This is a genomic window from Sphingobium limneticum (assembly GCF_008710165.1).
GTDB lineage: Bacteria > Pseudomonadota > Alphaproteobacteria > Sphingomonadales > Sphingomonadaceae > Sphingobium > Sphingobium limneticum.
Window position 1 is genome coordinate 115,344 of sequence record NZ_VYQA01000002.1, and the last position, 56,891, is coordinate 172,234.

Consider the following 56,891-nt stretch of genomic DNA (forward strand, 5'->3'; position numbering starts at 1 on the left):
AACTAGCCTTCTGATCGTCACCACGCCCCTCTTCGCGATCGCCGCAGCGACAGCAACGCCCGCTCTAGGGGCGGACAGACAGGATATCAGCATCGCCCCCGGCAGGCTCGGGGACGCGGCGATAGCGCTCGGCCGTCAGACCGGTGCCAGCATCGGCATGTCGGACCAGTCGCTCGCCAGCCTGCGCACCCCCGCTATTCAGGGCCGGATGAGCGCAGAATCTGCGCTGCGCATATTGCTCAAAGGCAGCGGCGCCAAGGCACAACGCATCGGCGCCAATGGCTGGCGCATCGTTCGCGCCAAATCCCCGCCCCCGCCATCGGCCGCCCCCGCGCCGATCCAGGCCGCCCCGCTGGCCGATCAGCCGCCCGCCGAAATCATCGTTACCGCTTCCAAGCGCGACACGCCGCTTCCCCGCTACGCCGGGATGGTCGAAGCGCTGGACAGCAGCCTGTTCACCTCGGGCGAGGCATCGGGCGGGACCGCTACCTTGCTGGCGCGGGTGGCGAGCCTCAGCTCCACCCATGCCGGCACCGGCCGCAACAAGCTGTTCATCCGCGCCATCGCGGATTCGGGTGTCGCCGGGCCGACCCAGGCGACCACCGGCCAATATCTGGGCGACATGCGGCTGAACTATGCCGCGCCCGACCCCGACCTCAAACTCTACGACGTCGGCCGGGTCGAGGTGCTGGAAGGGCCGCAGGGCACGTTGTACGGCGCCGGGTCGCTGGGCGGTATCATCCGCCTGATGCCCAACGCCCCCAACCTTGCCGAATATGGCGGGCAGATGTCGGCCGGCCTGTCCGCCACCCAGCATGGCGATCCGGGCGGCGACCTGTCCGCCACGCTCAACATCCCCATCGTCTCGGAGAAGCTGGCGCTGCGCGTCGTGAGCTATGGCGTGCAGGACGGCGGCTATATCGACGACGTCAATCGCGGCAAGGACGACGTCAACCGGGTGCGTACCTATGGCGGCCGCGCCGCGCTGCGCTTCGCCCCCGGTGACGGCTGGATCATCGACCTGAACGGCGTCTACCAGCATATCGACGGCGACGACGCCCAATATGCCAGCCGGTCGGTCGGCCGACTGCAACGCGCCTCCGCCGTCGCTCAGCCCTATTATTCCGACTATCTGCTGGCCAATCTGCGGATCGAAAAACAGTGGGACAGCCTGCGCTTCGTCTCCTCCACCGGCTACGTCCGCCACATATTGGCCGAAAGCTACGACGCGACCCAGCCCAATGGCCCGCCTGCCCTGTTCCGCCAGCGCAACCGGGTCGACATCTTCTCGACCGAAAACCGGCTGGTGCGCGACCTGGACAATGGGCTGGGTTGGATATTGGGCGCCTCCTATCTGCAAAGCACGTCCGACCTCCATCGCTCGCTCACCTCCTTCGGCACGGCCGAAGTCCAGCCCGCCATCATTCCCGGCGTCCCCATGTACGGCCGGGGCATGGCCGCGGCGGCGACTGGCGTGCAAAATATGGTCAATGAAGCGACGATGTTCGGCGAAGCCTCCTTCGAACCGGTCAAGGGGCTGATCGCGACCGTCGGCGGCCGCCTGACCAACAGCCGCCTGTCGGGCGAAGCGCTCGATCCAGTGGCCGCTTTGTCCTTCAGCGAACTGGCGCGGGCGGAGGCGCAGGCCGACCGCAGCGAAACCATCTTCCTGCCATCGGCCTCGCTGCTGACCGACGCCATCCCCGGCCTCACCCTCTATGCCCGTTTCCAGCAGGGCTTCCGCCCCGGCGGGCTGGCGGTGGATGACCAACGGGTACGCCGTTACCAGAATGATCGCGCGTCCACCGTGGAGGTGGGCGCGCGCAAGGGCGTGCCGGGCCGCGACCTCTTCGCCGCCAGCGCCAACATCGCCTATACCGACTGGCGCAATATCCAGGCCGACGTCACCGACCGGATTGGCCTGCCCACCACCGCCAATATCGGCGACGGGCGCATCTACACGGTCGAAGGGCGCATCGTCGTGCGACCGTTGCGGCAACTCACGCTCGACGGCAGCGCCATCTATAATGACAGTCGCCTGACCCAGCCGACCGATTTCGTGCGCATGCTATCTTATGAAGGGCGCTCGCTCAGCCTGCCCAATGTCGCCAATCTGAGCGGGCGGCTGGCGTTCGATTATCGCACGACCATCGGCGACGACATGCGCTTCAACCTGTCCGGCTCGGCCCGCTATGTCGGCAAGTCGCGCCTGGGCGTCGGGCCGATATTGGGCCAGACGCAGGGCGATTATGTCGATACCAGCCTGTCCGCCGGCCTGACCCGCGGGGCCGTGCAATATTCGCTCTCGCTCACCAACCTGCTGGATAGCAACGGCAACCGCTTCTCGCTCGGCACGCCGTTCGACCTGCGCACCGATTATTATACCCCGCTGCGCCCCCGCACCGTGCGCATCGGCCTAGATCTCGCTTTCTGAGCATAGCGTCATTCAGCCCACCCTCCTCCGTTCGGGCTGAGCCTGTCGAAGCCCCGCCCTTCTTCGCGGTTCCAGAAAGAAAAGTCCTTCGACAGGCTGAGGACGAACGGGTTTTCGGGGCGATCCCCCGACCCAAATCAATTCTGAACAACTATTCATCGCATCGACTGACGGAAGCCACGGCCCGGCGACGTCCCATGCGGACGCGCGCACTTGATACAGCGCGACACGCAGAGGAGACATCATGCGACATCTACTGGCCTGCACGGCGATCGCGCCCGTGCTGGCGGCCCTTACCGTGGCCGATGCGGCGGCTGAAACGACGATCGCCACCGCCACCACCGCTGCCGTCAAGACCTCCACCGTGGCCAACGGTGCGGCTGACGACATCACCATCAGTTCGGCCGGCTCGATCAAGCTGACCAGCGGCGCCGCCGTCACGGTCGACAGCAACAACAAGGTGTCGAACGCCGGCACCATCACCATCAACGACGCAAACAACGTCACCGGCATCCTGGTCGCCCCCGGCACCAGCGGCGCCATCGCCAACACCGGCACCATCACGCTGACCGAAGATTATACCGCGACCGACACGGACAGCGACGGCGATATCGACGGCCCCTTCGCCAAGGGTTCGAGCAAGAACGGCATCTGGGTTCAGTCCGGCGCCGCCCATGTCGGCAATATCGACCATAGCGGCACCATCACGATCGAGGGCAACCAGTCCGCCGGCATCCGGCTGGACGGCGCGCTGACCGGCAACCTGTCGACCAGCGGCACCACCAGCGTCATCGGCGACAACAGCTATGGCGTGGTCGCCAACGGCGTCACCGGCAACGTCACGCTGCGCGGCTCGACCTCGGCCGTGGGCGCCAACAGCATCGGCGCGGCGTTGCTGGGCGACGTCACCGGCGCGGTCAAGATTCAGGGCACGATCACCAGCACCGGCTATCGCAGCACCAGCCGCCCCAGCGACGTGACCAAGCTGGATGCGGACGACCTGCTCCAGGGCGGCTCAGCGCTGGTCATCGCCGGCAATGTGACCGGCGGCATCATCTTCGACATACCGCCCACGCTGGACAGCACCAAGCCCGACGTCGATGGCGACGGCCTGACCGATGCAACGGAAGGCAGCGCCGCCGTCATCACCTATGGCAAGGCCGCAGCGGTACAGATCGGCGCGGCCGACCGCGCCACCACGATCGGCGCGGTCGCGGCTGGCAACACCGGCTATGGCCTGATCGTCAACGGCGGCATCGCCGGCTATGGCGTCTATGATGGCGTCGATGCCAACGGCCTGGTCATCGGGGGTCTGGGCGGCGCCGTGTCGATCGCCAAGGGGGTACAGGTCAAGGGCACGATCGCGGCAGTTTCCTACGACAGCAACGCCACGGCGCTGCGCGTCGGATCCGGCGCGAGCGCCGGCACGATCGAGGTCGGCGGTTCGGTAGCCGCCAGCGGATCGACGAAGGATGGCACCGTCGCGCGCGGCCTGGTGATCGACTCCGGTGCGACCGTGGGGTCGATCGTCGTCAGCGGCAGCGTGGCGGCAGCGGCCGGCAGCACCGAAAAGGGCAGCGCCATCGCGATCCTCGATTCATCCGGTAGCGTGTCCAGCCTGTCCAACACGGGCAAGATCAGCGCGACCGGCGGCAAGAGCGGCTCCAACGTCGCGATTGACCTGAGCGCCAACAGCAGCGGCGTCACCCTGACGCAGGCGGCGGCGTCCGCCACCGCCACCACCATGCCCAGCATCGTCGGCGACATTCGCTTGGGGTCGGGCAATGACGTGCTGACCGTGTCGGCCGGCGCCATCGCCGGCAACCTCAGCCTGGGCGCCGGCAATGACAGCATCGTCCTGTCGGGAGCATCCAGCCTGACCGGCAATATCGCCTTTGGCACCGGCACCAACAGCTTGTCCTTGACGGGTACGTCGAAGGTGGCGGGCAATGTCGATTTCGGCGGTGGCGCAGGCACGCTGACGCTGGGTGGCACATCGTCGCTGACCGGTGCGATCAGCAACAGCGGCAATGTCGCCGTGGCGTTGAACGGTGGCGCGCTCACCGCCAGCAACACCGGCTCGGTCGTGCTCGCGTCCCTGTCGGCCAGCGGCACCTCCACGCTGGGCATCACCATCAACGGCGCGACCGGCGCCAGCACCGTCTATGACGTTGCCGGCGCGGCCAGCTTCGCCAGCGGATCGCAGGTCAAGGTCAACCTGACCCAGGTCGGCGGATCGGTGGGCAACTATGTCATCGTGCGGGCCGGATCGCTCAGCGGATCGCCGACTCTCACCAGCGCCGCTCTCCTGCCCTATATGTTCAAGAGCAGCGTCACCGGTGACAACAGCGCCGGCACCGTCACCCTTTCCATCGCGGCCAAGAGCGTGTCGGAACTGGGCCTGAGCGGATCGACCGCCAGCGCCTATTCCGCGATCTTCAACGCACTGGACAAGGATGCCGCCGTCGCCGCCGCCTATCTGGCGGTCACCGACGGATCGACCCTGACCGGCAATCTGCGCCAGATGTTGCCCGATCATGCCGGCGGCACCTTCGAAGCCGTCACGTCGGGATCGCGCGCCACCGCCCGCATATTGTCCGACCCGAACGGCATCTACCGCACGAAGGACGGGCGCCTCGGCTTCTGGCTGCAACAGGTCGCGTTCGGCAGCGCCAAGAGCGTAGGCAGCACCGCATCCTACGACATCACCGGCTGGGGCGCCGGCGGTGGTCTGGAATATCTGAGCGACATCGGGGCGTTCGGCGGCTCTTTCGCCTATATCCATGGCAGCGACAGCGGCGGGGCGAACAACGCCGTCGATTCCGACCAGTTCGAAATGGCGGCGCACTGGCGCGGCCAATGGGGTCCGCTGCTCAGCTTTGCCCGCCTGTCGGCCGCGCGCATCAAATTCGATGGCACCCGCCATTTCGAAAGCGGCGACGTCACCCGCACCGCCGATGGCAAGTGGAACGGCACGCTCATGTCCGCGACGGCCGGCGCCGCCTACCAGATCGACATGGGCCGCTTCAGCCTGCGTCCGGCGGTCGGCATCGACTATTACCGGCTCAAGGAAGACGGCTATAGCGAAACCGGCGGCGGCGATGCGTTCAACCTGACCGTGCTGGGCCGCACCAGCGACGAACTGACCGCCAACGGCACGGTCACCGCCGGCTACGACTTTGGCAGCCTGAACAAGGAAGATGGCTGGGTCCGCGTCGAACTGGAAGGCGGCCGTCGCCAGATCGTGGGCGGGTCGCTGGGCGACACCACCGCCTACTTCAAGGGCGGCGATCGCTTCACCCTGGTATCGGAAGACCGCACCAATGGCTGGACCGGCCGCGCCCGCCTCTATGGCGGCACCGACACCTTCCGCGTCGGTGGTGAATTTGGCGCGGAGGAGCAACAAAATCACGTCGCCATCTCATTTAGGGCGACGGTGAACTTCGTCCTGTGACGTCTTGAAGATGAAAGGACGGGCCAAACCCCACAGACCCTCCCGGTCCGTCCCTTCCGCTCCGGCAACATTCCCTCCCCAAGGGCGCCGGGCATAAAAGAGGGGCGTCGCTGGTCCCCCCGGCGGCGCCCCTTATTTTATACACGTGGACAGGGACTTATGCTGTTACGCGCAAGCCTTACCTTCTGCGCGACGATGGCCCCCCTTCTGTTCCCCGGCGCAGGCCGGGGTCCAGTTCCACGCTATCAACTGGATCCCGACCTACGCCGGGGAACGGCTTTTATCGCAACGAAAAAGGGAGCGGCTCCATCGAACCGCTCCCTTTTTCTGCGTCCAGAGGCGAGGCTTTTTAAGCCGCCAGCGCCTTCTTCACCAGTTCGTTGACGACTTGCGGATTGGCCTTGCCCTGCATCGCCTTCATCGTCTGGCCGACGAAGAAGCCGAACAACGCTTCCTTGCCGCTGCGATACTGCTCGACCTTGTCGCCATTCTTCGCCAGCACATCGGCCACCGCCGCCTCGATCGCGCCGGTGTCGGACGTCTGCTTCAGGCCCTTGTCCTCGACGATCTTGCCGGGCTTCTCGCCGGTTTCCAGCATGATTTCGAACACCTGCTTGGCGATCGTGCCGCTGATCGTGCCATCGGCGACCAGCGCCAGCAATTCGGCGCCTTCCTCTGGGCTTACCGGGCTGTCTTCCAACGACTTGCCAATGCGGTTGAGCGCACCATACAGCTCCGACAGCAGCCAGTTGGCCGAAGCCTTGGCGACCTCGCCCTCGCTCTTCTTCTGGATGCGTGCAGCTTCCGCCAGCAGCGCCTCGAACCAGCGGGCCGTATCGGCGTCGGCGGTCAAAGTCGCGGCATTATAGGCGCTCAGGCCCAGATCCTGCGCGTAGCGACGCAGCTTGGCGTCGGGCAGTTCCGGCAGCGACTGGCGGCATGCCTCCAGGAAGGCGTCGTCCAGTTCCAGCGGCAACAGGTCGGGATCGGGGAAGTAGCGATAGTCGTGCGCATCTTCCTTCGACCGCATCGAGCGCGTCTCGTTACGGTCCGGATCGTAGAGGCGGGTTTCCTGCACAATCTTGCCACCGGCCTCCAGCACGTCGACCTGACGGCTCGCCTCATGCTCGACCACGGCCATGACGAAGCGCACCGAATTGACGTTCTTCGTCTCGGTCCGGGTTCCGAATTCTTCGCCAGGACGACGCACCGACACGTTCACGTCGGCCCGCATCGACCCCTGATCCATATTGCCGTCGCACGATCCGACATAGCGCAGGATCGTCCGCAGCTTCGAGAGATAAGCCCCTGCTTCGGCAGGCGAACGCATGTCCGGCTTCGACACGATTTCCATCAGCGCCACGCCCGACCGGTTGAGGTCGACATAGCTGCTCGTGGGATGCTGGTCGTGCATCAGCTTGCCGGCATCCTGCTCGACATGGATACGCTCGACGCCGATCACCTTCTTGCTGGCGTCCGGGTTCTTCTCGTCCAGCACGATCTCGATCTGCCCCTCACCCACGATCGGGTGATAAAGCTGGCTGATCTGATAGCCCTGCGGCAGATCGGCGTAGAAATAATTCTTGCGGTCGAACCGCGACCATTTGTTGATCTGCGCGTCGATCGCCATGCCGGTGCGCACCGCCTGGCGGATGCACTCCATGTTCGGCACCGGCAACATGCCGGGCATGGCCGCGTCGACCAGGCTGACCTGCGTATTGGGTTCCGCACCGAACGCGGTCGCCGCGCCCGAAAACAGCTTGGCGTTCGACGTCACCTGCGCATGGACTTCCAGGCCGATCACGACCTCCCACTCGCCGGTTGCACCCTGGATGCGATAGGTTGATTCAGTCATATTACCACCACTTGTCCGGGCGAGCCGCAAAGCCCGATCGTTCTTCAATCGCCAAGGAGGCGTTCAGCACCGTCTGTTCATCCAGCGCCTTACCGATGATCTGCAAGCCGATCGGCAGTCCGGCCGAATCCAGCCCACCCGGCACCGCCATCGCCGGCAACCCGGCCAGCGACGCCGGCACAGTGAAGACGTCGTTCAGATACATGGCCAGCGGATCGGCCTGCTTCTCACCCAAAGCGAAGGCCGCGCTCGGTGCAGTCGGCGTCAGCAATATGTCGCATTTCTCGAACGCCAGTTCGAAATCGCGCGCGATCAAAGCCCGGACCTTCTGCGCCTGCGTATAATAGGCGTCGTAGAAACCGGCCGACAGCACATAGGTGCCGATCATGATGCGGCGCTTGACCTCCGGTCCGAATCCGGCGGCGCGGGTGGCGGCATACATATCCTGCAAACCCGCCCCATCGGGCAGGTCGCGCTGGCCATAGCGCACGCCATCATAGCGGGCGAGGTTCGAGGAAGCCTCGGCCGGCGCGATGATATAATAGGTCGGCAGCGCATATTTGGTATGCGGCAACGACACCTCTACCACCTCGGCGCCGGCGTCCTTCAACCAAGCGATCCCACGATCCCACATGGCGGAGATTTCGGCGTTCAGGCCATCGGGGCGATATTCCTTGGGAATACCGACCGTCTTGCCGCGCAGGTCGCTGGACAATCCCGCTTCCCACCGGGGCACTTCCAGGTCGAGCGACGTCGAATCCTTGGGGTCGAAGCCCGCCATGACTTCCAGCAGGATCGCATTGTCGCGCACCGTGCGCGCCATCGGCCCGGCCTGATCGAGCGACGAGGCGAACGCCACGATGCCCCAGCGCGAGCAGCGGCCATAGGTCGGCTTGATGCCGCTGATGCCGGTGAAGGCCGCCGGCTGGCGGATCGAACCGCCGGTGTCGGTGCCGGTCGCCGCCGGGCACAGCCGCGCCGAAATCGCCGACGAAGACCCACCCGAAGAGCCACCGGGCGCCAGCGCGGCATTGTCGCCACCAGCCCGGCGCCAGGGCGAAATGACTTTGCCATAATAGCTCGTCTCGTTGGACGATCCCATGGCGAACTGGTCCAGGTTCAGCTTGCCCAGCATCCCCGCACCGGCCGTCCACAGCTTGCCCGACACGGTCGATTCATAGGTCGGCACGAAGCCTTCCAGCATGTGCGAAGCCGCGGTCGTCTGCACGCCGTTGGTGCAGAACAGATCCTTCATGCCGATCGGCACGCCGGAAAGCGCGCCCAGCGTTTCGCCGGCGGCTTTCGCCTTGTCGGCGGCATCGGCCGCTTCCAGCGCCTTTTCCGGGGTTTCGACGATGAAGGCGTTCAGCGCCTTGGCGGCCGCGACATTGGCGTTGAAACCTTGGGCTACTTCACGCGCCGAAAAATCGCCCGCGCGAAAACCGTCGCGGATTTCGGCAACGGTCAGATCAGTCAGATTCGTCATTATTCGATCACCTTGGGCACCGCGAAGAAGCCATGTTCGGCCTGCGGCGCATTGGCCAACACCTTGTCGCGCACATTGCCGTCGGTCACGGCATCCACGCGCAGCCTTTGATGGTTGGGGATGACGGCGGTCATCGGCTCTACGCCGGTGACATCCACCTCGCCCAATTGCTCCACCCAGCCAAGGATGTTGTTGAATTCGGGCACCATGGCTTCGGCTTCGGCGTCGGTCACCGAAATGCGCGAGAGGCTGGCGATCTTTTTCACGGTCTGAAGGTCTATCGACATGGGCAAGCCGCTAGCACCCGCACCTGCCCGCTTCAAGCCGCTTTAGCGCACCCCTTGCGCCCGCCCGCCCCATGCGCCAGACATGACATAAATATTTCGGAGAGCATGGGTGGCCCGCAAATTCCTCTATGTCATCGCGACACTGGTCGTGCTGGTGATCGCGGCGCTGCTCGTCTACCGGATCTGGGGGATGCAGCTCATCCGCCTGGTGATGGTGCCGCGCGAAGCCTATGCGCAACTGCAACCGCTGCCGGCCGACGCTTATGATGCTGCGGATATGTGGATCGCCCGGCCCGACATCGTGAAGGATAATGTCGCGCTCTGGACGCCCGCCGGCGTGGCAACGCCCCGCGCGGCGCAGCCGGCCGCCATCTTCTTCATCCACCCGACCAGCTATATCACCACTTTCGGCGATGCTCACTGGAACGCGCGCCTGGGTGACAAGGATGCCGATGCCACCGCCCGCCGCTTCGTCATGGGCCAGGCCAGCGCCTTCAACGCCGCCGGCGCGGTCTGGGCGCCGCGCTATCGCCAGGCCAATTACGGCGCCTTCCTGACCGACAAGCCAGCCGGGGACAAGGCATTGGCCGACGCCTATCGCGACGTCGCCCAGGCCTTTGCGGCCTTCCTCAAGGCCAATCCCACCGGTCCGCTGATCCTGGCCGGCCACAGCCAGGGGTCGCGCCATTTGTTGCAACTGCTGCGCGAACAGGTCGCCGGCAAACCCGTCGCCGACCGTGTCGTCGCCGCCTATGTCGTGGGCTGGCCGGTGTCGGTGGAGGCGGATCTGCCCGCGCTCGGCCTGCCTGCCTGCGCACGGCAGGATCAGGCGCATTGCATCGTCAGCTGGCAAAGCTATGCCGAACCGGCCGATCCGTCCGCCGTGGTCGAAAGCTTCGAGCGCAAGACCGGCTACACCGGCCGCCCGCGCAAAGGCACGCATATGCTCTGCACCAACCCCATCACCGGCGCGTTCAACGGCGCCGCCCCGGCCAGCGCCAATCTCGGCACGCTCGACGCCCGCGAACAGGGCCAGCCGCCCAAGCTGGTCACCGGCGTCGTACCGGCGCGCTGCGACACCAGCGGCGTGCTGATGATCGGGGAGCCGGTCGACATGGGGCCGTTCACGCTGCCGGGCAATAATTACCATGTCTACGACTACAGCCTGTTCTGGGGCAATGTGCGGCAGGATGCGCAGAAACGACTGGCAGCCTTCCTAAAGAAGTGACTTGAGGCGCAGGACGTGACAGGGCGCCATCATGACTTCTGCACCCATCAAACTGGTTACCACCGATCGCGTCGCCTTTCGCGAGGCCCTGCCGCAGGGCGGGCGCCTGATCGGCATGGATGTCGGCACGAAGACGATCGGCCTCGCCCTATGCGATGCGCAATGGTCGATCGCAAGCCCCGCCTATACCGTCACCCGCGGCAAGTTCAGCAAGGACAAGATCGGCCTGGCCGCCTTCATCGAGCAGCAGATGGTGAAGGGCATCGTCATCGGCCTGCCGCTCAATCTGGACGGCACCAATAGCCCGCGCAGCCAGTCCAGCCGCGCCTTCGCCCATAATGTCGCAGATCTGGGTTGCCCGGTCCTGCTGTGGGACGAACGCTGGTCGACCCAGGCCGTCACCCGCACCCTGCTGGAAGCCGACGCCAGCCGCGCCCGCCGCGACGAACTGGTCGACAAACTCGCCGCCAGCTACATATTGCAGGGCGCGATCGACGGGCTGGTCGCGGGGCTGGAGTAAACACCCTCTCCTGTTTATCCGTCACCCCTGCGCAGGCCGGGGTCTTAGGCCCAAAAGCGCCAAGGCTAGAGATAGAGACATATGAGCATGCACCCCCGTCTTTTCCGCTGCGCGATCCTCGCCGCAGCCGCCCTGTTCCCCGCTGCTGCCAACGCCGGCTTCTACAGCGGCGACGAACTTTATGCGGCCTGCACGGCGGACAAGAACGGCAAGGATTATTTCGAGCGAAGCTATGAGTGCCTGGGCTATATCAGCGGGGCGGTGGACGCGTTCAACACGACGCGGGAAGCCAATAATCTCAAAAGCTGCCTTCCCGGCGGCGTGACGATCAACGAACTGCGCACCACGACGGTCAATAATCTGAGCAAGAACCCGATCGACCGCAAGAAATCCGCCTCCTCCCAGGTCTTCGCCGCCACCCGCAAGGCCTGGCCCTGCGCGACGCCGAAGAAAGCGCCAGCGAAGAAGAAGGCGGCGCGCAAGAAGCGGTGAGGTGATGGTCTGTTGGGGTGAAGAGCGGTCGTCCTTTACCCCTCTCCCTTGAGGGAGAGGGCTGCGCAGACTTGGCAGCTTGCTGCCTAGTCGTAGCTGGGTGAGGGGGACAACCTCACGGTAATACGCCAGCCTTGCGCCTGTCCCCCTCATCCAACTTCGCCTAGGCTCCTTCGTCGCCAAGGCTTCATATCCTTCTCCCTCCAAGGGAGACGGAAGGTCAAAACTGGTCGCAGCCAGCAACCACCAACCTGTCCTACACGCCGCCCGCCTGCTAAAATCCACCCGGCTCTTTCCATCGTCAGCACGCCGCTTCCCGATAGGATCAAGCGCACGCAACAAATGTCCGAATCTACTGGAAATGTGCGAAGTTAAGCGCCTTCCCCCTCGAACGCCGCGATGATCGGGCACGGCCCTTCCTCGCTAGCATGGCATTGCCGCGCCAGCCGGGTGAGCGCACTGCGCGCCGCCTGCAATTCCGCGATCTTCTGGTCCAGCGCCGCGATCCGTTCCGCCGCCAGCACGCGCGCCCGCGCCCTGTCCTGCCCCGCATCCAGCCGTAGCAATTCGCCGATCTGCTCCAGCGTAAAGCCCGCCGCCTGCGCCGACCGGATGAAGGCCAACCGCCGTGCGTCGCCCGCGCCATAGCGGCGGATGCCCGTCCCCCGCGCCGGCGTGTCGAGCAACCCGCGCCGCTGATAATAGCGCACCGTTTCCACCCCGACGCCGCCGGCCTGCGCCAGCGCGGAAATCGTCATGTTCATCCCTTGACTCCGGACCATGGTACGGCCCCTATATGGGCGGCATCCGATCAACCGGCAAGGATGCCCCGATGACCAGCCCCGCTCCAAAAAGCGCCAGCCTCTACCGCATGGTGATGCCCGGCCACACCTGTCCCTTCGGCGTCAAGGCGCGCTGGCTGCTCAAGCGCCATGGTTATGACGTCGACGATCATTGTCTGACGACGCGCGCGGAAACCGACGCCTTCAAGGCGCAGCATGATGTGAAGACCACGCCGCAAATCTTCATCGACGGGCATCGGATCGGCGGTCATGACGATCTGCGCCGCCACCTCGGCCTGAAGGTCAAGGATCCCAAGGCCACCAGCTATGTGCCGGTGCTGGCCGTCTTTCTCGTCGCTGCGCTGCTGGCGCTGGGCATCAACTGGCTGACCTTTCTGCCGCTTGTTTCCTTCATCACGCTGGAGCGGTTCGTGGCGATCGCGATGATGCTGCTCGCCATGCTGAAATTGCAGGATGTGGATCGGTTCGCGACCATGTTCCTGAACTACGACCTGCTCGCCCGCCGCCTACCGCCCTATGGCCTGGCCTATCCTTTTCTGGAACTCGGCGCGGGCCTGTTGATGCTGACGCGGGCGCTCGACTGGCTCTCCATCCCGGTCGCCCTGTTCATCGGCGGCATCGGCGCCGTATCGGTGTTCAAGGCGGTCTATATCGAAAAGCGGGAACTCAAATGCGCCTGCGTCGGCGGCAACAGCAATGTACCACTGGGCTTCGTGTCGCTGACCGAAAATGTGATGATGGTCGCGATGGCGCTTTGGATGCTGGTGGGGGTCCACTGACCAAAACACGGATGTTGGTCGGGGTTGGGCACTGATCCCTAAAACCCGTTCGCTTCGAGCGAAGTCGAGAAGCGGCCAGCACAGCGCTTCCTGTTTCTCGACAGGCTCGAAACGAACGGAGGTTGGTTAGTTCCCATCCCGCCCGTAGACATCGGGAAGGAACTGCACCCCGGTCGCGGTCGGCACCGCGGTCAGATAGGTCAGGTACACCGGCACTGGCTGGGGCAGCGGCTCATGCTGCTCCGGCGCATCGCTGTCGGTCGTGGGCGTCTTGCCGAAGAACCAGCGGCCCAGCCGTTGCGCATCCTCCAGCCGGACGCAGCCATTGCTGTAATGGCGGTCCTCCTTGGCGAACAGGTCGCGCTGCGGCGTGTCGTGCAGGTAGATGCCCAGGTCATTGGGGAACATGAACTTGATCCGCCCCATCGCGTTGCTGCCGCCCGGCAATTGCCGCACCCGCACTTCGCCCTGGCCACTGGCCACGGCCCGCCAGTCGATCGCACTCTGCGCCAGCGGCGCGGCGTCGGCGGTCCAGTCGGTCAGCGCCTCGTATCGCATGCTCTTGAGCGACCCGCCCGCCAATATCTTGGGCGCGACCTTGCGCTCCACCAGATCGGTCGGGATGTTCCAATAGGGGTTCAGCGTCGCATAGCGGATCATCCCCGCCATCAACGGCGTCGGCGATTCCTTGGCGCCGGCGACGACCTTCATCGTCCCGTCCATCGCGCCCTTGCTGTAATAATAGAGCCGGGCGGACGCCGCATCCACCACCACATGCCGCGTCCATGGTCCGGGCAACAGCCGCGCCCGCTCCATATTGAGCGCCAGCAGATGCTCGTACCGCGCCGGCCCATCGTTGAGCGCGCCGATCGTCATCGCACCGGCCACGCCATCGGGCTTCAGCCCATGGTCGGTCTGGAACGCCTTCACCTTCGCCACCAGCGCCTTGTCATAGGCGACCCCGTCGCTCAGCCCCATGCGATGGCGCAGCAGCGCGATTTCCGGCACCTTCCCGCCGGGGCGCAGCTTCACGTCCGGCGGAATCTGCACCGCAGGAAGCCCGCCCCATTTGTCCATATAGCCCGCCCGCGCCGCGCGCAGCCGCATGTAGAGCGGGCTCATCCAGCCGGCGGACTGGATATAGTCGGTCAGCGACGGCGCGAGGGACGCGGCGCGCACGATATCGGCCGGGCCGGGTGGCTTGGTGTCCAGTTCCGCATCCAGATAGCGGATCTTCACGCCACGGGCCGGCCGACGCATGTCGGCGACCAGGTCGGCAAAGGCGCGCGACAGCGCCAGATCGGCGCGGGCCAGCGCCTTGGGCGTGCCCTCGCTATCCGCTGCCTCGATCAATTTCTCCAGATCGCGCCCGCCATAGCTGCGCGGGTTGAGGCCGTCGGCATCGCTCTGCGCGATCAGCGCCAGCAGCGCGTCCGCCTGCGGACCGATACGATCCTTTTCCACCCAGAGCGGCCAATAGCCACGCGGAGCGTAGAAATCCTTATATTTGCCGCTGACCCCCGCGCGAATTTCGGCGGCGACGCTCGACTTGGCGGCGTCGCCCACCGCCTTGCCCTGCGCCAGCGCAACGGGTGCAGGCGCGGCGGCCACGGCCAGCAAGCCAGCGATCAGCGCGGGGACAAGCGAGTGGGCGCGACCGAGTCGCCGCGCCCGAAAAGCTGCGTGGATCAGCCGCGTTCTCCCCGACGCGACGGCGCCGGCGGCGGGGGTGGCGGCGGGCATGGCGGACCCTGAACCGCATGATAGATGCCATCGGCGGTGTAATAGCCGTCGACATAGCCGTCACCGTCGCGGTCGGCCGCGACCGTACCGGCGATGGCACCGGGGCCGACGGGCGGTGCGGACGTCACCGGCGCTTCATTTTTGGAGCAGGCGCTCAGGGCCAAAAGCCCGCCAGCGGCCAAAGCCAGATATTTATACTGCATATAAACTCCCTGTACGCCGGGGGCGGCAAAGCCGTCCTGCGCCGTTAGACATCTCGCCGCGACCCATGCGGCTCGACGCTAACGTTCCAGGGAGGGATTCAATCCATTACCGTATCGAAATGACGGCGAACGGTGCCGCAACAGCGTCAGTCCGTTATGCGACCACCCACTCTGCCGATGGGATGCCCTGCGCATAGAGCAGCACCGACAGGTCTCCATGAACGATCTCCGCCGCCGCCGCCTCGCGGGTCTTGGGCTTGGCATGATAGGCGACGCCCAATCCCGCACCCTGAATCATCGGAATATCGTTGGCGCCGTCACCCACCGCCAGCGTCAGCGTGCGGTCGATGCCATCGGCGATGGCTGCCTCCAGTTCCGTCCGCTTGCGCGCGGCGTCCACGATCGGCGTGGTCACGGTGCCCAGCAAGGCGCCGTCGGCAATCTCCAGCACATTGGCGACATGCACGTCGAAGCCGATCTCTTCGGCGACCGGTCCGGTAAAACGCGTGAAGCCGCCCGACACCAGCAACGTCCGTGCGCCGCGCGCCTTCATCGTGCGGACCAGCGCCTTGGCCCCGCCCATGATGACGACACGCTCGGTGCGGCACTGGTCGATCGCGCTGTCGGGCAGGCCCTTCAGCAGCGCGACCCGGCCATGCAACGCGCCCTCGAAATCCAGCTCGCCGCGCATCGCCCGTTCGGTGACCTCGGCAATCTGCGGCTTGATCCCGGCATAGTCCGCCAGTTCGTCGATGCACTCGACGGTGATCATGGTGGAGTCCATGTCCGCGATCAGCAATGTCTTCTCGCGCCCCGCGACCGGCTGGACGATGACATCCACCTTGTCGCCCACGCCGGTCAGCGCCGCGCGGGCCGCGACCGGATCGAGCGCGAAGAAGATATCGGCCGCCTTGTCCTGATCCAGCCAAGCGACATCGCCCGGCTGGCAACCGGCATCGCGCAACCGATCGACCGCCAGCGCAATATCCCCCTGCCCGATCGAGCCACTTGCCACTAAGGTCGCGACGAACATGCTACACTCCGAACCAGAAACCGGCGAATCTCGCCCACGGGTCGCGCTTATTGCCGGGCCGACCGCCAGCGGCAAGAGCGCGCTGGCCATTGCCCTTGCCAAAGCGACCGGCGGCATCGTCATCAATGCCGACGCCAGCCAGGTCTATGCCGACCTGGCAATCCTGTCCGCCCGCCCCTCTCCGGAGGAAATGGGCGACGTCCCCCACCGCCTGTTCGGCCATATCGATGGCGCGGAGGCCTGCACCGCGCCACGCTGGGCGGCCGAGGCGAAAGCGGAAATTGCCGCCGCCCATGGCGCGGGGAAGTTACCCGTGCTGGTCGGCGGCACCGGCCTTTATATCCGCACCCTGCTGGACGGCATCGCGCCGGTGCCGGAGATCGACCCGGACATTCGCGCCACCGTCCGTGCCCTGCCAGTGGCAGAGGCGCACGAGGCCCTGTCCCGTGAAGACCCCGAAGCCGCCGCCCGTCTCGCCCCGGCCGACACCACCCGCGTCGCCCGCGCACTGGAGGTGGTGCGATCGACCGGCAAACCGCTCAAGATATGGCAGCAGCATAAGGAAGGCGGCATCGCCGACCGGATCACCCTCGCCCCGATGATCCTGCGCCCGCCGCGCGACTGGCTGATCGCGCGGTGCGACCGCCGCTTCGCCCAGATGGTCGAGGCCGGCGCGATCGAGGAAGTCGAGGCGCTTCTGACCCGCAACTTAAACCCCGACCTGCCGGTCATGCGCGCCATCGGCGTGCCGGATATCGCCGCCTATCTGCGCGGAGACAGCGAGTTGGACAGCGCTATTGCGGCAGGAAGCCTGGCCACCCGCCAATATGCCAAGCGCCAATATACCTGGTTCACCAACCAGCCCCCGCCCGGCTGGCCGCGCGAAGAACGCGCAATTAATGATAAGATCATTGGCGAATTAGCAACTAAATTACAACATTAGCGCTTGACCCGTCATTTTCTGTCCACTAGAGGCAGGCGCCTTGCCATTAAAGGCATGCGGGCGCAAAGCACGCCCGTATCGGCGATTTTGCATCAAACGGAGGAGTATCATCGTGGCCGAAAAGAGCGGCGCGGACATATTGGTTCAATGCCTGGTCGATCTGGGCGTCGAAGTCGTGTTCGGTTATCCGGGTGGCGCGGTGCTACCCATTTACGATGCGCTCTATAATCACCCCACGATCAAGCATGTGCTAGTCCGCCACGAACAGGGCGCGACCCACATGGCGGAGGGCTATGCCCGCTCCACCGGCAAGCCCGGCGTCGTTCTGGTCACGTCCGGTCCGGGCGCGACCAATGCCGTCACCGGCATCACCGACGCGCTGATGGATTCGATCCCGATGGTCGTCATCACGGGGCAGGTGCCCACGCAGCTGATCGGCACGGACGCGTTCCAGGAAGCCGACACGATCGGCATCACGCGCCACTGCACCAAGCATAATTATCTGGTGAAGTCGCCGGCCAAGCTGGCCGAGGTCGTGCATGAAGCCTTCCATATCGCCACCACCGGCCGGCCCGGCCCGGTCGTCGTCGATATTCCGAAGAACGTCCAGATCGCGACCGCGCCCTATGCCAGGCCGGAACTGAAGGTCCATGCCAGCTATCATCCGCAGACCAAGGCGGATGCGGCAGGCATCGACGCAGCCGTCGAGATGCTGGCCGCGGCCGAGCGCCCGATCCTCTATACCGGCGGCGGCGTGATCAACTCCGGTCCGCAGGCGGCTGCGCTGCTGCGCGAACTGGCGGCGCTGACCGGCGCGCCCGTCACCTCGACCCTGATGGGTCTGGGCGCTTTCCCTGCGTCATCCGACCAGTGGCTGGGCATGCTTGGCATGCACGGCACCTATGAAGCCAACTGGGCGATGAACCAGGCGGATCTGGTCCTGTGCGTCGGCGCCCGTTTCGACGATCGCGTGACCGGTCGGCTCGACGCCTTCGCGCCCAACAGCCGCAAGATCCATATCGATATCGACCGCAGCTCGATCAACAAGATCGTCGACGTTGACGTCGCCATCGTGGCCGATGTCGGCAGCGCGCTGGATGACATCATCGCCCTGTGGAAGCAACGCAATCACCAGAAGGTCGACCTGACCGAATGGTGGTCGCGGATCGCCGGCTGGCGCGCGCGCAAGAGCCTGGACTATGCCGAAAACGGCGTCGAGATCATGCCCCAGCGCGCGATCGCCGACCTGTATTCGGCAACCAAGGCGACCGGCAAGGATGTCATCATTACGACCGAAGTCGGTCAGCACCAGATGTGGGCGGCCCAGCATTTCGGCTTCGACGCGCCCAACAAGTGGCTGACGTCCGGCGGCCTTGGCACCATGGGCTATGGCTTCCCAGCCGCCATCGGTGCGCAGATGGGCAATCCCGACAGCCTGTGCATCTGCATCGCGGGCGACGCCTCGGTCCAGATGAACATTCAGGAACTGGGCACCGCCAGCCAATATCGCCTGCCGGTGAAACTGTTCATCCTGAACAATGAATATATGGGCATGGTCCGCCAGTGGCAGGAACTCACCTATGAAAGCCGCTATTCCAACAGCTATTCGGACAGCCTGCCCGATTTCGTGAAGCTGGGCGAAGCCTATGGCTGGACGGGCATCCGTATCGAGGGACCGGCCGATCTGGAAGCCGGTATTCGCCAGATGCTGGAAACCGACGGCCCCGTGATCGTCGATTGCCGCGTGGCCAAGATGTCGAACTGCTTCCCGATGATCCCATCGGGCGCGGCGCATACCGACATGCTGCTCGACCCCAGCCAGGTGGAGGGCGTAATGTCCGACGAGGCAAAGGCTCTGGTCTGAAGGTGACGCTGTGACCCAGCATCTGAAATTGCGCATCCATGTGACGGAGCCGTGGGATTTCGAGAGAATCGCCGGCACCGCCGACCTCAATGGCTGGACCATCGACCATGTCGACCCGGACAATGAGGAATGGGAAGTGCATCTGGATGCCGGGTTCGACTTTAACGATCGGCATATCGGCACCCTGCTGGTCAGCCCTCGTTATGTCGGCGAACAGCTCAGCCGCATGTTCGACGCTGTGGCGGGCTTCCCCGTCCGCCTCGCCCATCGCCAGGACGGCGGCTGGCACTTCGCCTTCGCCGCCATGATTTCGCAGCGCCACGACAAGGCCGATGAAGACGGCCATGACGGGCACGAAGATACGGATAACGGGACGACCATCTGATGCATATTCAGGAAGAACTCAGCCAGCGGCACGTCCTGTCGCTGACCGTTTCGAACGAGGCGGGCATATTGGCGCGCATCGCGGGCCTGTTCACCGCGCGCGGCTATAATATCGACAGCCTGACCGTGGCGGACATCACGCAGGACCATGGCGTCAGCCGCATCACCATCGTCACCAACGGCCCGCCCAAGGTGATCGATCAGATCATAGCCCAGCTCGACCGGCTGGTGCCCGTTCACAAGGTGACCGACCTGACCGAAAACGGCCCCTTCGTTGAGCGCGAACTGGCGCTGGTGAAGGTCGCCGGCACCGGCGAGGACCGGATCGAGGCATTGCGCCTGGCCGACGTATTTCGCGCCAAGGTGGTCGATACGACGATCGAAAGCTTCATCTTCGAGATTACCGGCACGACCGACAAGATCGACAATTTCGTCGGCCTTATGCGCCAGATCGGCCTGGTCGAAGTCGGCCGCACCGGCGTCGTCGGCCTGATCCGCGGCAAGGACGCGAATTAATTTCCCTCTCCCCCTTGGGGGAGAGGGTTGCACAGCCTTGGCAGCTTGCTGCCTAGGCGAAGCTGAGAGAGGGGCAGCGACGCTCGTCCGCCCCCCTCCAACTCCATCTAGGTCCGGCTTCGCCGAACCAAGATTTCATATCCTCTCCCCCGGCGGGGCGAGGAAATCTGTTCGAGGGAAGAGACACTCATGAAGGTTTATTACGATCACGACGCGGACATCGGCCTGATCAAGGGCAAGAAGGTCGCCATTCTGGGTTACGGTTCGCAGGGTCACGCCCATGCGCAGAACCTGCGCGACTCAGGCGTTGCCGAAGTCGCGATCGCGCTGCGCCCCGGTTCGCCCAGCGCCAAGAAGGCCGAAGGCGCCGGTTTCAAGGTGCTGCCGAACAAGGAAGCCGCCCAGTGGGCCGACGTGCTGATGATCCTGGCACCCGACGAGCATCAGGCCGCCATCTATGAAGCCGACATCAAGGGCAATCTGCGCCCCGGCGCCGCGCTCGCCTTCGCCCATGGCCTGAACATCCATTTCGGCCTGATCGAAGTGCCCACCGACATCGACGTCATCATGATCGCGCCCAAGGGCCCCGGTCACACCGTGCGCGGCGAATATCAGCGCGGCGGCGGCGTGCCCTGCCTGATCGCGGTCCATCAGGACGCGACCGGCAACGCACATGACATCGCCCTGTCCTACGCCAGCGGCGTCGGCGGCGGTCGCAGCGGCATCATCGAAACCAATTTCCGCGAAGAATGCGAAACCGACCTGTTCGGTGAGCAGGCCGTGCTGTGCGGCGGCGCCACCGCGCTGGTCCAGGCCGGTTTCGAAACGCTGGTCGAAGCCGGCTACGCCCCGGAAATGGCCTATTTCGAGTGCCTGCACGAACTCAAGCTGATCGTCGACCTGATGTATGAAGGCGGCATCGCCGACATGCGCTATTCGATCTCGAACACCGCCGAATATGGCGACATCAAGACCGGCCCGCGCATCATTACCGAAGAAACCAAGAAGGAAATGAAGCGCGTTCTGGCCGACATCCAGTCGGGCCGCTTCGTCAAGGACTTCATCCTCGACAACCGCGCCGGCCAGCCGGAGCTGAAGGCCAGCCGCATCGCCGCCAAGCGTCACCCGATCGAACAGACCGGTGAAAAGCTGCGCGCCATGATGCCCTGGATCGGCGCCAACAAACTGGTGAACAAGGACAAGAACTGACGGCCACGGATCGGCCGTCACCCCGGGGAACGCCGGGGTCCAAAGCGGCCGATGCCAGACCTTCAATCAGGCCGGAAACGGAACGAACCGTTTCCGGTTACGGCTCTGGCACAATCGAGGGGCGCAGCATATTCTTGCTGCGCCCCTTGACCGTTTTCGGAGTCTTTTTTCATGCGTAAATTTTTGATCCCCGCCGCCGCCCTGATCGCTATTGCCGGTGGCAGCGTCGTCATCGCCCAGGGTGCGGCCACCCCTGGCACCAAGGACGTCGCCAAGGTCACCGGCGGCACCTATGCCGTCGAACCCAGCCATACCCAGATCGTCTTTGCCTATGACCATATGGGCTTCACCAACAATCTGGGCGTGATCGCGCAGCCCACCGGCACGCTGACGCTGGACAAGGCCAACCCGGCCGCGTCGAAGGTGTCGATCGAAGTGCCGATCGCGAACCTCACCACCGGCATCCCGGCGCTGAACGAGCATCTGGCCAAGCCGGAATTCTTCGACGTAGCCAAATTCCCCAAGGCGACCTTCGTGTCGACCGGCGTGAAGACCGATGGCCCGACCGGCGCGACCATCACCGGCAATCTGACCATCAAGGGCATCACCAAGCCGGTGACGCTGGACGCCGAATTTTACGGTGCCGGTGCGAACCCGATGAACAAGAAGGAAAATATCGGCTTCGTCGCCACCGGCACGATCAAGCGCAGCGATTTCGGCATGGGCATGGCGGTGCCGGTCGTCGGCGACGCGGTGGAACTCAAGATCATCGCAGCCTTCCAGAAGTAAGGGCGATGCGCCTGCCGGCACGGCTCGCTCTGCTTTCCAGCATGGTCGCGCTCGTGCCGGCTACCGCTGCGCCACCCGTCATACCGCCGCCCGCGCCCATGGTGCGGGCGGCGCTCTATGCGCCCGGTCGCTATGCGGTCGATAGCGAAGCGACCAAGGTGCATTTCCATGTAAAGGCGCTGGTCGGCGGTTATGAGGGCGACTTCCTAGCGCCCGAAGGCAGCGTCGTCATCGACGCCGCCCGGCCCGATCGCGCCACCGTGGACATCCGCTTCCCGGTCGAAAAACTGACCACAAGCGACGCGTCCACCGATGCGATGCTGAAGGGCGACAGCTTCTTCGACATGGGCCAATATCCCACCATCCGCTTCACCGCGAAGGATGCGCCATTGGTCGGCGGCGATGCCCCGACCCCGGTCGCGGGCGAACTCACCATGCATGGGCAGACCCGCCCGGTCACGCTGTCCGTGCGGCTGGTCGGCACGACCCCGGACGAAGCACCGGGCCTGTCCGTCCTGCATTTCACCGGCACCATGACGGTGGAGCGCAGCCATTATGGCATGGGTTTCGGCCGCCCCTTCGTATCCGACCATGTGGACCTGACCATCGACGCAATATTCCGTCGCGGCTGAACGCCTCTACGACAGAAATATCTTTACCCCCGCCCCCGAAAAGGGTTAAGGGGCGGCATCATGCAGCGCGTCTCGCTTCTTACCCTGCTACGACTTACACGCCCTTAGGCGTGGCTTTTGTGCTGCCTTCCGGCTAAGGGCAGCGTCGATCCGCCTAAGGGCATTCATCACAGTCAAGTCGTACCCCGGAAGCGCCCTTATGCGCGCTCCGTGTCAGGAAGTAGTTTGATCCCATGATGCTGACCGATCCCGCACAAAAATACCGCGCCTTCCCGCAGGTGGACCTGCCCAACCGGCAATGGCCGTCGAACGTCATCACCAAGGCGCCCCGCTGGCTGTCCACCGACATGCGCGACGGCAACCAGTCGCTGATCGACCCGATGAACGCGGAAAAGAAGCGCCGCTTCTTCGACCTGCTGCTCAAGGTTGGCGTCAAGGAGATCGAGGTCGGCTTTCCGGCCGCCGGCGCAACCGAGTTCGATTTCATTTCCGGGCTGGTGAAGACCGGCGCGATCCTCGACGATGTGATGCCTCAGGTGCTGACGCAGGCGCGCGAAGACCTGATCGCCACGACCTTCGAAAGCCTGCGCGGCGCGAAACAGGCGATCGTCCATGTCTATAACGCGATCTCGCCCGCCTGGCGGAACATCGTGTTCCAGATGGAGCGGCCGCAGATCCGCGACATCGCGATCCACGCCGCCAAGCTGCTGCGCGACAATGCTGCCAAGCAGCCCGACACTGACTGGCATTTCGAATATTCGCCCGAAACCTTCTCCACCGCCGAGCTGGATTTCAGCCTGGAATGCTGTGAAGCGGTGATGGAAATTCTCCAGCCGACGCCCGAACGCCCGCTGATCCTGAACCTGCCCGCCACCGTCGAGTGCGCCACGCCCAACATCTATGCCGATCAGATCGAATGGATCTGCCGCAATATCTCGCGCCGCGACAGCGTCGTGATCTCGCTGCACACCCATAATGACCGGGGCACCGGGGTCGCTGCCGCTGAACTGGGTATCATGGCCGGCGCCGACCGCGTCGAAGGCTGCCTGTTCGGCAATGGCGAACGCACCGGCAATTGCGATCTGGTGACGGTCGCGCTGAATATGTACACGCAGGGGATCAATCCGGAACTGGACTTCAGCGACATCGACGAAGTCATCCAGACCGTCGAATATTGCAACCAGCTGCCCGTCCACCCGCGCCATCCCTATGCCGGCGAACTGGTGTTCACCGCTTTCTCCGGCAGCCATCAGGATGCGATCAAGAAGGGCTTCGCCGCGCAGGACGCGCGCAACGATCTGTTCTGGAACGTCCCCTATCTGCCGATCGACCCCAAGGATCTGGGCCGCGATTATGAAGCGGTAATCCGCGTCAATTCGCAGTCGGGCAAGGGCGGCGTCGCCTGGGTGCTGCAACAGGACAAGGGCTATAAGCTGCCCAAGAAGATGCAGGCCGATTTCTCCAAGGTTGTGCAGGGCCTGGCCGACCAGTCCAGCCGCGAACTCAACGCCGCCGATATCGGCGACGCGTTCGAGACGCATTATTGCCTGACCGGCGATCAGGCCTACAGCCTGATCGATTATCATGAGAGCGGCACGGCGGGCGACCGCATCTTCACCGGCAAGATTGCGCATGAAGGCGTAGAGCGCTCCATTTCCGGGCGCGGCAACGGCCTGCTGTCCTCGGTGCTGGCCGCGCTGCGCGACGAATTTGGCGTACAACTGGAAATCGCCGACTATAGCGAACATGCGATCGGCGCAGGCAGCGACGTGAACGCCGCCGCCTATGTCGAATGCCGCACCCCCGATGGCCGGACGGTGTTCGGCGTCGGCACCGACAGCGACGTCGCGACCGCTTCGGTCAAGGCCGTGCTGTCGGCCGCCAACGGGATTGCGGTGCGGGGTTAAATTGGCTGTTCCCCGGCGCAGGCCGGGGTCCAGTTCTGTGCGTGAATCTGGACCCCGGCCTGCGCCGGGGAACAGACTGCGCTACTTCGCCAAAGCGCGCACCACCCGGTCCCACTGCTCCAGCGATTCCGGGATGCCGGCCACCGGCACCCGCTCGTTCAAGCCGTGAGCGAAACCGTCCTCCGCCTTCATGAATAGGCTGGACACGCCATAGCTGGGTACGCCCAAAGCACGGAAATAGAGGCTGTCGGTGGCACCCGCCGACATGCCCGGCATCACCGCGATGCCCGGCGACCGGGCCAGCACGGCGCCGCGCACCGCCCGTATCACATCCCCGCGCAGGGGCGAGGCATCGCTCGCCAATGGATCGCCCAGCGTCTTCACCGTGGCGCTGGCGTCATTCACCACCTTCACCAGTTGCGCCTTCACATCCTCAATCCTGACGCCGGGGAAGATTCGGCAATTGACACTGACCTTCGCGCTTTGCGGCAGGGCATTGAGCGCATGCCCCGCCTGCGCCATGGTCGCGACGCAGGTGGTGCGCACCTGCCCGATAAATTCCGGGCGGGTCGACAGCAGGTCCGCCGCCGCCGCATCGCCGCTCTGCGCATAGCGCTTCATCGCCTGCCCCACCTCGCCACCGATCCGGTCGGCGGACAGCGCCAGCGACGCCTTGGTCAGTTCGTTGCGCATCGGCGGAAACTTGTACGCCGCGATCGCGTTGATCGCCCTGGCCATGCGATAGATAGGATTGCCCGGCGTCGGCGCGCTCGAATGACCGCCCGCATCGGTGAAGGCGAATTCAAAATCGGCATAGCTCTTCTCGCCCGCCTGCAATTGGTACAGCACCGGCTTGCCTTCGTCGTTCAGCAGCCCGCCGCCGCCATCGCCGTTCAGCAGCAGCTCCAGATCCTTATATTGCTGCGACAATGCCTTGGTCGTCACCATGTCGGTTTCCTCGTCCCCCGACAGAAGCAGGGTCACAGACCGGCGCGGCTTCCAGCCTTCCTTCTTCAGCTGCGCCAGGGTCGCGACCATCATCGCGACATCATATTTATTATCCTCCGACCCGCGCCCGAAAATATAGCCATTCTCCTCCACCGGCACGAAGGGATCGCGGGTCCAGTCCGCCCGGTCGGCCGCGACCACATCCATATGGCCGATCAGGCCCAGCGCTTTCAGCTTGGGATCGCTGCCCCTGATCGTCGCGGCGAGGGTGGCCGTTTCGCCGATCGGCGTGATGACGATATCCGCGTCGGCAAAGCCCGCCTTTTTCAGCACGCCGGCATAATAGGCCGCCAGCTTGGGCACCTGCCCCTCACCCTGTACCGTCTTGATCGCCACGGAGCGCATGAGGATATCCTTAGCCGCGCCCGCATCGGCCGCCGCCTGCACCGCTTGCGGCACCGCCAGCAACGCCACCCCCATTATCGCGCCCCGCATCATCATATATTGAAACTCCCGGATGGATTGATCCGTCATATCTGGCATAGCGGATCGGCCGGGCCAATGCGTTTGACCTGACGTGCATGCGGAAAGAGGACCACCTTATCTGCGTTGCATCCCCCTGAAAGAATTGCTTGCGCGCAATCGGGTCGCCGATTCCCATATTGCGCGTCGAAACGCCCACAGGAACGATACCCATGGCCATCAACTATCGCAGTTTCGGATTTCAGGTGCTGGCCGGCATGGTCGTGGGCCTGTTGCTGGGCCTGGTCGCGCGTCAGATCGGCGCGGGGCCGGATGGCGACCTCAACTGGATGGCGACCGCGCTCAAGACGGTGGGATCGATCTTCGTATCCCTGCTGAAAGCGATCGTGCCGCCTCTGGTCTTCGCCGCCATCGTCGCGTCGATCGCCAATCTGCGGGCGCTGGACAATGCGGCGCGCCTTGCCGGGCAGACCTTGCTCTGGTTCGCCATCACCGCCCTGATCGCGGTCGCCATCGGCATCACCATAGGCGTCATCGTCCAGCCGGGCACTGGCCTGCAAGGCACGGCTTTGGCCATGGGCAAGAGTGACAGCATGGGCGGCTGGCTCGATTTCCTGAAGGGCCTGGTCCCCGGCAACAGCCTGGCGCTGTCGGCCGGCACCAAGATCAGCGACGGCGGCGCATCCACCAGCATCAGCTTCAACATCCTGCAATTGCTCGTCATCTCGATCGCGGTCGGCCTCGCCACCTTGAAGGTCGGGGAAAAGGCCGATGCCTTTCTCGGCTTCGTCCGCTCGCTGCTGGCCGTGGTGCGCGCGATACTGGGCTGGGTCATCCGCCTGACGCCGATCGGATCGGCCGCCCTGATCGGCACCGCCATCGCCACCTATGGCTGGAGCGCACTGGCGCAACTCGGCACCTTCACCGCCGCCATCTATCTCGGCCTCGCGCTGGTGCTGCTGGTCGTCTATCCGCTGCTGCTGATCGCCAATGGCCTGAAACCCGGCCCCTTCTTCGCGAAGGCATGGCCGGCGATCCAACTGGCCTTCGTCTCGCGCTCCTCGGTCGGCACCCTGCCCGTCACCGAAGCCGTGACCGAGCGGCTGGGCGTCGACAAGGGCTATGCCGCCTTCGCCATCCCGCTGGCATCGACCACCAAGATGGATGGCTGCGCGTCCATCTATCCCGCGCTGGCGGCGATCTTCGTCGCGGGCTTCTACGGCATCCCGCTCCACTTCATCGACTATGCGCTGATCGTGTTCGTATCCGTCATCGGTTCGGCCGCGACGGCGGGCCTGACCGGCGCGATCGTGATGCTGACGCTGACCCTCTCGACGCTCGGCCTGCCGCTGGAGGGCGTGGGCCTGCTGCTCGCCATCGACCCGATCCTCGACATGGGCCGCACGGCGGTCAACGTCGCGGGGCAGGTGCTGGTCGGCGTCATCGTCGCCAAGCGCGAGGGGATATTGGACGAGGCGGCCTATTATGGCGCCGCCGATCCGACCGGCGAACAAGCGTTGACCTGACGCCCGCGTGGGACCATGGACGGCCCCATGACACAGCATCAGGTTCACATCATCGGCGGCGGCATGGCCGGTACCGAAGCGGCATGGCAATTGGCGCAGGCAGGCATCAAGGTTCGCCTGTCCGAAATGCGCGGTAGCGGAGATACGACGCCCGCACATCAGACGGACGGCCTTGCAGAGCTGGTCTGCTCCAACAGCTTCCGGTCCGACGATGCGGACAAGAATGCCGTGGGCCTGCTGCATCAGGAAATGCGCCGGCTGGGATCGCTGATCATGGCGAGTGCCGAACCGGCCAAGGTGCCCGCCGGCTCCGCTCTGGCGGTCGATCGCCATGTCTTTTCCGACGCCGTCACCCGCGCGCTGACCGATCATCCCAATGTGGAAATCGTGCGCGAGCGGATCGACATGGTGCCGACCGAGGGCATGACCATCATCGCTACCGGCCCGCTCACCGCGCCCGGCCTGGCGCAGAGCATCGGCCAGGCGGCAGGCATGGAGCATCTGGCTTTCTTCGACGCGATCGCACCCGTCATCCATCATGACAGCATCGATATGGATCAATGCTGGATGGCCAATCGCTGGGACAAGATCGGTCCCGGCGGTGGCGAGGGCAAGGATTATATCAACTGCCCGATGGACAAGGACCAATATCAGGCCTTCGTCCAGGGATTGCTGGACGGCGAAAAGACCGAGTTCAAGGAATGGGAGAGCAACACTCCTTATTTCGAAGGTTGCATGCCGATCGAGGTCATGGCGTCACGCGGGCCGGAAACGCTGCGCCATGGGCCGATGAAGCCGATGGGCCTGGACAATCCGCGCACCGGCCGTTGGCCCTATGCGGTTGTGCAGTTGCGGCAGGATAATGCCAGCGGCACATTGTGGAACATGGTCGGTTTCCAGACCAAGCTGAAGCATGGCGCGCAGGTCGCGCTTTTCCGCACTATCCCGGGTTTGCAGAACGCCGAATTTGCGCGGCTGGGCGGGCTGCATCGCAATACTTTCATCCAGTCGCCCAAGCTGCTCGACCCGACATTGCGCCTGAAAAGTGCGCCGCATATCCGCTTCGCCGGGCAGATGACGGGGTGCGAAGGCTATGTGGAGAGCGCCGCGATCGGCCTGATCGCCGGGCGTTTCGCCGCCGCCGAACTGCTGGGCCGCGAACTGACCCCACCCCCGGCCGACACGGCGCTCGGCGCGCTGCTCGGCCATGTGACGGGCAATGTCGAAACCGCGGACTATCAGCCGATGAACGTTAATTTCGGCCTGTTTCCGACGCTGGCGGACGTGAAGAAGAAGAGCCGCAAGGAAGCCTATACCGCCCGCGCCCGCGCCTCCTTCGGCGTGTGGATGGGGGACATGGAGATCGCCTGACCCCCTGTTCCCCGGCGAAGGCCGGGGTCCAGAATTTCAGCATTTGCACTTCGCCTTCACCGCCCGCTTGGGCGCGGTCGCGGCGAACTCGGCGGGGGTCAGCTTGCCGTCCTTGTCGGCATCCGCCGCGCCGAACCGGTCCGATGTCGCCACCGCCCATTCCTCGAACGACAGCAGATTGTCGCCATCCTTGTCGAGCGCCTTGAAAGCCTTGGTCCGGCTGCCCAACATCTCGATCCGGGTGATGACGCCGTCGCGGTTGCGATCGTAACGGGCGAAGCGCTTCTGCTCCCGGCTTTGCGGACTGGCCTCGCCCGGCATGGGCGGCGCATCTCCCACGGCATCGGGATCGCCCTCGGGCAGGCTCTCCACTTCGGGCGGCGGCGGCGGTGCGACGGCCAGTTGGGGCACCGGCACATTGTCCGCCCGCCCCTGCCACCAGAATAATCCGCCCGCGACCAGCAACAGCGCCGCCATGCCGCCCGCCAGCAATCGCCCCATGCCTGCCCCCTTCGATGCGTTGGGGCAGCCTATCCCGACCGCCTAGCGCCCCACAAGCGCTATTCGCAGCAACCGCCACGCCAGCGCCCGCGATATCCCGGTCGATGCCCCGCGACCCTCCAGCACATCCTGCCGCGCCAGGGTGAAGGCGATGCGCAGCGGCTTCCAGCCCCGCGTCCAGCGCGCGCCATCGACCTGCGGCAGCAATTCCTGCGCCAATTCCAGCGCCGCCTTGCCCAAAGCCGCGTCGCCGACATGCCCAGCCAGATCCCAGAGCGCCCAGACCCGTCCCGCCGCCTCCAGCCAATCCGGCGCCTCCGCCACATCAGCCAGCGCCCGGAACAATCCACCGCCACGCCCGGCGGCATAGTCGCGCAGGCCAATCAGGTCGATTTCCGGCTCGACCACCAGAACCTCCCACCCGTCGATCACCGCCGACAGGGCCGGCGCGTCCATCGCCCCGCTCGCCCGCATCGCATCGACCACAGGCTCGCCCGTCCCCTTCATGCCCGTGCCATCGTCGATGACGTCATTCCACCAGGCTAGGCGCATCTGCCCGATCATCGCTTCGCTGGTGGTCCGCGCCACCTTGGCCAGCCGCGCGTCGAACGCCCACAGCGCCCGGTGCCGGTCCACCTGCCCGGCGGCCGCATGCGCGCTCAGCAGCATCGCCAGCGGCGGCACCGCATCATCGCCCAGGCTCATTGCGCGACTCCTGCGATACAGCCGAATTCTCGCGTTATCGGTCCTTTAACCATCTTCCTCATACACATTCTAACGAGTGCGCCTGCATAGGCGGACAGGCTGCCCTGCCCATTATCGGGGGGTATCGGGCGCGACATGGGTGATTGCAGGCAAATGGGCAAGACAAACGAGCATCCTATGGGTTTTCTGCGGCGGTTGGCAGGCAACCAGTCGGGGAACGTCATGGCAATGGTCGCCGCGGCGATCATTCCGCTGGCCGCGCTGATCGGCGGCGGCCTGGACATGAGCCGCGCCTATATGGCCCGCGCCCGCATGCAGCAGGCCTGCGACGCCGCCGCGCTGGCCGGCCGACGCGCCATGACCGGATCGTCCATGAGCCAGTCCGACAAGGATGAAGCGAAGAAATTCTTCGACTTCAACTTCCCGCAGAACACGTTCCAGACCGCGACCTTCACCCCGGTCATCCAGAGCAAGCCCGGCGAGACGACCACGGTGCAGGTCACAGCAGAATCGACCATGCCCACCACATTGATGAAGATTTTCGGCTATACCACGCTGCCGCTCAGCGTGACCTGCGAAAGCCGTTTCGACATCGGCAATACCGACGTCATGCTGGTGCTCGACACGACCGGTTCCATGTCCAGCAACATGACCGACACCGACGGCACCACCATGACGCGCCTCGCCGCGCTGAAGCTGGCGGTGAAGGATTTCTACGACACGCTGGGCGCAGGTTCCGATACGACCGGCCGCATCCGCTACGGCTTCGTGCCTTATAGTTCGGCGGTGAATGTCGGCTATTCGCTGCCAGCCAGCTACATGGTCGGTGGGTCTTCTGGGGAAACCTGGATTTATAATACCCGGCGCATGACTTATTATAATGATACGCCATCGACGACCAGCACTTGCTACCGGGGCTATAAGGCCACCGGGTCCAACTCATGCCGCAGCACCGCTGCTACTGCTCAGAGCGATTCGAGCAGCGTGTCGCGTTCGAGCTGCCAGACCTGGGGTAATGCGACCACGTCCATTAACGGCGACTACCCCGGTACGGTGACCAAGATCGTCTATTCGGCCTATAGCTGGAACGGGACCAACCCCTTCCCGACATCAGGCAGTGGCAACCAGAAATGCGTCCGCCAAGAGGTGTCGACCACGCACACCACCAACGTTACCGGCGGCGCCGGCAATACGTCACTGAATGAGTGGGCTTACGATGATTTCCCCACAGATGTCTCCACCTACATAACCGGCGCTTCAACCACCAATCCCGCCTTTACTGACGGTACCAGTTCCACTTGGTCCGGTTGCATTGAGGAACGCGACACCGACAGCAGCATCACGGCGACCACATCAACTTCGTCCATTCCATCGGGCGCCTACGATTTGCAGATCGATACGATACCGACCAACACGGCTACCAAATGGAGGCCACATTGGCCCGAAGTTGAATTTGATCGCAGTGGCCGTTGGCTGAACGACAATGTCTATCCGGATTACCGTTCCGGCACCGGCGGTTGGAACGCCTGCCCCAGCAAAGCGCGCAAGCTGGCCAGCTATTCCAGCCGGTCGGCCACACCTGCCGGCATGTCCAGCAGCTTCGACGCCTATATCGACAGTCTGATCGCAATCGGCGGCACCTATCACGACATCGGCATGATGTGGGGCGCCCGCTTCCTGTCACCCACGGGCATCTTCGCCAGCGAAAATGCCAGCGCGCCCAATGGTTTCAACATTTCGCGTCATATCATCTTCATGACCGACGGAGACTTGACCGCCTATGACGCGGTCTATGGCTCTTATGGCTACCAGAAACTCGATGGAAGAGTCGCGCCTACGAGCACGGACAATGACAGGCTGAAAGCCATCCACAAGCGACGGCTCGAAATGATGTGCAACGCCATCAAGGGCAAAGGCATCACCATCTGGGTCGTCGGCTTCAAGGATCAGCCCCCCCTCGGCACGCTCGACTCCGCGATGCTCGACACCGAATTGCAATCCTGCGCCAACAGCAGCAACCACTGGTTCATGGCCTACAAGCCGTCGACCCTGCGCCAGAAGTTCAAGGATATCGCCAAGAATATCGGCGGGTTGAGGCTGTCGCAATGATCGGCCGCACTGCCCGCTTCCTGGCCCGGCTGCGCGATCATATGCGCGGCGCGACGCTGCTGGAATTCGGTCTGGTCGCCGGGCCGCTGATCCTGACGATCATGGCGATCGGCGATCTGGGCTATCAATCCTATCTGCGCGCCGTGACGCGCGGCGTGCTGGAAAAGGCGGCGCGATCCGCCTCGGTCGGCACGCTGAACAGTGCGGATATCGACACCTATATCGAGGCGCAGATGGCGGCGATCAATTCCAAGAACGGCACCACATCGACCACCAAGAAAAGCTATTATAATTTTTCCCGCGTCGGCAAGCCGGAGAAGATCACCACCGACACCGCACCGCTGGGCACCTATAATAGCGGCGACTGCTATGAGGATGCCAATGGGAATGGCAGCTATGACACCAATAGCGGCGCCAGTGGTCTGGGCGGTGCGGACGATATCGTCTATTATGAAGTGACGATATCCATGCCGCGCCTCTTCCCGCTCGCCAAGATGCTGGGCTGGAGCGCGACCCAGTCCGCCACCGCTTCCACCATGGTCCGCAACCAGCCCTGGGCCAATCAGGGCACACCGACGATCAGGTGCAATTGATGACTCGCCTTCACGCTTTTTGCACCCGGCTGCGCCGCCTGCACCGCGACGATCGCGGTCTGGCGCTGATCGAGTTCGCTTTTTCGCTGCCGGTGCTGGTCGTGCTGTGCATGTCTGGTCTGGAATGTGCAAATCTGGCGCTGGCGCATATGCGCGTCAGTCAGGTGGCGATGCTCGTGGCCGACAATGCCGCGCGTGTCCGTACCTCGATAGACGAGTCAGACGTCAACGAGATCATGACCGGTGCCGACCTTGCCACCGACTCGCTGAAGCTCAAAGCAAACGGTCGCATCTTCCTGTCCGACCTGGAACCCAACGGCCTTACCGGAACCAATGAGGGCCAGTTTATTCGCTGGCAGCGTTGTTGGGGTACCGGCAATTTCACCTCCAGCTACGGCGTTGCCAATGACGGCAAGACCAACAGCAGCATGAAAGACGGCATGGGGCCAGGCACCACCGCCGCCACTAAGGTCAAATCCGCCAGCAGCACTGCCGTGATGTTCGTGGAAGTCGCCTATAATTATCAGCCGCTGATCACCAATTCGATCTTTGGTGCAAAGGTCATCCGCTACACCAGCGCCTTCAACGTGCGCGAACGGACCGACCAGCAGATCAAGAACGCCGGCAGTCTGGCGACATCGGCCACGGCCGCCTGCTGACGAAACACCAAGCACCGGATATGAAAAGGGCGGCTGAAACAGCCGCCCTTTCCTGTTTCTATCGATAGTCGGTCTTACTTGTAGCAGACCTTCTTGGCCGCCGCGACCACGCGGGCCGCGTCGATCAGCGCCAGCTTTTCGAGGTTGGCGGCATAGGGCAGCGGCACATCCTCGTTCGTAACGCGCAGGACCGGGGCGTCGAGATCGTCGAAGCCCTGCTCCATGACGACAGCGGCGATTTCCGACGCGATCGAGCAGGTCGGCCAGCCTTCTTCCACCACCACCAGGCGGTTGGTCTTCTTCAGGCTTTCCAGCACCGTCGCGGTGTCGAGCGGGCGCAGCGTGCGCAGATCGATCACTTCGGCGTCGATACCTTCCTCGGCCAGCGTCGCCGCCGCGTCGAGCGCGAGGCCGACGCCGATCGAGTAGCTGACCAGCGTGACGTCCTTGCCCGGACGCATGATGCGGGCCTTGCCGATCGGCAGGACATAATCGTCGACCTTAGGCACGTCGAAGCTGCGACCGTAGAGAAGTTCATTCTCCAGGAACACGACCGGGTCGGTCGAGCGGATCGCGGCCTTCAGCAGGCCCTTCGCATCAGCCGCGTCATAAGGCGCGATGACGATCAGGCCGGGAACGGCGGCATACCAGGGACCGTAATTCTGGCTGTGCTGCGCGCCGACGCGGCTGGCCGCGCCGTTGGGACCACGGAACACGATCGGGCAACGCATCTGGCCGCCGGACATGTAGTTGGTCTTGGCCGCCGAGTTGATGATGTGGTCGATCGCCTGCATGGCGAAGTTGAACGTCATGAACTCGATGACCGGACGCAGGCCGCCCATGGCCGCGCCCGCACCGATGCCGGCAAAGCCATATTCGGTGATCGGCGTGTCGATGACGCGCTTGTCGCCAAATTCGTCGAGCAGGCCCTGCGTCACCTTGTACGCGCCCTGATATTCGGCGACTTCTTCGCCCATCACGAAAACGCGCTCATCCTTGCGCATTTCTTCGGCCATCGCGTCGCGCAAGGCTTCGCGGACCGTCGTCTTGACGAACTCGGTGCCTTCGGGAAGGTCCGGATCCTGCACAGTCGCGCGGGCTTCCGACGCCAGCTTGGACGTGCCGCTTTCCGCCTTCTTGGGGGCTTCTGCGTCGGCCTTGGGGGCTTCGGCAGCCTTGGGCGCTGGTGCAGGCGCTTCTTCGCCGCCTTCGCCCGCCATCGTGGCGATCACGGTTCCGACCTTCACGCCTTCGCTGCCTTCGGCGATCAGGATCTTGCCGATCTGACCTTCATCGACGGCTTCGAATTCCATCGTCGCCTTGTCGGTTTCGATTTCCGCCAGGATATCGCCCGACTTCACTTCGTCGCCTTCCTTCACCAGCCATTTGGCCAGCGTGCCCTCTTCCATCGTCGGCGAGAGCGCCGGCATCTTGATTTCGATACCCATTAATATTGCTCCACCAACACGTCGGTATAGAGTTCAGCCAGCTCCGGTTCGGGCGAGGTTTCGGCGAAGTCGGCGGCTTCCGCCACGACCTTGCGAATGTCCTGATCGATCAGCTTGATATCGTCTTCGCTGACGCCTGCTTCGAGCAGGTACTTCTTGACGCCCTCGATCGGGTCGGACTTGTCGCGCATCGCCTGGACTTCTTCGCGCGAACGATATTTGGCCGGGTCGGACATGGAGTGACCGCGATAGCGGTAGGTCTTCATTTCCAGCAGGATCGGGCCATTGCCCTCCTGCACCCATTTCAGCGCTTCTTCGGTCGCGCCGCGCACGGCCAGAACGTCCATGCCGTCGACCTGGATGCCGGGGATGCGGAAGCTTTCGCCACGGCGATAGAGCTGGTCTTCCGACGACGCGCGGTTGACGCTGGTGCCCATGGCGTACTGGTTGTTTTCGATCACGAAGATGATCGGCAACTTCCAAAGCTCGGCCATGTTGAACGATTCATAGACCTGGCCCTGGTTGGCCGCGCCGTCACCGAAGTAAGCGACGCAGACGCCGCCATCATTATTATATTTGTGCGCGAAGCCCAGGCCCGCGCCCAGCGACACCTGCGCACCGACGATGCCATGGCCGCCGAAGAATTTATGTTCGACGCTGAACATGTGCATCGAACCGCCCTTGCCGCGCGAGATACCCGCTTCACGGCCGGTCAGTTCGGCCATGATGACCTTGGGGTCGATGCCATAGGCCAGCATGTGGCCATGGTCGCGATAGCCGGTGATGACGCTGTCCTTGCCGGGCACGAGCGCCGACTGGATGCCGACGGCAACCGCTTCCTGACCGATATAGAGGTGGCAGAAGCCGCCGATGAAGCCCAGGCCGTACAATTGGCCGGCCTTTTCCTCGAAACGGCGGATGAGAACCATCTGCCGGTAGAATTCCAGCAGCTCTTCCTTGCTGGCCTTGTAATCGGTCGGCGTTTCCGGGCGCGGCCGGTTATGGTCCGCACCGGCAGCGGCGGGTGCAGCCGCCTTTGCCTTTGCGCTTGCAGCGCGCGGCGTGGTTGGTTTCGCCAAGGCTATTATCCTTTTGCGTGGGGGTAGGATGGAAGGAAGTCCGATATAGCGATAGAGTTGCATATATTGCAACTGCAGACCCCCGGAATCCGGCCAGAACCAATAGCTATTACCGAAAATTGATGGCTTTGAACGGCCTAGTCACAGACTGGCAAAACGCGCTCGCAGCAAAATTACCAACGGAAGGATATGTACGCAAAATCCTTACGCGGCCGTCACGCATCCGTAACGTCAAAGCCCATGTCAGTTGAGCGGCACGACCACTTCGTCATGGTGAATCACCCCCAGCTGACGACGGATCAATTCGTCGCTCAGATCCGGGTCCACGCGGCGTGGATTGAGCAGGTCGACACGATTGCGCAATTCGGCCTGTGCATGGCGGGTTTGCTTCAATTCCGCCTGCGCGACGTGCAACTGGCGCGAATAATCGCCCCATGCCAGCACCCCGTTGGCGCCCAGCACGACATAGCCGGCGAAGAACAGCAGGAGGAGCAGCGCAATCGCAGGGCCGATAGCCGACCACAGGAGGAGACGAAGTTTCGCGATATGCGCCATAAATCAGAAGAATCACAGGAAAAGGCCGGCCGCAAGCGAAAAATGTCTAGCTTGCGGCCGGCCGAGTCTCTTTAGCTTTTTTAACGGAAGATGGAGCGACCGGCATAGACGGCGATGTCGCCCAATTCTTCCTCGATACGGATCAGCTGGTTATACTTGGCCAACCGGTCCGAACGGGCGAGCGAACCGGTCTTGATCTGCCCGCAATTGGTCGCGACGGCGAGGTCGGCGATGGTCGAATCCTCCGTCTCGCCCGAACGGTGCGACATGACGGCGGTGTAGCGCGAACGGTGCGCCAGATCGACGGCAGCCAGCGTTTCGGTCAGCGTGCCGATCTGGTTGACCTTCACCAGCAGCGAATTGGCCAGCCCCTTGCCGATGCCCATGGCCAGGCGCGCGGGATTGGTGACGAACAGGTCGTCGCCGACCAGCTGTACCTGATGCCCGATCTTGTCGGTCAGCGCCTTCCAGCCTTCGAAATCATCTTCGCTCATGCCGTCTTCGATCGACTTGATCGGATAGTCGGCGGTCAGCGCGGCCAGATAGTCGGCCATTTCGACCGGCGTCAGCGACAGGCCTTCGCCCGAAATCTCGTAACGGCCGTTCTTGAAAAACTCCGTCGCGGCGCAATCCAGCGCCAGCACGACGTCGTCGCCCGGCTTGTAGCCCGCCTTTTCGATCGACAGCATGATGAAGTCGAGCGCGTCGCGGGTCGACGCGATATTGGGAGCAAAGCCGCCTTCATCGCCGACCGAGGTCGCCAGACCCTTGTCGTGCAGGCCCTTTTTGAGGGTATGGAAGATTTCCGACCCGATGCGGACCGCGTCGGCGATGCTTTCGGCACCGACCGGCATGATCATGAATTCCTGGAAATCGATCGGGTTGTCGGCATGTTCGCCGCCGTTGATGATGTTCATCATCGGCACCGGCAGGACATGCGACTGCACGCCGCCGACATAGCGATAGAGCGGCAGGCCGCGCGCGTCGGCAGCGGCCTTGGCGGCGGCGAGCGATACGCCCAGGATCGCGTTGGCGCCCAGGCGCGACTTGTTTTCGGTGCCGTCCAGCGCGATCATCGCGGCGTCGACTTCACCCTGATCCTCGGCGTCCAGGCCGATCAGTTCGCCGGCGATCTCGTCGTTGACGGCGGCGACGGCCTGAAGGACGCCCTTGCCCAGATATTTGGTGGCATCGCCGTCGCGCTTTTCGACCGCTTCATAGGCGCCGGTGGACGCGCCCGAGGGCACGGCGGCGCGGCCGAAGCTGCCATCTTCCAGCATGACGTCGACTTCGACGGTGGGGTTGCCACGGCTGTCGAGAATCTGGCGGGCGTGAATATCGAGAATGGCGGTCATGATCGCTCCTGCACTTAGCGTCGTGGCGGTGGGCATTGCGGCCCTTGATGCGCGCTCCGCTTAGCCAGCGCCTCCCTTATTGGCAATGCAGGGGGTTGCGCAGACGCAAAAAATGCCGATGGTCGAAAATGTAACGGCAACGGAACTGTAGGCCGCCGCGAGGCATTTGAACCATGATGCCCGCCGGCCTTGCCGGCCCGATGCCGAATTTGAAAGGGAGATACGAGGACCATGGCCGACACACCGGAAACCCCGCCCGTCAAGCGCGTGAAGAAGACGGCTGTCGTCAAGCCGACGAAGGCGAAGGCGGCCAAGTCGCCGATCGCCAGCCCCTCCTCGCCCGCCGTGAAGACCGCCCCGGTCAAGAAGGCTGCGACGCGCAAGGCGCCTGCGGCCAAGAAGCCCGGCAATGGCGCCGCCTCGCATGGCTGGACCGCGCAGATCGCACCGATCAAGGCGCAGGCTGAAAAGGCGGCCAAGGTCGCCACCGACAAGTTCAACGCGGTCGATTGGAAGGCGCATATCGACCCGATCAAGGAACAGGCCGGCAAGACCGCCAAGTCCGCCGCCGGCGTCGCCAAGGACAAGACCGGCACCACGCTGCAAAGCCTGGCCAAGCTGATTTCCGACACGGCCGGCACGGTCGATTCCAAACTCGGCCCGCAATATGGCGACTATGCCCGTCAGGCGGCGGAATCGGTCGCTGGCGCGGCGGATTCGCTGGATGCCAAGGATGTCGACCAGCTGATCGGCGAAGCGCGCGATTTCGTGCGGAAAAGCCCGGCGGTCGCGATCGGTGCGGCGGCCGTGGTCGGCTTCGTGCTGATGCGCCTTGCCAAGGGATCGGACGACAAGGCGTAAGCCTTCGTTCGATCGCATATTCCGACCGACGCACAGGCCCGCAAGGCGGGGCGGAGGGCTAATTGACTGACGAACCAGCGGATACGGCGGCAACGCTGCCGACCGATGGGCAGCCCGACGGCGCGCCCGAAGATCATGCGCGCGACGAAAGCGTGAAAGAGGTGTTGGCGCGGCTCTATGCCGACGGCCGCGCCTATGCCGCCGCCGAAGCGGAAAAGCAGAAGCTGCGCGCCGGCATCATCGGTACTGGCGTGCGCAACGCAGCCATCTTTGCCGTGGTCGCGCTCATGCTCGCCTTTGCCAGCATCATCGCCTTGTTGGTGGGTCTGGTGATCGCGCTTTCCCAACTGATGGCGCCGATCTGGGCCACGTTGATCGTGGTGGGCGGCGGATTGCTTGTCACCCTGCTGCTGCTGCTCGCCGCCAAGGGCTGCATCACGCGCATGAAGAAGGCGATCGCGCCATGAATCTGGAAAGCCGCTATCGCGCCGCCTGCGATCGGGCCGATACCGCAAAAGGCCGCCTCCAGCTGACGGCGGAAGAGGCCAAGGCCCGTATCACCCCTGCCCGGCTGAAGCAGGATGCGAAGGACAAGGCGAGCGGCGCGGTGCGAGGCGGCATTGCCCGGATCGCGGCCAAGGCGCAGCAGCGCCCCGTCGCAATCGGCGCAGCAGCCACCGCCTTCGGCCTCTTTCTCTTCCGTCGCCCGCTGGCGGCACTTTTCGGGCGGCTGTACGTTCGTTTCAGGAACATAGACGCAGATATTTCGGAGAATGATGATGGCTGACATCCGCGCCCAGATCACCCGCGTTCGCGAGGCCGCCAATGATGCGGCCATCAATGCGACGGACAAGATCAAGGACACTACCGACAAGGCCCGCGAAAGCGCCGGCGACCTGATCCAGACCGGCCGCGACAAGGCGAGCGAAGCTTACGGGGACGCTAAGGACCGGACCCAGCGCGTCGCGACCCGCGCCAATGAAATCGTCCAGGAACATCCCATTGTCGCGGTTGCCGGCGCCGTCGCCGTGGGCGCCGTCGTCGCCTGGATGTTCCCCAAGAGCCGCCGTGTCATGAAGGCGCTGCCGGGCCTGGCCGTTACCGCCGGCTCGCGCGTGCTGGAAGCCGCCGTGGCCGCCCGCGCCGCCGCTGCGGAAGGCGCCGAAACGGTCAAGCAGGGTGCGTCCACTGCCCTCCATTCCGCCGCCGACAGCGCAGGCGGCATCAGGAAGAGCGCGGCCAACGCCCTTCATGCGGCCAGCGACGTCGCGGCCGATGCGCGCGACAGCGTGGCGTCCGCCGACCTGCCGGCCAAGGCATCCAAGCTCGCCGATGAAGTCACCGCGCTGGTCGCGGCCAAGGTCGATGCGCTCAGCGACGCCATCAAGGCACGATTGCCCAAAAACTAATCGCGATTGCGGCAAACGCAATCGACGCTTGCCGCTCCTCTCCTTGGCTGATGCCAGCGACGATGCTAAGGCGTCGCCATCAGCCACAGGAGAATATAAAAAGCCATGAGCAAAATGCATCTGGTGATGGGCGGCCGCGTAACCAACCCGCAGACGCTGGAATTTCAGGATCTTTCCGCCGTCGATCTGGTTGGCGTCTATCCCGACTATGCTTCGGCTGAAAAGGCCTGGCGCAGCGCCGCGCAGCGCACGGTCGACGATGCCGAAATGCGCTATGTGATCGTGCATCTGCACCGCCTGCTCGAACCGGAACTGCCGAGCGCCTGATAGTATATCCGTTCGCGTCGAGCGAAGTCGAGAAGCGCCCAGCGCTACCATGTCTCGACTTCGCTCGACACGAACGGACGTTTATCCAGCCGATCTGAAAATCTTCGCCCAGACGGGTGTTACTGCACCGCCCGCGGCTTCTTCCGAAACCGCCAGCGCAGCAAGGGCCGCGTCATCGCCAGCCCCACGATAAAGCCGCCGATATGCGCGGCGATCGCGATCTTCCCCAATTCGTTCATGCCGGCACCACTGGCGATCCCGATCATCAACTGCACCGCGATCCAGCCGGCCGCCAGCCACAAGAGCCGCACCAGATTGGCCGAAAAAGGCCCGAAAGCGCGCACCTGCTGCTGGCTGTACAGCAGCGCATAGGGCGCGATGATCGCGGAAATGGCGCCGCTCGCGCCCACCATCGGATTGGTCGAGCCGGGATCGATCGCCCATTGCGCCAGACAGGCGCCATAGGCCCCGACGATATAGAGCGCCAAAGTCCCGCCCCAGCCCAGCACATGCTCCACCTGCCGGCCGCAGAACAGCAGCATCAGCAGGTTGAAGCCGATATGCAGCCAGCCGGCATGGATGAAGGTGCAGCTGAGCGGCGTCAGCCAGGCCGGCACGGCGGCCATGCCATCCAGCAGCGACGGATCGCCCAGCCGCGCGGGAATGAAGCCGCCGATGATGGCGGCATTATCCACCTGTCCCGTCAGAAACAGCAGCAGGAACGCGGCGAAGGTGATCGCCGCAATCCCGTTGGTCAATCGTCCGGCCGGCAGTTTCACGGTCAGATGAAATCGATCTTGTCGACCTGGTAGAATTTGTCGCCCGACGGGACGGACACTTCCACATCTTCGCCGACGGTACGGCCGATCAGCGCACGGCCCAGCGGGCTGTTATACGAAATCATGCCCTGCTTGGCGTCCGCTTCGGCCTGGCCGACAATCTGGTATTTCACCGGCTTGTCGTCTTCGTCCAGCAGCGTCACGGTCGCGCCGAAGATGATCTTGTCACCCGACAGCGTCGTGGGATCGATCACCTGCGCACGCGACAGCTTGTCTTCCAGGTCGTTGATGGTCGCTTCGACCTGACCCTGGCGCTCCTTGGCCGCGTGATATTCCGCGTTTTCCGACAAATCGCCATGCGCGCGCGCTTCTTCGATGGCGTCCACGATCAAAGGCCGCTCGGCCTTCAGTTCGCGGAGCTGCGTGTTGAGCTTGTCATAGCCCATTTGCAGCATCGGCATCTTCTCGACGGTCGCCATTCCCTAAAATCCTTCGTCAAAACTTCCCTGTGGCGGTCCCTTCTTTAGGAACCGCCCCGCAGCATCATTCCTGTGCAGGGGATCAAGCGTGCGACAGGGGATAATAGGACTGGAGCGAGCGCACTTCAAGGGGATGGCCCCGCAAAGCCTCGATCGCATCTGCCGCAGCGACGCTGGCGGCCGCCGTGGTGAAGCTCGCCACCTTCTGGCGCAGCGCGCTGGTACGGATCGCCTTGCTGTCCTTGAGCGACTGCCAGCCCTCTGTCGTGTTGAAGATCAACTGCACATCGCCGTCGGTGATCTTGTCCACGATATGCGGACGACCCTCGGCGACCTTGTTCACCTTCTCCACCGCGATGCCATGGTCGGCCAGATAATCGGCCGTGCCGCCGGTCGCGATCAGCTTGAAGCCCATCGCCACCAGCTTGGCTGCCGCCGGCAGGATCACCGGCTTGTCCGTGTCCTTGAGCGAAATGAACACCGTGCCGCTGGTCGGCAACACGGTACCCGCGCCGATCTGCGCCTTGGCGAAGGCGATCGCGAAATTGCTATCGATCCCCATGACTTCGCCGGTGCTCTTCATTTCCGGTGACAGGACCGGATCGACGCCAGGGAAGCGATTGAACGGGAAGACCGCTTCCTTCACCGCCACATGGCTGATCGCATTGCGGTCGATCTTGGGCAGATCCTTGATCTTCTCGCCCGCCATCACGCGGCTGGCGATCTTGGCAATGGGCGTGCCGATCGCCTTGGCAACGAAGGGCACCGTGCGGCTGGCGCGCGGATTGACCTCGATCAGGTAGACGACGCCGTCCTTCACCGCGAACTGGATGTTCATCAGTCCGCGTACCGACAGGGCGTGGGCCAGCACTTCGGTCTGGCGCTCGATTTCCGCGATGATCTCGTCGGACAGGCTGTAGGGCGGCAGCGAACAGGCGCTGTCGCCGGAATGGACGCCCGCTTCCTCGATATGCTGCAACACGCCGGCCACGACCACATCGTCGCCATCGCATAGCGCATCGACGTCAACCTCGATCGCGTCGCGCAGATACTGGTCGATCAGTACTGGCGAGTCGCCGGACACCTTGACCGCCGTGGTGATATATTCCTCCAGCTGCGCCTGACCGTCGACAATCTCCATCGCCCGGCCGCCCAGCACATAGCTGGGCCGCATCAGAACGGGATAGCCGATGCGATTGGCGACCGCGATCGCCTCCTCGCGGCTGCGCGCGATGCCGTTGGCGGGCTGGCGCAGCTTCAGCTTGTCGATCAGCGCGGCGAACCGCTCGCGATCTTCGGCCAGGTCGATGGCGTCCGGGCTGGTGCCCAGGATCGGTATGCCCGCATCCTCCAGCGCCTGCGCCAGCTTGAGCGGCGTCTGCCCGCCAAACTGGACCAGCACGCCCGCCAGCGTCCCGTTCGACATTTCGACGGCCAGGATTTCCAGCACGTCTTCGGCCGTCAGCGGCTCGAAATAAAGCCGGTCGGACGTGTCATAGTCGGTCGACACGGTTTCCGGGTTGCAGTTGACCATGATCGTCTCATAGCCGACCTCGCTCAACGCGAAGCAGGCATGGACGCAGCAATAGTCGAACTCGATCCCCTGCCCGATGCGGTTCGGCCCGCCGCCCAGGATCACGACCTTCTTGCGATCGGTCGGCGCGGCTTCATTCTCCGCCTCGCCGAACAGCGGCGCTTCATAGGTCGAATACATGTAGGGCGTCTTCGCCTCGAACTCGGCGGCGCAGGTGTCGATGCGCTTGAAGACCGGACGCACGCCCAGCTTGTGGCGCAGCTTGCGCACCTCGTCCTCAGTGACGCCGCCGGTCATCGCCTTGACCGCTTCGTGGATCAGGCCCGACCCGCGCGCGATGCCGCGCTCCATGCCGCGCAGATTGGCCGACTTGAGCGCCAGATAGGCGAGCCGCTTGTCGGAAAAGCCCATGGATTTCAGGCGGCGCATGCCATCGGCATCCTGCGGCAGGCCATTGGCCAGCACTTCGCCTTCCGCATCGACGATTTCCTTGATCCGCTCCAGGAACCAGGGATCGAACTTGGCGATATTATGGATTTCCTGAACGGAAAGCCCCTCACGCAGCGCTTGCGCCGCGACCAGCAGCCGGTCGGGCGTCGCCTGCGCCAGCGCGGCGACGATATCGTCCTTGGGCGCGCCGACCAGATGATCGACATTGTTGAAGCCGGAGAGGCCCGTTTCCAGACCGCGCAGCGCCTTCTGCATCGATTCATGGATGTTGCGGCCGATCGCCATGACTTCGCCGACGGACTTCATCGCGGTGCCCAGCAGCGGCTCGGCGCCCTTGAACTTTTCGAAGGCGAAGCGCGGAATCTTCGTCACGACATAGTCGATGGTCGGCTCGAACGATGCCGGGATCGCCCCGGTGATGTCGTTCGTGATCTCGTCCAGCGTATAGCCCACGGCCAGCTTCGCCGCGACCTTGGCGATCGGGAAGCCGGTGGCCTTCGACGCCAGCGCCGACGAGCGCGACACGCGCGGGTTCATCTCGATCACGATCAGGCGGCCGTCCTTCGGATTGACCGAGAACTGCACGTTGGAACCGCCTGTTTCCACGCCGATTTCACGCAGCACCGCGATGCTCGCGTTGCGCATGATCTGATATTCCTTGTCGGTCAGCGTCAGCGCCGGCGCGACGGTGATGGAGTCGCCCGTATGGACGCCCATCGGATCGACATTTTCGATCGAACAGATGATGATGCAATTGTCGTTGCGGTCCCGCACGACTTCCATCTCATATTCTTTCCAGCCAATCAGCGATTCCTCGATCAGCACCTCGGTCGTCGGCGACGCGTCCAGGCCACCGCGCACGATGTTGACGAACTCTTCGCGATTATAGGCGATGCCGCCGCCGGTGCCGCCCATGGTGAAGCTGGGACGGATGATCGAGGGAAGGCCGGTAAACTCCAGCGCCTCCAGCGCCTCTTCCATCGTGTGCGCGATGCGCGAGCGGGCCGATTCCAGACCGATCTTGTCCATGGCGTCGCGGAACTTGATCCGGTCTTCCGCCTTGTCGATCGCCTCGGCATCCGCGCCGATCATCTGCACGCCATACTTTTCCAGCGTGCCGTCGTTGAACAGTGCCAGCGCCGTGTTCAGCGCCGTCTGCCCGCCCATGGTCGGCAGCACCGCGTCCGGCCGCTCCTTCTCGATGATCTTCGCCACGATTTCGGGCGTAATCGGCTCGACATAGGTCGCGTCGGCAAATTCCGGGTCGGTCATGATCGTGGCCGGGTTGGAATTGACCAGGATGATGCGATAGCCCTCTTCTTTCAGCGCCTTCACCGCCTGCGTGCCCGAATAATCGAACTCGCACGCCTGGCCGATGATGATCGGACCAGCGCCGATGATGAGGATGGAGGAGATGTCGGTGCGTTTGGGCATTATTTTTGGCTCTCGCGATGCAGGCGGACGAAGGGAGGTTTGACGAAAGACAGTACGCAATTGAACGCCCTGTCAGTCAAACCCTTGGCCGGAAAACGAAGCTGTGCGGTTTCGTCGACATCCAGCCAACCGATGTTTGAACGCATTTCCCACTTCGTCAGGCGGCAATGGGAGGCGATAAAAGTAAGATGGTGACCAACATCCTTGGCCTGTCGCGCGGGATCGACGTCACCGGCCTTTGCCCAGGACGGACCTTGTCCGGTCGGCCGGCGATATTCGAGTGTCAACCATTGCGTAGAAGCCCGAAACTGTTCGACAGCCCAAGCACCTATACAAACCAATGCAGATAGGGCGGCGCCTGCGGCCATCGGTCGGAGATAGGCGTGCCTCAATGCACGCCCCCCGCCTGCGCCTCGCATCCCCAGCCGTCATATTCGACGCCGCAGAGGATTTCGATCTGGAGGCATTTCTTGGTCAGCGCGCGGATCGACGCTTCATCGACCGGCTGCACGCATTCCAGGAACAGGAACAAGTCGCCGTCCTCATCCTCTTCCCGGTCCAGTTCGACGAAGCCGAACTGGCTGGCGATGATCAGGACGCGCTCGAAATCCTTCTCGCTGCCCCGGAAGCTGACATCCACGGGCCGCGCGATGCGCGCCACGTCGCCATTGCGCTTCAGGTTGGCGAGGACGTCCTTGTCCGCCTCCCACTCGGCGGCAAGACGCGCTTCGTCGACGGGGGGCAGGTTCTGGCTCATGCCGCGACCGGCTTTTTCAGGCCGTCCACGAACCGCTTGAACAGATAGAAGCTGTCCTGCGGCCCCGGCGATGCTTCGGGGTGGTACTGCACCGAAAAGGCGTTCTTGTCGGTCAGCTCGATGCCGCAATTGCTGCCGTCGAACAGCGACACATGGGTCGATCGCGCATTGGCCGGCAGCGTATCGACATCGACCGCAAAGCCATGGTTCATCGAGGTGATCTCAACGAGGCCGTCCGACAGCCGCTTGACCGGATGGTTCGCGCCGCGATGCCCCTGATGCATCTTGATCGTCTTGGCGCCCACCGCCAGACCCAGCAGCTGATGGCCAAGGCAAATGCCGAAGATCGGCACATTGTCCGTCAGCAGCGCCGCGATCACCGGCACGGCATAGGCGCCGGTCGCGGCCGGATCGCCCGGACCGTTGGACAGGAACACGCCATCGGGGCTGAGCGCCGTCACCTCTTCATAAGATGCGGTGGCGGGCAGCACTGTCACGCGCGCGCCGGCCTGCACCAGATTGCGGAAGATATTGTTCTTCGCGCCATAATCGATCGCGACGACATGGGGGCGTTCATCGCCCGCCTCATTCAGGCCATAGCCATGGCCCAACTTCCAGACGCCGTCCTTCCACAGGCGGCTTTCCTTGCCCGTGACTTCGATGGCGAGGTCCATGCCCTCCAGCCCCGGCCAGGAAGCGGCCTTCGCGCTCAGCGCTTCGATATCGAAATTGCCGTCGGGATCATGGGCGATCACGACATTGGGCGCACCCTTGATACGGATCAGGCGGGTCAGCGCGCGGGTATCCACGCCGGCCAGACCGATGCGCCCCTGCTCTTTCATCCACTGGTCGAACGGTTCGACATTGCGGAAATTGCTGGGCGCGGTGACGTCCTGCCGCACGATGCAGCCCAGCGCATGGGGAAGCAAAGCCTCCACATCGTCCAGGTTGGTGCCGACATTGCCGATATGGGGGAAGGTGAAATTGACGATCTGCCCGGCATAGGACGGATCGGTCATGATCTCCTGATAGCCGGTGATGGAGGTGTTGAAGCACAGCTCGCCCACAGCCTCGCCCACCGCACCGAAGCCGCGGCCGAACACGGCGCTGCCATCGGCAAAAACCACGACCCCTGTCGCTCCTTTAGGCACAGTAAGGGTTTTGGCGTCTGCCATGGTCTGCGGTCCTTTATGCTTTTGCGGGAACCCGTCTGGTGCGGGTTAAACGGCCGGTCACCTATGCCCGTGCGACGTTCAGGTCAACGTCTGTTAAAAATCTCTTTTGCCGCTATATCTTCTCCTTTCCCGAAAGAAACAGGATTCGTTCGCCATGATTCGCGACACCATCAAGAGCGCCCAGATTGAATCGATGAAGGCGGGCGACAAGGAACGCCTGGCCGCCGTGCGCCTGATCCTGGCGAAGCTCAAGGATCGCGACATCGAATTGCGCACCGCGTCAAACGTGCCGGACGACGACGCCCTGGTGGTCGAAGTGCTCCAGAAGATGGTGAAGCAGCGCCGCGAATCGATCGACATGTTCAAGACCGGCGGCCGCGACGAACTGGCCGCCAAGGAACAGGCCGAGCTGGACGTGATCGAAAGCTTCCTCCCCGCCCAGCTGAGCGAAGAAGAAACCAAGGCCGCGATCGAAGGCATCAAGGCCGAAGTCGGCGCGGAAAGCGTGAAGGACATGGGCAAGGTGATGGCCGTGCTGAAGGAACGCCACGGCAGCGTCATCGACATGAGCAAGGCAAGCGGCCTGGTGAAGGCGGCGCTTGTGTGAGTGAAGACGGGGGAACGCCATTCACTCCCCCCCTCCCGCCTGCGGGAGGGGGCCGGGGGGTGGGCTCACCCTATCGACTTGCGCGCCCGACCGATGGCGCACGCAATCTGCGCAACAACGCCACGCAAGCTGAGCGACTGCTCTGGAGCCGATTGAAAGGCGCCCAACTCGAAGGCCTGAAATTCAGCCGCCAGATGCCTATAGCCGGCTTCATCTGTGATTTTGTGTGCCGCTCCCGCAAGCTGGTCGTCGAACTGGACGGCAGCCAGCATGCCGATGCAGCAGATTATGACGCCATGCGGACCAGAAAGATCGAAGCGCAGGGCTACCGGCTGATCCGCTTCTGGAATAATGATCTCATTGAGAATCTAGAGGCCGTGTTGGAAACTATCGTCAGGGCAGCTTTGGGTGGCCCGGTTGAGCCCGCCCCCCTGCCCCCCTGCCGCACGCGGGAGGGGGAAGAAGGCGCATGACCCTCACCCCGCAATGGCTGGACGAGCTGCGCGCGCGCACGTCGCTGTCGACCCTCATCGGCAAGACCGTGAAGGTCACCAAGGCCGGCCGCGAATATAAGGCCTGCTGCCCCTTCCATAATGAAAAGACGCCCAGCTTCACGATCAACGACGAGAAGGGCTTCTACCATTGTTTCGGCTGCGGCGCGCATGGCGATGCGATCCGCTGGATGACCGACCAGCGCGGCCTGCCGTTCATGGAGGCCGTGAAGGAACTGGCCGCCGCCGCCAGCATGGATGTGCCCGCCGCCGATCCGCGCGCCGCCAAGCGCGCCGAAGCCGCCAAAGGCCTGCACGACGCGATGGCCGCGGCGCAGGCCTTCTTCGAGGAGCAACTGGGCGGCATCGATGGCGGCGAAGCACGCGCCTATCTGCAAAAGCGCGGCATGACCGACGCCACGCGCCGCGCCTTCGGCTTCGGCTTCTCGCCGGACGGACGCGGGCGCCTCAAGACCGCGCTCAAGGAATTCGGCGAACCGATGCTGGTCGAGGCCGGCCTGCTGATCGACCCCGAAGCGCTGGAACAGGGCAAGGGCGCCGGGAAAAAGCGCGAAAGCTACGACCGCTTCCGTGGCCGCCTCATGTTCCCCATTCGCGACATTCGCGGCCGGGTCATCGCGTTCGGCGGCCGCATATTGGGTGCGGGCGAGCCCAAATATCTGAACTCGCCCGACACCCCGCTCTTCGACAAGGGCCGCACCCTCTACAATATCGACCGCGCCTCTCCCGCCAGCCGCAATACCGGCCGCGTCATCGTGGTGGAGGGCTATATGGACGTCATCGCGCTGGCCCAGGCCGGCTTTGGCGAAGCCGTCGCCCCGCTCGGCACGGCGCTGACCGAACATCAGATCGAACGGCTGTGGAAGATGGTCGAAGTCCCCATCCTCTGCTTCGACGGCGATTCGGCCGGGCAGAAAGCCGCGATTCGCGCCGCCACCCGTGCCCTGCCCTTGCTGCGCCCCGGCCATAGCCTGTGCTTTGCCACCCTGCCGCCGGGGCAAGACCCCGACGACCTGATTCGCGCCAGCGGCGCGCAGGCGATGGAGGCGGTGCTGAACGCGGCCGAACCGCTGATCGAACGGCTGTGGAGCCATGAACTTTCCGCCATGCCGCTCGAAACGCCCGAGCAGAAGGCGGCGCTCAAACAGCGGCTTCGCGCCATAACGGATGCGATTGCCCATCCTGATGTGCGCGCTCATTATGCCCATGAATTTCGCGAGCGTTATGACGCCCGCTTCTTCGCCCGCCGCGACGCCGCACCCGCGCAGCAGCGCTTTCAGGGCGGCGGTGGCGGCAATGCCGCCCGCTGGCAACGGGACAAGCGCGGCAATTGGAAGGCGCCTATTCCTCCCGCCGGCACCGAAGTCCGGGCGATCGGCGCCAGCGGCATGGAACAACGCCTGCTGCGTGCCGTCCTTGCCGCCTTGCTACGCCATCCGGCCCAGATCGCCCCCCATCGGGAGATGCTTTCGGCCCTGCAAATCGGCGATCCGATGCTGGCCCAGATGCTCGCTGCGATGATCAGCCTGTCCTTCCGCAAAGAAACAGTTGAAACACAGGCCCTCCTTACCATATTGGGGCAAGGTGAGTTGTATAATATGGCCAAGGGGATGCTCCGGGCCGACGCTTTCACACTCACTCCCGACAGGATGGCAACCGACCCTGATCGCCTATCGCGCGATCTGGAGGAAGCCATTCGAGTGATGGCGCAGGGACCGGAGCTGGAAACGGCACTGGTGGAAGCCACGAAACGGTTCGAGAGCGAATTCAGCGAAGCCAATTTCGCTGAGCAGCAGCGTATTCGCATGCTGAAGGCCGATCACGACCGTCGCGTTGCGGAACTTGCGCAGTCCGAAGACATTGTTTGATTTAGGTTAGCCCTCTTATCAGGGCGACGAAGTAAGGCGATTACATGGCGACCAAGGCGAACAGCAAAAATGGCGGGGCAAGCGATGCGGAGGAAGGCGGCGATGCGCCCCTGCTCGATCTCAACGAAGCCTCCGTCAAGAAGCTGATCGCCCGCGCGAAGAAGCGCGGCTACATCACCTATGACGAGCTGAACGACGCCCTGCCGCAGGACCAGATGTCCTCCGAGCAGATCGAGGATATCATGGCCGCCCTCAACGAGATGGGCGTCAATATCGTCGAGAATGAGGAAGCCAGCGAAGACGGCGACGAGCAGCGCGAGCGTGAGGATGCCGAGGACGCCGAGGATGAATCGAGCGACGATGACGGCCCCAAGCTCGTCACCGAAAAGAAGAAGGAAACGGTCGATCGCACCGACGATCCCGTTCGCATGTACCTGCGCGAAATGGGCGCGGTGGAACTGCTCAGCCGTGAAGGCGAAATCGCCATCGCCAAGCGGATCGAGGCCGGTCGCGACACGATGATCCTGGGTCTGTGCGAAAGCCCGACCACCTTCAACGCCATCATCGAATGGTCGACCGCGCTTAACAACGGCGAAATGCAGCTGCGCGAGATCCTGGATCTCGACGCCATGCTCTCCAAGGATCCTGCTCCCGAAAGCATGGAAGAGGGCGCCGAAGACGACGACGGCGAAATCAGCGAAAAGACCGCCGGCCCCAGCTTCAAGGAAGAAGAAGAGCCGGAGGAGGAATCCGCCGACGCCGACGAGGATGAGGACGGCGCACCCCGTGCCCGCCGCGCCGAGGAAGAAGAGGAAGAGGACAACACCCTCTCCCTCGCCCAGATGGAAGAGACGCTCAAGCCGATGGCGCTTGAGAAGTTCGCCACCATCACCGAAATTTTCCGCGCCTTCTCCGCCTCGCAGGAAGCGCGCATGGTCGCGATGGCCAATGGCGACAGCCTGAGCCAGAAGGCCGAAGACACTTATCACGACCTGCGCGAACAACTGACCGCCGAGGTCGAGAGCGTCCAGTTCCACCAGCAGAAGATCGAATATCTCGTCGATCAGCTCTACGCCTATAACCGCCGCCTCACCGCGCTGGGCGGCCAGATGCTGCGTCTGGCCGAGCGTCACAAAGTCAGCCGCAAGGACTTCCTCGACCGCTATGTGAACCATGAGCTGGACGATGGCTGGCTCGACAAGGTGAGCGGTCTGGACAAGAAATGGTCCGCCTTCGTCGCGGCCGAAGGCCGCGCCGTCGATCGCATCCGCAACGAGGTCGGCGAAATCGCGCAGGCGACCGGCATGTCCTTGAGCGAATTCCGCCGCATCGTGAACATGGTGCAGAAGGGCGAGCGTGAAGCGCGCATCGCCAAGAAGGAAATGGTGGAAGCGAATCTGCGCCTCGTCATCTCCATCGCCAAAAAATACACCAACCGCGGCCTGCAATTCCTGGATCTTATTCAGGAAGGCAATATCGGCCTGATGAAGGCGGTGGATAAGTTCGAATATCGCCGCGGCTACAAATTCAGCACCTATGCTACCTGGTGGATCAGGCAGGCGATCACCCGCTCGATCGCGGATCAGGCGCGGACCATCCGTATCCCGGTCCATATGATCGAAACGATCAACAAGCTGGTCCGCACCAGCCGCCAGTTCCTGCACGAACAGGGCCGCGAACCGACGCCGGAAGAAATGGCCGAGCGTCTGTCGATGCCGCTCGAAAAGGTGCGCAAGGTGATGAAGATCGCCAAGGAGCCGATCTCCCTCGAAACGCCGATCGGCGACGAGGAAGACAGTCATCTGGGCGACTTCATCGAAGACAAGAACGCGATCATTCCGGTGGATGCCGCGATCCAGGCGAACCTGAAGGAAACGGTCACCCGCGTCCTCGCCTCGCTCACTCCGCGTGAAGAGCGCGTGCTGCGCATGCGCTTTGGCATCGGCATGAACACGGACCACACCCTTGAGGAAGTGGGCCAGCAGTTCAGCGTGACCCGCGAACGCATCCGTCAGATCGAAGCGAAGGCGCTGCGCAAGCTCAAGCACCCCTCGCGCTCGCGCAAGATGCGGTCCTTCCTGGACCAGTAATACCACCAAGCAATGATTGGAGCCTCGGCTAAGCGTTCCCCGGCGCAGGCCGGGGTCCAGTTCAGAGCGTGGGACTGGACCCCGGCCTACGCCGGGGAACGCTCCATATGAGTCAGTCTCATGGCTTTTGGTATGTAAAGCGGTTAAATTAAATTGGATCGGTAAATTTAAATTAACCATTATTGACGGAAAAGGGCGGCTTTCACGGTCGCCCTTTCTGATTCCGTAAACCGGACGTTTACCCGGTTCCCCTATCCCTGTGGCTACAGCCCGCGCCTGCGGGACCAACAGGGATGAGAGCATGAGCGAAGCGGCACCGCGCTACCAATTTGGCGACATCGCGCGAATCCTGGAAGCGCTGGTCGCTGCCGACGGCACGGCTGCCCATCCCTATGCCAATCGCGCCGCCGCCGGCGTGGCCCGCGACGCCCTGCTGTCGCTTTCCGATCTGGCCGATGGCGCTTATTATCTCTGCATGCTCCACGGCCGCCATCCCGGCGTCATCGACCATGCAGCCACCCGCTCCGCCGACAATGCCGCGCGCCAATGGCTGATCGAGGCAGGCGACGCCTTCGCCCGCGAACGCGCCTATCTGACCCAGGTCACAGTCGCCGTCGGCCCCGCCCCTAGCACGGCGGGCCAGGCCGATTGCGAAACCGCCGTCAGCCAGCAACGCCATGCGCTCGATATGCTCGCCCAGTCCGACCGGCGCGGATGCGCCATGGGCGCGGCGATGGCGCTGGTGCTCGACTGGCGCGCCGTGCGCCATGTGCTGGATCAGGCAGCGCTGCGCGTGGGCCTCGAACCCCATCCCTGCGCCTTGCCCGAACGCGCCGCCACGCTGGACGTCGCCCGCGCGATCGGCGGCGACGACGGCATCGACCGCGCGATCCAGTTCGGCGCGCGCCAGCTTCTGAACCAGCATCGCGGCCTGTGGGATCTGCTCGCCGCCCGCGCCGACGTCCGCGCAAAGACCGCCTGATCCTCTCCTTACCGATTGCACCGGCCTGCCGCATTGCCTAGTCCGGTTGTCATCGACAACCGAATGGGACGGGATGATGCGCTTTGAAGGCACGCAGGACTATGTCGCCACCGAAGATCTGAAGGTCGCGGTCAACGCCGCCGTGCTGCTGCGCCGTCCCCTGCTGGTGAAGGGCGAACCGGGCACCGGCAAGACCGTCCTCGCCCAGGAAATCGCCAAGGCGCTGGACGCGCCCCTGATCGAATGGAACGTCAAATCCACGACGAAGGCGCATCAGGGCCTCTACGAATATGACGCCGTCGCCCGCCTGCGCGACGGCCAGCTGGGCGACGAACGCGTCCACGACATCAGCAATTATATCCGCAAGGGCAAATTGTGGGACGCCTTCACCGCCCCCAAACTCCCCGTCCTGCTGATCGATGAAATCGACAAGGCCGACATCGAATTTCCCAACGACCTGTTGCAGGAACTCGATCGCATGGCGTTCCATGTCTATGAAACGGGCGAAACGATCGCGGCCGCCGATCGCCCGGTGGTGATCATCACGTCGAATAATGAGAAGGAATTGCCCGACGCCTTCCTGCGCCGCTGCTTCTTCCACTATATCAAATTCCCCGACCGCGACACGATGCAGGCCATCGTAGACGTCCATTTCCCCGGCATCCAGAAGATCCTGGTCGGCAAGGCGATGGATATCTTCTACGAGATACGCGACGTCCCCGGCCTCAAGAAAAAGCCTAGCACCAGCGAGTTGCTCGACTGGCTGAAACTGCTGCTGAACGAGGATATGCCCTTGGACGTCCTCCAGAACAGCGACCCGACCAAGGCGATCCCGCCGCTCCACGGCGCGCTGCTCAAGAATGAGCAGGACATCATGCTGTTCGAACGCCTCGCCTTCATGGCCCGGCGACAAGGGCGGTAAAATCTCCCCGCCTGCTTGCGGGAGGGGTTTAATGAGGGCCTGTCAGGTCACTCCGCCCCCCCTCCCTGACGCCTTCGCATCGCCACCACCGGCGAGGTCCGCTGGCATGCCAGCATGGCCGACTCGCGCCCGCATCTGCCCCTCATCCGCGCCGGCGCGCTGGACAATCCCGCCCTCATCGGCCCGCAGGCGGTGATCTGGACCCATGCCGCCCAGGAGTTGGCGCTTCACGACCCCGACCCGCCCTCTTATCCCGCGCAAATCCGGCCAGTCGCCTGATTTAGCCTCTTGCGCCCCCCGGTTTAGTCTGTAGCCTCCCTGTCATAGTTCAAGGCCGCGCCAAGACGGTCTAGATCTGGAGAGGGATGCCGTTGCCCAAGTGCGCCCAAAGTCTCATGACTCGTTTTCTGTCGGCGGCCGCCCTGTGCCTTGCCATCCCCTCGCTCGCGCAGGCCGCAGACGGCGAAGCCTGGACCCCGACGCAGGATGCCATCCGCGCCGACGCTGCGGGCATCAGCCTGCCGCAGACCGTCGCCGGCCTGTCCCTGTCCAAAAGCGGCGAAGCCTCCAATGGCGGCCGCGCGGTGGACAATTATGCGCAATATCTCTCGGAGGATGGCGCCATTCAGGCGACTCTCTACGTCTATCTGCCCACTTATGCCGACGCCTCCCTCGCCGCCTATATGACCGACAAGGCAGTGATGGAGCGGTTCGGCGCCAAGACCCGCCGCACCGCCTATGCCAGCGCCCCTGCCGCCGGCCGGGCGGCCAGCGCGATCCGCGCAGTCTATGACGACGCAGCCGACGGTGCGTTGACGACGGCGGCGGGCTTCATCCATGCCGGGCGCTGGATCGTGAAGATCCGCATCACCGGCCCCACCGAGCGCCGCGCCGAAGTGCTGAAGGGCCTCGACGGCATGCTCGCCAAGCTGACGGTGGACGATCCCGCCAGCCTGCATCCCACCGCGCCCGCCAGTTTCGCCGCCTGCCCCGCCGCCGCCGCCGCCGACGCGCAACTGACCCCAGCCAAGCCGACCGACCATGCCGTGCCCCAGAACGTCCTCATCCCCCGCGACGGCAAGGATGCGCTGTGCGTCCGTGGCACCGTGACCACGGCCGAGGGCAGCTATGACATGCTGCAACAGGTCGGCCGCAGCGACGGCCCGATCATCGTGCCCGTGGACGACAGCGGCACCGTCCTCGCCTTCGACCCCGCCACCGATGCGCAGGGTTACAAGCTGTCCATTCACATGGTCGGCCAGACCGATCTCTACGGCCTCTACGACCGTGTCCCCAACCCGCACCAGATCGCCGCGATCCTGGACGGCAAAGACCCCCAGACCGCCCAGGCCGCCGCCATCGCCACCTACGCCGCCAACGGGGATGTGACGCTCAGCCGGTAAGGCGTCTTTGGGCGGATATGTGGCGTTCGGCTTATCTTTAGCCCTCTCCCGTCTTCACGGGAGAGGGTTGGGTGAGGGTCTTTCTTCTTACTGGCGGGAAGCGGTTGTCCAGAAAGAAGAAAGACCCTCACCGACTGCGACTAGGCATCAAGCTGACAAGTCTTCGTTGCCTCTCCCGCGAAGGCGGGAGAGGGTAAAGGGAGCGTTCACTTCTGATCGCTAGCGGCCTTATTCTCCACCCTTCAAATCAAATACCCCACCTCATAAAGCCCCCATTTCCGTCCGCCGAACACCAACGGCACGAACACGCTGCGCAGCGCACGATAGCGCCCCTCGCCCAGATCCTGTCGGTAGGTGAACAGAAAGAAATCCCCTTCCTCCTGCAAAGCCCGGCGCGTCTGGCTGTCCATGAAGATCTGCCTGTTGCGCGCATGCTCCATGTTCCAGTCCGACAGGCCCGGCCGCTGCGGCTGGCTGCGCGTGCTGATATGGGTCGGCAGATAGCCGTTCATGTCCAGCAGGCAGCAGCCGACGATCGCACTATCCTCGCTCGTCCGCCGGTCCAGAACCGGCCGCACGCGATTGTCGGCAAAGGCGGTGAAGCCGTTCAGATATTGGGTCGGGCTTGACCCCGGCACAGCGCGATAATTGCTGTCGAACAGCGCCGCCAGACCGATCTCTCCGTCCCGCACCGCATCCTCGATCAACGCACTAATCTCCTCCGCGCCATCCTCGGCCAGCGCGATATAACGGCTGTTGCGCGTCTTTTGCGGTCCATGCGCCGCGCGGTTGAGCATCGCATTGGCCATGCCCTCCAACCCTTCCAACTGCTCGCGCGCGGCATCCACGCGCAACGCGCTGTCGCTCGCCGACCGGCCGAATGTCGCCAACCCGTGCCGCAGCGCGCTCACATCGCCATCGGCGGCGTCGGTGCAATGGACGATCGCGTCGGACCGCTCGCCAAATTGCGTCACCAGCGACGCGATCTCCGCCATGCTGAGGCGCAACTGGTCGATATGGGTGCCGACACCCCGGCCCCGCACGATATTCGCCTCGACGCCCCCGATCAGCGCCCGCGCATCGCGATCCAACTGGCCCAGCTTGTCCCCGACCGAGGCGGCGGATTCCCCCGCCTGCCCCGCCAGCCGCCGGATTTCGTCCGCAACCACCGCAAAGCCCTGCGTCGCCGCCCCGCCGCGCGCCGCCTCGATCGCGGCGTTGACGCCCAGCAACCGCGTCTGCCGCGCGATCGCCCCCAACTCCTCGCTAATGTCGCCTACCGCCTCGATCACGGTCAGGAACTGGCGCAAATGCCCTTCCAGCCCGGTGACATGCTCGACCAGGCCTGCCACCTCGCCCAGCGACAGGCCGATCACATCATGCCCGTCCGCGATGATCCGCCCGGCGCG

54 protein-coding genes (3 of these 54 running past the window's edge) are annotated in these 56,891 nt (G+C 63.9%); 33 read left to right on the forward strand and 21 right to left on the reverse strand.

Going from position 1 to position 56,891, the window contains the following annotated elements; all coding sequences use genetic code 11:
• Positions 1-6 carry the 3' portion of a FecR family protein gene (locus F4U95_RS02615; RefSeq protein ID WP_150424757.1) on the forward strand. It extends 927 nt beyond the left edge of the window, so 6 of the gene's 933 nt are visible here — the last part of the coding sequence; the start codon falls outside the window, past its left edge; its stop codon occupies positions 4-6.
• Positions 1-2,434: the 3' portion of a TonB-dependent receptor gene (locus F4U95_RS02620; RefSeq protein WP_150424472.1), read on the forward strand. Its footprint begins 11 nt before the window's first position; the window shows 2,434 of its 2,445 coding nt (coding positions 12-2,445); the start codon falls outside the window, past its left edge; the stop codon is at positions 2,432-2,434. Before F4U95_RS02615 ends, F4U95_RS02620 begins: the two co-directional genes overlap by 17 nt.
• A gap of 244 nt (positions 2,435-2,678) precedes the next feature.
• A complete protein-coding gene (locus F4U95_RS02625) occupies positions 2,679-5,888 on the forward strand; it encodes an autotransporter domain-containing protein (protein WP_150424473.1) in 3,210 nt (1,069 codons plus the stop codon).
• Positions 5,889-6,237: 349 nt separating this feature from the next.
• Here the strand turns inward: F4U95_RS02625 and gatB are convergent, their stop codons facing one another.
• From gatB to gatC, 3 genes are read right to left on the reverse strand one after another with little or no spacing between them, the layout of a single operon-like run.
• On the reverse strand, positions 6,238-7,743 hold the full coding sequence (gene gatB, locus F4U95_RS02630) for an Asp-tRNA(Asn)/Glu-tRNA(Gln) amidotransferase subunit GatB (RefSeq protein ID WP_150424474.1): 1,506 nt from the start codon (positions 7,741-7,743) through the stop codon (positions 6,238-6,240).
• Position 7,744: 1 nt separating this feature from the next.
• Positions 7,745-9,229, reverse strand: coding sequence for an Asp-tRNA(Asn)/Glu-tRNA(Gln) amidotransferase subunit GatA (gene gatA, locus F4U95_RS02635; protein WP_150424475.1), 1,485 nt, complete (start codon positions 9,227-9,229; stop codon positions 7,745-7,747).
• Complete coding sequence (gene gatC, locus F4U95_RS02640) at positions 9,229-9,516, reverse strand: Asp-tRNA(Asn)/Glu-tRNA(Gln) amidotransferase subunit GatC (protein WP_120249709.1); 288 nt, start codon at positions 9,514-9,516, stop codon at positions 9,229-9,231. The genes gatA and gatC overlap by 1 nt, the downstream gene beginning before the upstream one ends.
• A 109-nt stretch (positions 9,517-9,625) precedes the next feature.
• On the opposite strand from gatC, the gene F4U95_RS02645 reads away from it, so the two are divergent.
• The 3 genes from F4U95_RS02645 (at position 9,626) to F4U95_RS02655 (ending at position 11,756) form a co-directional block, all read left to right on the forward strand.
• Positions 9,626-10,744: a DUF3089 domain-containing protein gene (locus F4U95_RS02645; RefSeq protein ID WP_150424476.1), complete on the forward strand. Its 1,119-nt coding sequence runs from the start codon at positions 9,626-9,628 to the stop codon at positions 10,742-10,744.
• Positions 10,745-10,775: 31 nt separating this feature from the next.
• Positions 10,776-11,264, forward strand: a complete 489-nt coding sequence (gene ruvX, locus F4U95_RS02650) for a Holliday junction resolvase RuvX (RefSeq protein WP_425505028.1) — start codon at positions 10,776-10,778, stop codon at positions 11,262-11,264.
• Between the two features lie 81 nt (positions 11,265-11,345).
• The gene (locus F4U95_RS02655) at positions 11,346-11,756 is read left to right on the forward strand and encodes a Rap1a/Tai family immunity protein (protein WP_150424477.1); all 411 of its coding nucleotides are present in this window, start codon (positions 11,346-11,348) and stop codon (positions 11,754-11,756) included.
• A gap of 371 nt (positions 11,757-12,127) precedes the next feature.
• Here the strand turns inward: F4U95_RS02655 and F4U95_RS02660 are convergent, their stop codons facing one another.
• Complete coding sequence (locus F4U95_RS02660; RefSeq protein ID WP_150424478.1) at positions 12,128-12,520, reverse strand: MerR family transcriptional regulator; 393 nt, start codon at positions 12,518-12,520, stop codon at positions 12,128-12,130.
• 68 nt (positions 12,521-12,588) lie between these two features.
• Here F4U95_RS02660 and F4U95_RS02665 point away from each other — a divergent pair, with 68 nt between their 5' ends.
• Positions 12,589-13,338, forward strand: a complete 750-nt coding sequence (locus F4U95_RS02665) for a MauE/DoxX family redox-associated membrane protein (RefSeq protein WP_150424479.1) — start codon at positions 12,589-12,591, stop codon at positions 13,336-13,338.
• A 126-nt stretch (positions 13,339-13,464) separates the two neighbouring features.
• Here the strand turns inward: F4U95_RS02665 and F4U95_RS02670 are convergent, their stop codons facing one another.
• The 3 genes from F4U95_RS02670 to serB all read right to left on the reverse strand — a co-directional run bounded on the left by F4U95_RS02670 (position 13,465) and on the right by serB (position 16,317).
• Entirely contained in the window at positions 13,465-15,081 is a 1,617-nt protein-coding gene (locus F4U95_RS02670; RefSeq protein WP_150424480.1) for a L,D-transpeptidase family protein, read from the reverse strand.
• Entirely contained in the window at positions 15,027-15,284 is a 258-nt protein-coding gene (locus tag F4U95_RS02675; protein ID WP_120249704.1) for a hypothetical protein, read from the reverse strand. The genes F4U95_RS02670 and F4U95_RS02675 overlap by 55 nt, the downstream gene beginning before the upstream one ends.
• Positions 15,285-15,438: 154 nt before the next feature.
• Positions 15,439-16,317 (reverse strand): phosphoserine phosphatase SerB, encoded by an 879-nt coding sequence (gene serB, locus F4U95_RS02680; protein WP_150424481.1) that lies wholly within the window; start codon positions 16,315-16,317, stop codon positions 15,439-15,441.
• Here serB and miaA point away from each other — a divergent pair.
• From miaA to leuA, 8 genes are all read left to right on the forward strand, one after another.
• On the forward strand, positions 16,316-17,260 hold the full coding sequence (gene miaA / locus F4U95_RS02685; protein ID WP_150424482.1) for a tRNA (adenosine(37)-N6)-dimethylallyltransferase MiaA: 945 nt from the start codon (positions 16,316-16,318) through the stop codon (positions 17,258-17,260). The genes serB and miaA overlap by 2 nt on opposite strands.
• A 112-nt stretch (positions 17,261-17,372) precedes the next feature.
• Positions 17,373-19,124 (forward strand): acetolactate synthase 3 large subunit, encoded by a 1,752-nt coding sequence (locus F4U95_RS02690; protein WP_120249701.1) that lies wholly within the window; start codon positions 17,373-17,375, stop codon positions 19,122-19,124.
• Positions 19,125-19,134: 10 nt separating this feature from the next.
• Entirely contained in the window at positions 19,135-19,509 is a 375-nt protein-coding gene (locus F4U95_RS02695) for a hypothetical protein (RefSeq protein ID WP_150424483.1), read from the forward strand.
• Positions 19,509-20,024, forward strand: a complete 516-nt coding sequence (ilvN, locus tag F4U95_RS02700; RefSeq protein WP_120249699.1) for an acetolactate synthase small subunit — start codon at positions 19,509-19,511, stop codon at positions 20,022-20,024. Before F4U95_RS02695 ends, ilvN begins: the two co-directional genes overlap by 1 nt.
• A gap of 189 nt (positions 20,025-20,213) precedes the next feature.
• Positions 20,214-21,233, forward strand: coding sequence for a ketol-acid reductoisomerase (gene ilvC, locus F4U95_RS02705; protein ID WP_120249698.1), 1,020 nt, complete (start codon positions 20,214-20,216; stop codon positions 21,231-21,233).
• A gap of 171 nt (positions 21,234-21,404) precedes the next feature.
• Positions 21,405-22,022, forward strand: coding sequence for a YceI family protein (locus F4U95_RS02710; RefSeq protein WP_150424484.1), 618 nt, complete (start codon positions 21,405-21,407; stop codon positions 22,020-22,022).
• Between the two features lie 5 nt (positions 22,023-22,027).
• Complete coding sequence (locus F4U95_RS02715; RefSeq protein WP_150424485.1) at positions 22,028-22,654, forward strand: YceI family protein; 627 nt, start codon at positions 22,028-22,030, stop codon at positions 22,652-22,654.
• Between the two features lie 233 nt (positions 22,655-22,887).
• Positions 22,888-24,561 carry a 2-isopropylmalate synthase gene (gene leuA / locus F4U95_RS02720; protein ID WP_150424486.1) on the forward strand — a complete coding sequence of 558 codons (1,674 nt, stop codon included), beginning with the start codon at positions 22,888-22,890 and terminating at the stop codon, positions 24,559-24,561.
• Between the two features lie 81 nt (positions 24,562-24,642).
• On the opposite strand, the gene F4U95_RS02725 is transcribed toward leuA, so the two are convergent.
• On the reverse strand, positions 24,643-26,010 hold the full coding sequence (locus F4U95_RS02725) for a M20/M25/M40 family metallo-hydrolase (protein WP_150424487.1): 1,368 nt from the start codon (positions 26,008-26,010) through the stop codon (positions 24,643-24,645).
• Positions 26,011-26,204: 194 nt separating this feature from the next.
• Here F4U95_RS02725 and F4U95_RS02730 point away from each other — a divergent pair, with 194 nt between their 5' ends.
• Positions 26,205-27,518, forward strand: a complete 1,314-nt coding sequence (locus F4U95_RS02730; RefSeq protein ID WP_150424488.1) for a dicarboxylate/amino acid:cation symporter — start codon at positions 26,205-26,207, stop codon at positions 27,516-27,518.
• Between the two features lie 27 nt (positions 27,519-27,545).
• Positions 27,546-28,889, forward strand: a complete 1,344-nt coding sequence (gene trmFO, locus F4U95_RS02735) for a methylenetetrahydrofolate--tRNA-(uracil(54)-C(5))-methyltransferase (FADH(2)-oxidizing) TrmFO (RefSeq protein ID WP_150424489.1) — start codon at positions 27,546-27,548, stop codon at positions 28,887-28,889.
• 36 nt (positions 28,890-28,925) lie between these two features.
• Here trmFO and F4U95_RS02740 read toward each other — a convergent pair whose 3' ends face one another.
• The gene (locus tag F4U95_RS02740; protein WP_150424490.1) at positions 28,926-29,390 is read right to left on the reverse strand and encodes an EF-hand domain-containing protein; all 465 of its coding nucleotides are present in this window, start codon (positions 29,388-29,390) and stop codon (positions 28,926-28,928) included.
• 42 nt (positions 29,391-29,432) lie between these two features.
• Complete coding sequence (locus F4U95_RS02745; protein WP_211363932.1) at positions 29,433-30,095, reverse strand: hypothetical protein; 663 nt, start codon at positions 30,093-30,095, stop codon at positions 29,433-29,435.
• A gap of 177 nt (positions 30,096-30,272) precedes the next feature.
• Between F4U95_RS02745 and F4U95_RS02750 the strand changes: the two genes are divergently transcribed.
• Genes F4U95_RS02750 through F4U95_RS02760 form a run of 3 tightly spaced genes read left to right on the forward strand, consistent with a single transcriptional unit; the run spans position 30,273 to position 33,456 of the window.
• On the forward strand, positions 30,273-32,204 hold the full coding sequence (locus tag F4U95_RS02750) for a TadE/TadG family type IV pilus assembly protein (protein WP_246171474.1): 1,932 nt from the start codon (positions 30,273-30,275) through the stop codon (positions 32,202-32,204).
• Entirely contained in the window at positions 32,201-32,797 is a 597-nt protein-coding gene (locus F4U95_RS02755) for a TadE/TadG family type IV pilus assembly protein (RefSeq protein ID WP_150424492.1), read from the forward strand. Before F4U95_RS02750 ends, F4U95_RS02755 begins: the two co-directional genes overlap by 4 nt.
• Positions 32,797-33,456: a TadE/TadG family type IV pilus assembly protein gene (locus tag F4U95_RS02760; protein ID WP_150424493.1), complete on the forward strand. Its 660-nt coding sequence runs from the start codon at positions 32,797-32,799 to the stop codon at positions 33,454-33,456. Before F4U95_RS02755 ends, F4U95_RS02760 begins: the two co-directional genes overlap by 1 nt.
• A 74-nt stretch (positions 33,457-33,530) precedes the next feature.
• Here F4U95_RS02760 and F4U95_RS02765 read toward each other — a convergent pair whose 3' ends face one another.
• The 4 genes from F4U95_RS02765 to eno form a co-directional block, all read right to left on the reverse strand.
• Positions 33,531-34,904: a pyruvate dehydrogenase complex E1 component subunit beta gene (locus F4U95_RS02765; RefSeq protein WP_120249690.1), complete on the reverse strand. Its 1,374-nt coding sequence runs from the start codon at positions 34,902-34,904 to the stop codon at positions 33,531-33,533.
• Entirely contained in the window at positions 34,904-35,983 is a 1,080-nt protein-coding gene (pdhA, locus tag F4U95_RS02770) for a pyruvate dehydrogenase (acetyl-transferring) E1 component subunit alpha (RefSeq protein ID WP_150424494.1), read from the reverse strand. The genes F4U95_RS02765 and pdhA overlap by 1 nt, the downstream gene beginning before the upstream one ends.
• A gap of 243 nt (positions 35,984-36,226) precedes the next feature.
• The gene (locus F4U95_RS02775; protein ID WP_120249688.1) at positions 36,227-36,538 is read right to left on the reverse strand and encodes an FtsB family cell division protein; all 312 of its coding nucleotides are present in this window, start codon (positions 36,536-36,538) and stop codon (positions 36,227-36,229) included.
• A gap of 80 nt (positions 36,539-36,618) precedes the next feature.
• On the reverse strand, positions 36,619-37,893 hold the full coding sequence (eno, locus tag F4U95_RS02780; protein WP_150424495.1) for a phosphopyruvate hydratase: 1,275 nt from the start codon (positions 37,891-37,893) through the stop codon (positions 36,619-36,621).
• Positions 37,894-38,124: 231 nt separating this feature from the next.
• Between eno and F4U95_RS02785 the strand changes: the two genes are divergently transcribed.
• The 5 genes from F4U95_RS02785 to F4U95_RS02805 all read left to right on the forward strand — a co-directional run bounded on the left by F4U95_RS02785 (position 38,125) and on the right by F4U95_RS02805 (position 40,490).
• Positions 38,125-38,754: a hypothetical protein gene (locus F4U95_RS02785; RefSeq protein WP_150424496.1), complete on the forward strand. Its 630-nt coding sequence runs from the start codon at positions 38,125-38,127 to the stop codon at positions 38,752-38,754.
• Between the two features lie 62 nt (positions 38,755-38,816).
• On the forward strand, positions 38,817-39,221 hold the full coding sequence (locus F4U95_RS02790) for a phage holin family protein (protein ID WP_120249685.1): 405 nt from the start codon (positions 38,817-38,819) through the stop codon (positions 39,219-39,221).
• Complete coding sequence (locus tag F4U95_RS02795) at positions 39,218-39,541, forward strand: hypothetical protein (RefSeq protein WP_120249684.1); 324 nt, start codon at positions 39,218-39,220, stop codon at positions 39,539-39,541. The genes F4U95_RS02790 and F4U95_RS02795 overlap by 4 nt, the downstream gene beginning before the upstream one ends.
• The gene (locus F4U95_RS02800) at positions 39,534-40,163 is read left to right on the forward strand and encodes a DUF883 family protein (protein ID WP_150424497.1); all 630 of its coding nucleotides are present in this window, start codon (positions 39,534-39,536) and stop codon (positions 40,161-40,163) included. The genes F4U95_RS02795 and F4U95_RS02800 overlap by 8 nt, the downstream gene beginning before the upstream one ends.
• A 105-nt stretch (positions 40,164-40,268) precedes the next feature.
• A complete protein-coding gene (locus tag F4U95_RS02805; RefSeq protein ID WP_120249682.1) occupies positions 40,269-40,490 on the forward strand; it encodes a DUF4170 domain-containing protein in 222 nt (73 codons plus the stop codon).
• A 119-nt stretch (positions 40,491-40,609) separates the two neighbouring features.
• Here the strand turns inward: F4U95_RS02805 and F4U95_RS02810 are convergent, their stop codons facing one another.
• From F4U95_RS02810 to carA, 6 genes are all read right to left on the reverse strand, one after another.
• The gene (locus F4U95_RS02810) at positions 40,610-41,269 is read right to left on the reverse strand and encodes a rhomboid family intramembrane serine protease (protein WP_150424498.1); all 660 of its coding nucleotides are present in this window, start codon (positions 41,267-41,269) and stop codon (positions 40,610-40,612) included.
• 2 nt (positions 41,270-41,271) lie between these two features.
• On the reverse strand, positions 41,272-41,748 hold the full coding sequence (gene greA, locus F4U95_RS02815; protein WP_120249680.1) for a transcription elongation factor GreA: 477 nt from the start codon (positions 41,746-41,748) through the stop codon (positions 41,272-41,274).
• An 82-nt stretch (positions 41,749-41,830) separates the two neighbouring features.
• On the reverse strand, positions 41,831-45,166 hold the full coding sequence (carB, locus tag F4U95_RS02820; protein WP_150424499.1) for a carbamoyl-phosphate synthase large subunit: 3,336 nt from the start codon (positions 45,164-45,166) through the stop codon (positions 41,831-41,833).
• Positions 45,166-45,534 (reverse strand): hypothetical protein, encoded by a 369-nt coding sequence (locus tag F4U95_RS02825; protein WP_150443111.1) that lies wholly within the window; start codon positions 45,532-45,534, stop codon positions 45,166-45,168. Before F4U95_RS02825 ends, carB begins: the two co-directional genes overlap by 1 nt.
• Positions 45,535-45,554: 20 nt before the next feature.
• Complete coding sequence (locus F4U95_RS02830) at positions 45,555-45,923, reverse strand: ribonuclease E inhibitor RraB (RefSeq protein WP_093014983.1); 369 nt, start codon at positions 45,921-45,923, stop codon at positions 45,555-45,557.
• Positions 45,920-47,098, reverse strand: a complete 1,179-nt coding sequence (gene carA / locus F4U95_RS02835) for a glutamine-hydrolyzing carbamoyl-phosphate synthase small subunit (protein ID WP_150424501.1) — start codon at positions 47,096-47,098, stop codon at positions 45,920-45,922. Before carA ends, F4U95_RS02830 begins: the two co-directional genes overlap by 4 nt.
• Positions 47,099-47,252: 154 nt before the next feature.
• Here carA and F4U95_RS02840 point away from each other — a divergent pair, with 154 nt between their 5' ends.
• From F4U95_RS02840 to F4U95_RS02875, 8 genes are all read left to right on the forward strand, one after another.
• Entirely contained in the window at positions 47,253-47,705 is a 453-nt protein-coding gene (locus F4U95_RS02840) for a GatB/YqeY domain-containing protein (protein ID WP_120249676.1), read from the forward strand.
• Positions 47,706-47,764: 59 nt separating this feature from the next.
• Positions 47,765-48,178 carry an endonuclease domain-containing protein gene (locus F4U95_RS02845; RefSeq protein ID WP_150424502.1) on the forward strand — a complete coding sequence of 138 codons (414 nt, stop codon included), beginning with the start codon at positions 47,765-47,767 and terminating at the stop codon, positions 48,176-48,178.
• A complete protein-coding gene (gene dnaG, locus F4U95_RS02850) occupies positions 48,175-50,085 on the forward strand; it encodes a DNA primase (protein ID WP_150424503.1) in 1,911 nt (636 codons plus the stop codon). The genes F4U95_RS02845 and dnaG overlap by 4 nt, the downstream gene beginning before the upstream one ends.
• Before the next feature lie 44 nt (positions 50,086-50,129).
• Complete coding sequence (rpoD, locus tag F4U95_RS02855) at positions 50,130-52,175, forward strand: RNA polymerase sigma factor RpoD (protein ID WP_120249673.1); 2,046 nt, start codon at positions 50,130-50,132, stop codon at positions 52,173-52,175.
• A gap of 301 nt (positions 52,176-52,476) precedes the next feature.
• A complete protein-coding gene (locus F4U95_RS02860; RefSeq protein WP_120249672.1) occupies positions 52,477-53,157 on the forward strand; it encodes a DUF6975 family protein in 681 nt (226 codons plus the stop codon).
• A gap of 76 nt (positions 53,158-53,233) precedes the next feature.
• Positions 53,234-54,079, forward strand: coding sequence for an AAA family ATPase (locus F4U95_RS02865; RefSeq protein ID WP_150424760.1), 846 nt, complete (start codon positions 53,234-53,236; stop codon positions 54,077-54,079).
• 114 nt (positions 54,080-54,193) lie between these two features.
• The gene (locus tag F4U95_RS02870) at positions 54,194-54,358 is read left to right on the forward strand and encodes a hypothetical protein (protein WP_246171475.1); all 165 of its coding nucleotides are present in this window, start codon (positions 54,194-54,196) and stop codon (positions 54,356-54,358) included.
• Between the two features lie 86 nt (positions 54,359-54,444).
• Positions 54,445-55,482 carry a hypothetical protein gene (locus F4U95_RS02875; protein ID WP_211363933.1) on the forward strand — a complete coding sequence of 346 codons (1,038 nt, stop codon included), beginning with the start codon at positions 54,445-54,447 and terminating at the stop codon, positions 55,480-55,482.
• 242 nt (positions 55,483-55,724) lie between these two features.
• Here F4U95_RS02875 and F4U95_RS02880 read toward each other — a convergent pair whose 3' ends face one another.
• A protein-coding gene (locus F4U95_RS02880) for a methyl-accepting chemotaxis protein (protein ID WP_211363934.1) crosses the window boundary here: on the reverse strand, positions 55,725-56,891 show its 3' portion. The gene runs 198 nt beyond the window's last position; the window shows 1,167 of its 1,365 coding nt (coding positions 199-1,365); the start codon falls outside the window, past its right edge; it ends in the stop codon at positions 55,725-55,727.

What these genes read in the sequence shown, in the direction of transcription:
- F4U95_RS02625 (WP_150424473.1), top strand. Translation starts at nt 2,679, where the DNA reads ATGCGACATCTACTGGCCTGCACGGCGATCGCGCCCGTGCTGGCGGCC.
- gatB (WP_150424474.1), bottom strand. Translation starts at nt 7,743, where the DNA reads ATGACTGAATCAACCTATCGCATCCAGGGTGCAACCGGCGAGTGGGAG.
- gatA (WP_150424475.1), bottom strand. Translation starts at nt 9,229, where the DNA reads ATGACGAATCTGACTGATCTGACCGTTGCCGAAATCCGCGACGGTTTT.
- gatC (WP_120249709.1), bottom strand. Translation starts at nt 9,516, where the DNA reads ATGTCGATAGACCTTCAGACCGTGAAAAAGATCGCCAGCCTCTCGCGC.
- ruvX (WP_425505028.1), top strand. Translation starts at nt 10,776, where the DNA reads ATGACTTCTGCACCCATCAAACTGGTTACCACCGATCGCGTCGCCTTT.
- F4U95_RS02655 (WP_150424477.1), top strand. Translation starts at nt 11,346, where the DNA reads ATGAGCATGCACCCCCGTCTTTTCCGCTGCGCGATCCTCGCCGCAGCC.
- F4U95_RS02660 (WP_150424478.1), bottom strand. Translation starts at nt 12,520, where the DNA reads ATGAACATGACGATTTCCGCGCTGGCGCAGGCCGGCGGCGTCGGGGTG.
- F4U95_RS02665 (WP_150424479.1), top strand. Translation starts at nt 12,589, where the DNA reads ATGACCAGCCCCGCTCCAAAAAGCGCCAGCCTCTACCGCATGGTGATG.
- F4U95_RS02670 (WP_150424480.1), bottom strand. Translation starts at nt 15,081, where the DNA reads ATGCCCGCCGCCACCCCCGCCGCCGGCGCCGTCGCGTCGGGGAGAACG.
- F4U95_RS02675 (WP_120249704.1), bottom strand. Translation starts at nt 15,284, where the DNA reads ATGCAGTATAAATATCTGGCTTTGGCCGCTGGCGGGCTTTTGGCCCTG.
- miaA (WP_150424482.1), top strand. Translation starts at nt 16,316, where the DNA reads ATGCTACACTCCGAACCAGAAACCGGCGAATCTCGCCCACGGGTCGCG.
- serB (WP_150424481.1), bottom strand. Translation starts at nt 16,317, where the DNA reads ATGTTCGTCGCGACCTTAGTGGCAAGTGGCTCGATCGGGCAGGGGGAT.
- ilvN (WP_120249699.1), top strand. Translation starts at nt 19,509, where the DNA reads ATGCATATTCAGGAAGAACTCAGCCAGCGGCACGTCCTGTCGCTGACC.
- ilvC (WP_120249698.1), top strand. Translation starts at nt 20,214, where the DNA reads ATGAAGGTTTATTACGATCACGACGCGGACATCGGCCTGATCAAGGGC.
- F4U95_RS02710 (WP_150424484.1), top strand. Translation starts at nt 21,405, where the DNA reads ATGCGTAAATTTTTGATCCCCGCCGCCGCCCTGATCGCTATTGCCGGT.
- F4U95_RS02715 (WP_150424485.1), top strand. Translation starts at nt 22,028, where the DNA reads ATGCGCCTGCCGGCACGGCTCGCTCTGCTTTCCAGCATGGTCGCGCTC.
- leuA (WP_150424486.1), top strand. Translation starts at nt 22,888, where the DNA reads ATGATGCTGACCGATCCCGCACAAAAATACCGCGCCTTCCCGCAGGTG.
- F4U95_RS02725 (WP_150424487.1), bottom strand. Translation starts at nt 26,010, where the DNA reads ATGATGATGCGGGGCGCGATAATGGGGGTGGCGTTGCTGGCGGTGCCG.
- F4U95_RS02730 (WP_150424488.1), top strand. Translation starts at nt 26,205, where the DNA reads ATGGCCATCAACTATCGCAGTTTCGGATTTCAGGTGCTGGCCGGCATG.
- trmFO (WP_150424489.1), top strand. Translation starts at nt 27,546, where the DNA reads ATGACACAGCATCAGGTTCACATCATCGGCGGCGGCATGGCCGGTACC.
- F4U95_RS02740 (WP_150424490.1), bottom strand. Translation starts at nt 29,390, where the DNA reads ATGGGGCGATTGCTGGCGGGCGGCATGGCGGCGCTGTTGCTGGTCGCG.
- F4U95_RS02745 (WP_211363932.1), bottom strand. Translation starts at nt 30,095, where the DNA reads ATGAGCCTGGGCGATGATGCGGTGCCGCCGCTGGCGATGCTGCTGAGC.
- F4U95_RS02750 (WP_246171474.1), top strand. Translation starts at nt 30,273, where the DNA reads ATGGGTTTTCTGCGGCGGTTGGCAGGCAACCAGTCGGGGAACGTCATG.
- F4U95_RS02755 (WP_150424492.1), top strand. Translation starts at nt 32,201, where the DNA reads ATGATCGGCCGCACTGCCCGCTTCCTGGCCCGGCTGCGCGATCATATG.
- F4U95_RS02760 (WP_150424493.1), top strand. Translation starts at nt 32,797, where the DNA reads ATGACTCGCCTTCACGCTTTTTGCACCCGGCTGCGCCGCCTGCACCGC.
- F4U95_RS02765 (WP_120249690.1), bottom strand. Translation starts at nt 34,904, where the DNA reads ATGGGTATCGAAATCAAGATGCCGGCGCTCTCGCCGACGATGGAAGAG.
- F4U95_RS02775 (WP_120249688.1), bottom strand. Translation starts at nt 36,538, where the DNA reads ATGGCGCATATCGCGAAACTTCGTCTCCTCCTGTGGTCGGCTATCGGC.
- eno (WP_150424495.1), bottom strand. Translation starts at nt 37,893, where the DNA reads ATGACCGCCATTCTCGATATTCACGCCCGCCAGATTCTCGACAGCCGT.
- F4U95_RS02785 (WP_150424496.1), top strand. Translation starts at nt 38,125, where the DNA reads ATGGCCGACACACCGGAAACCCCGCCCGTCAAGCGCGTGAAGAAGACG.
- F4U95_RS02795 (WP_120249684.1), top strand. Translation starts at nt 39,218, where the DNA reads ATGAATCTGGAAAGCCGCTATCGCGCCGCCTGCGATCGGGCCGATACC.
- F4U95_RS02800 (WP_150424497.1), top strand. Translation starts at nt 39,534, where the DNA reads ATGGCTGACATCCGCGCCCAGATCACCCGCGTTCGCGAGGCCGCCAAT.
- F4U95_RS02805 (WP_120249682.1), top strand. Translation starts at nt 40,269, where the DNA reads ATGAGCAAAATGCATCTGGTGATGGGCGGCCGCGTAACCAACCCGCAG.
- greA (WP_120249680.1), bottom strand. Translation starts at nt 41,748, where the DNA reads ATGGCGACCGTCGAGAAGATGCCGATGCTGCAAATGGGCTATGACAAG.
- carB (WP_150424499.1), bottom strand. Translation starts at nt 45,166, where the DNA reads ATGCCCAAACGCACCGACATCTCCTCCATCCTCATCATCGGCGCTGGT.
- F4U95_RS02825 (WP_150443111.1), bottom strand. Translation starts at nt 45,534, where the DNA reads ATGGCCGCAGGCGCCGCCCTATCTGCATTGGTTTGTATAGGTGCTTGG.
- F4U95_RS02830 (WP_093014983.1), bottom strand. Translation starts at nt 45,923, where the DNA reads ATGAGCCAGAACCTGCCCCCCGTCGACGAAGCGCGTCTTGCCGCCGAG.
- carA (WP_150424501.1), bottom strand. Translation starts at nt 47,098, where the DNA reads ATGGCAGACGCCAAAACCCTTACTGTGCCTAAAGGAGCGACAGGGGTC.
- F4U95_RS02840 (WP_120249676.1), top strand. Translation starts at nt 47,253, where the DNA reads ATGATTCGCGACACCATCAAGAGCGCCCAGATTGAATCGATGAAGGCG.
- dnaG (WP_150424503.1), top strand. Translation starts at nt 48,175, where the DNA reads ATGACCCTCACCCCGCAATGGCTGGACGAGCTGCGCGCGCGCACGTCG.
- rpoD (WP_120249673.1), top strand. Translation starts at nt 50,130, where the DNA reads ATGGCGACCAAGGCGAACAGCAAAAATGGCGGGGCAAGCGATGCGGAG.
- F4U95_RS02860 (WP_120249672.1), top strand. Translation starts at nt 52,477, where the DNA reads ATGAGCGAAGCGGCACCGCGCTACCAATTTGGCGACATCGCGCGAATC.
- F4U95_RS02865 (WP_150424760.1), top strand. Translation starts at nt 53,234, where the DNA reads ATGCGCTTTGAAGGCACGCAGGACTATGTCGCCACCGAAGATCTGAAG.
- F4U95_RS02870 (WP_246171475.1), top strand. Translation starts at nt 54,194, where the DNA reads ATGGCCGACTCGCGCCCGCATCTGCCCCTCATCCGCGCCGGCGCGCTG.
- F4U95_RS02875 (WP_211363933.1), top strand. Translation starts at nt 54,445, where the DNA reads ATGCCGTTGCCCAAGTGCGCCCAAAGTCTCATGACTCGTTTTCTGTCG.